This is a genomic window from Oceanobacillus profundus (assembly GCF_003515705.1).
Classification (GTDB): Bacteria; Bacillota; Bacilli; order Bacillales; family Amphibacillaceae; genus Oceanobacillus; species Oceanobacillus profundus.
In genome coordinates this window covers 1-55,357 of the sequence record NZ_QWEH01000007.1, presented here as the reverse complement: position 1 = coordinate 55,357, position 55,357 = coordinate 1, and the positions used below count along the sequence as shown (strand labels likewise).

82 protein-coding genes and 1 tRNA gene (1 of these 83 cut by a window edge) are annotated in these 55,357 nt (G+C 33.5%); 56 read left to right on the top strand and 27 right to left on the bottom strand.

Annotated features, from left to right (window positions below; genetic code table 11):
• From D1B32_RS11750 to D1B32_RS11540, 49 genes are all read left to right on the top strand, one after another.
• Positions 1-118, top strand: partial view of a hypothetical protein gene (locus tag D1B32_RS11750; RefSeq protein WP_118889466.1) — the 3' portion only. It extends 413 nt beyond the left edge of the window; only the last 118 of its 531 coding nucleotides appear in the window; its start codon lies beyond the left edge, outside the window; it ends in the stop codon at positions 116-118.
• 13 nt (positions 119-131) lie between these two features.
• A complete protein-coding gene (locus D1B32_RS11745) occupies positions 132-743 on the top strand; it encodes a sigma-70 RNA polymerase sigma factor region 4 domain-containing protein (RefSeq protein ID WP_118889465.1) in 612 nt (203 codons plus the stop codon).
• Between the two features lie 57 nt (positions 744-800).
• Positions 801-1,493 (top strand): hypothetical protein, encoded by a 693-nt coding sequence (locus D1B32_RS11740; protein WP_118889464.1) that lies wholly within the window; start codon positions 801-803, stop codon positions 1,491-1,493.
• A 67-nt stretch (positions 1,494-1,560) separates the two neighbouring features.
• The gene (locus D1B32_RS11735) at positions 1,561-2,220 is read left to right on the top strand and encodes a hypothetical protein (RefSeq protein WP_118889463.1); all 660 of its coding nucleotides are present in this window, start codon (positions 1,561-1,563) and stop codon (positions 2,218-2,220) included.
• 168 nt (positions 2,221-2,388) lie between these two features.
• On the top strand, positions 2,389-3,204 hold the full coding sequence (locus D1B32_RS11730; RefSeq protein WP_118889462.1) for a 4Fe-4S single cluster domain-containing protein: 816 nt from the start codon (positions 2,389-2,391) through the stop codon (positions 3,202-3,204).
• Positions 3,205-3,227: 23 nt separating this feature from the next.
• Positions 3,228-4,073 (top strand): hypothetical protein, encoded by an 846-nt coding sequence (locus D1B32_RS11725; RefSeq protein ID WP_118889461.1) that lies wholly within the window; start codon positions 3,228-3,230, stop codon positions 4,071-4,073.
• 18 nt (positions 4,074-4,091) lie between these two features.
• Positions 4,092-5,723 carry an AAA family ATPase gene (locus tag D1B32_RS11720; protein WP_118889460.1) on the top strand — a complete coding sequence of 544 codons (1,632 nt, stop codon included), beginning with the start codon at positions 4,092-4,094 and terminating at the stop codon, positions 5,721-5,723.
• A gap of 16 nt (positions 5,724-5,739) precedes the next feature.
• On the top strand, positions 5,740-6,138 hold the full coding sequence (locus tag D1B32_RS11715) for a hypothetical protein (RefSeq protein WP_118889459.1): 399 nt from the start codon (positions 5,740-5,742) through the stop codon (positions 6,136-6,138).
• A gap of 41 nt (positions 6,139-6,179) precedes the next feature.
• Positions 6,180-6,566: a DUF1257 domain-containing protein gene (locus D1B32_RS11710; protein WP_118889458.1), complete on the top strand. Its 387-nt coding sequence runs from the start codon at positions 6,180-6,182 to the stop codon at positions 6,564-6,566.
• A gap of 48 nt (positions 6,567-6,614) precedes the next feature.
• A complete protein-coding gene (locus D1B32_RS11705) occupies positions 6,615-6,890 on the top strand; it encodes a hypothetical protein (protein ID WP_118889457.1) in 276 nt (91 codons plus the stop codon).
• Positions 6,891-6,904: 14 nt separating this feature from the next.
• Complete coding sequence (locus tag D1B32_RS11700) at positions 6,905-7,222, top strand: hypothetical protein (RefSeq protein ID WP_118889456.1); 318 nt, start codon at positions 6,905-6,907, stop codon at positions 7,220-7,222.
• A 26-nt stretch (positions 7,223-7,248) separates the two neighbouring features.
• Complete coding sequence (locus D1B32_RS11695; protein WP_118889455.1) at positions 7,249-7,455, top strand: DUF2997 domain-containing protein; 207 nt, start codon at positions 7,249-7,251, stop codon at positions 7,453-7,455.
• Between the two features lie 22 nt (positions 7,456-7,477).
• Positions 7,478-7,924: a hypothetical protein gene (locus D1B32_RS11690; RefSeq protein WP_118889454.1), complete on the top strand. Its 447-nt coding sequence runs from the start codon at positions 7,478-7,480 to the stop codon at positions 7,922-7,924.
• A 273-nt stretch (positions 7,925-8,197) separates the two neighbouring features.
• Positions 8,198-8,332 (top strand) — tRNA-Ser (locus tag D1B32_RS23775).
• Between the two features lie 128 nt (positions 8,333-8,460).
• On the top strand, positions 8,461-11,130 hold the full coding sequence (locus tag D1B32_RS11685; protein ID WP_118889453.1) for an FAD-dependent thymidylate synthase: 2,670 nt from the start codon (positions 8,461-8,463) through the stop codon (positions 11,128-11,130).
• A 23-nt stretch (positions 11,131-11,153) separates the two neighbouring features.
• Positions 11,154-11,903 (top strand): hypothetical protein, encoded by a 750-nt coding sequence (locus tag D1B32_RS11680; RefSeq protein ID WP_118889452.1) that lies wholly within the window; start codon positions 11,154-11,156, stop codon positions 11,901-11,903.
• A 12-nt stretch (positions 11,904-11,915) separates the two neighbouring features.
• The gene (locus D1B32_RS11675) at positions 11,916-13,922 is read left to right on the top strand and encodes an ATP-dependent helicase (RefSeq protein ID WP_118889451.1); all 2,007 of its coding nucleotides are present in this window, start codon (positions 11,916-11,918) and stop codon (positions 13,920-13,922) included.
• 92 nt (positions 13,923-14,014) lie between these two features.
• Positions 14,015-15,022: a helix-turn-helix domain-containing protein gene (locus D1B32_RS11670; RefSeq protein WP_118889450.1), complete on the top strand. Its 1,008-nt coding sequence runs from the start codon at positions 14,015-14,017 to the stop codon at positions 15,020-15,022.
• Positions 15,023-15,252: 230 nt separating this feature from the next.
• Positions 15,253-15,453 carry a hypothetical protein gene (locus D1B32_RS11665; RefSeq protein ID WP_118889449.1) on the top strand — a complete coding sequence of 67 codons (201 nt, stop codon included), beginning with the start codon at positions 15,253-15,255 and terminating at the stop codon, positions 15,451-15,453.
• Between the two features lie 275 nt (positions 15,454-15,728).
• The gene (locus D1B32_RS23770; protein ID WP_187393149.1) at positions 15,729-15,896 is read left to right on the top strand and encodes a hypothetical protein; all 168 of its coding nucleotides are present in this window, start codon (positions 15,729-15,731) and stop codon (positions 15,894-15,896) included.
• A 43-nt stretch (positions 15,897-15,939) separates the two neighbouring features.
• On the top strand, positions 15,940-16,161 hold the full coding sequence (locus D1B32_RS11660) for a hypothetical protein (RefSeq protein WP_118889448.1): 222 nt from the start codon (positions 15,940-15,942) through the stop codon (positions 16,159-16,161).
• 88 nt (positions 16,162-16,249) lie between these two features.
• Complete coding sequence (locus tag D1B32_RS23765; protein ID WP_158586253.1) at positions 16,250-16,405, top strand: hypothetical protein; 156 nt, start codon at positions 16,250-16,252, stop codon at positions 16,403-16,405.
• 50 nt (positions 16,406-16,455) lie between these two features.
• Positions 16,456-17,385, top strand: a complete 930-nt coding sequence (locus tag D1B32_RS11655; RefSeq protein WP_118889447.1) for a CHC2 zinc finger domain-containing protein — start codon at positions 16,456-16,458, stop codon at positions 17,383-17,385.
• Positions 17,386-17,444: 59 nt separating this feature from the next.
• Positions 17,445-17,609: a hypothetical protein gene (locus tag D1B32_RS23760; RefSeq protein ID WP_158586252.1), complete on the top strand. Its 165-nt coding sequence runs from the start codon at positions 17,445-17,447 to the stop codon at positions 17,607-17,609.
• A gap of 704 nt (positions 17,610-18,313) precedes the next feature.
• Complete coding sequence (locus D1B32_RS24145) at positions 18,314-18,478, top strand: hypothetical protein (protein WP_205126983.1); 165 nt, start codon at positions 18,314-18,316, stop codon at positions 18,476-18,478.
• Between the two features lie 13 nt (positions 18,479-18,491).
• Entirely contained in the window at positions 18,492-18,935 is a 444-nt protein-coding gene (locus D1B32_RS11645) for a hypothetical protein (RefSeq protein ID WP_118889445.1), read from the top strand.
• 2 nt (positions 18,936-18,937) lie between these two features.
• Complete coding sequence (locus D1B32_RS11640; RefSeq protein WP_118889444.1) at positions 18,938-19,609, top strand: hypothetical protein; 672 nt, start codon at positions 18,938-18,940, stop codon at positions 19,607-19,609.
• 87 nt (positions 19,610-19,696) lie between these two features.
• Positions 19,697-20,122 carry a hypothetical protein gene (locus D1B32_RS11635; protein WP_118889443.1) on the top strand — a complete coding sequence of 142 codons (426 nt, stop codon included), beginning with the start codon at positions 19,697-19,699 and terminating at the stop codon, positions 20,120-20,122.
• Positions 20,123-20,221: 99 nt separating this feature from the next.
• The gene (locus D1B32_RS11630; protein WP_118889442.1) at positions 20,222-20,638 is read left to right on the top strand and encodes a hypothetical protein; all 417 of its coding nucleotides are present in this window, start codon (positions 20,222-20,224) and stop codon (positions 20,636-20,638) included.
• A gap of 17 nt (positions 20,639-20,655) precedes the next feature.
• Positions 20,656-21,921, top strand: coding sequence for a hypothetical protein (locus tag D1B32_RS11625; protein ID WP_118889441.1), 1,266 nt, complete (start codon positions 20,656-20,658; stop codon positions 21,919-21,921).
• A 20-nt stretch (positions 21,922-21,941) separates the two neighbouring features.
• Positions 21,942-25,232: a DEAD/DEAH box helicase family protein gene (locus D1B32_RS11620; RefSeq protein ID WP_118889440.1), complete on the top strand. Its 3,291-nt coding sequence runs from the start codon at positions 21,942-21,944 to the stop codon at positions 25,230-25,232.
• A gap of 37 nt (positions 25,233-25,269) precedes the next feature.
• Positions 25,270-25,479: a hypothetical protein gene (locus D1B32_RS11615; protein ID WP_118889439.1), complete on the top strand. Its 210-nt coding sequence runs from the start codon at positions 25,270-25,272 to the stop codon at positions 25,477-25,479.
• Positions 25,480-25,505: 26 nt separating this feature from the next.
• The gene (locus D1B32_RS11610; RefSeq protein WP_118889438.1) at positions 25,506-25,778 is read left to right on the top strand and encodes a hypothetical protein; all 273 of its coding nucleotides are present in this window, start codon (positions 25,506-25,508) and stop codon (positions 25,776-25,778) included.
• The gene (locus D1B32_RS11605) at positions 25,744-26,001 is read left to right on the top strand and encodes a hypothetical protein (RefSeq protein ID WP_147379901.1); all 258 of its coding nucleotides are present in this window, start codon (positions 25,744-25,746) and stop codon (positions 25,999-26,001) included. Before D1B32_RS11610 ends, D1B32_RS11605 begins: the two co-directional genes overlap by 35 nt.
• A 13-nt stretch (positions 26,002-26,014) precedes the next feature.
• Positions 26,015-26,260: a hypothetical protein gene (locus tag D1B32_RS11600; protein WP_118889436.1), complete on the top strand. Its 246-nt coding sequence runs from the start codon at positions 26,015-26,017 to the stop codon at positions 26,258-26,260.
• Between the two features lie 4 nt (positions 26,261-26,264).
• Positions 26,265-26,402, top strand: coding sequence for a hypothetical protein (locus tag D1B32_RS23755; RefSeq protein ID WP_158586251.1), 138 nt, complete (start codon positions 26,265-26,267; stop codon positions 26,400-26,402).
• Between the two features lie 40 nt (positions 26,403-26,442).
• Positions 26,443-26,640: a hypothetical protein gene (locus tag D1B32_RS11595; protein ID WP_118889435.1), complete on the top strand. Its 198-nt coding sequence runs from the start codon at positions 26,443-26,445 to the stop codon at positions 26,638-26,640.
• A gap of 31 nt (positions 26,641-26,671) precedes the next feature.
• Positions 26,672-26,851, top strand: coding sequence for a hypothetical protein (locus D1B32_RS11590; protein WP_118889434.1), 180 nt, complete (start codon positions 26,672-26,674; stop codon positions 26,849-26,851).
• Between the two features lie 46 nt (positions 26,852-26,897).
• Complete coding sequence (locus tag D1B32_RS11585) at positions 26,898-27,131, top strand: hypothetical protein (RefSeq protein ID WP_118889433.1); 234 nt, start codon at positions 26,898-26,900, stop codon at positions 27,129-27,131.
• A gap of 281 nt (positions 27,132-27,412) precedes the next feature.
• Complete coding sequence (gene dnaN / locus D1B32_RS11575; RefSeq protein ID WP_118889431.1) at positions 27,413-28,702, top strand: DNA polymerase III subunit beta; 1,290 nt, start codon at positions 27,413-27,415, stop codon at positions 28,700-28,702.
• A gap of 54 nt (positions 28,703-28,756) precedes the next feature.
• Positions 28,757-28,900: a hypothetical protein gene (locus D1B32_RS23750; RefSeq protein WP_158586250.1), complete on the top strand. Its 144-nt coding sequence runs from the start codon at positions 28,757-28,759 to the stop codon at positions 28,898-28,900.
• A gap of 34 nt (positions 28,901-28,934) precedes the next feature.
• Positions 28,935-29,117, top strand: coding sequence for a hypothetical protein (locus tag D1B32_RS11570; protein ID WP_118889430.1), 183 nt, complete (start codon positions 28,935-28,937; stop codon positions 29,115-29,117).
• A 1-nt stretch (position 29,118) separates the two neighbouring features.
• Positions 29,119-29,310: a hypothetical protein gene (locus D1B32_RS11565; RefSeq protein WP_118889429.1), complete on the top strand. Its 192-nt coding sequence runs from the start codon at positions 29,119-29,121 to the stop codon at positions 29,308-29,310.
• 26 nt (positions 29,311-29,336) lie between these two features.
• The gene (locus tag D1B32_RS11560; RefSeq protein WP_118889428.1) at positions 29,337-29,585 is read left to right on the top strand and encodes a hypothetical protein; all 249 of its coding nucleotides are present in this window, start codon (positions 29,337-29,339) and stop codon (positions 29,583-29,585) included.
• A gap of 1 nt (position 29,586) precedes the next feature.
• Positions 29,587-29,718, top strand: a complete 132-nt coding sequence (locus D1B32_RS24440; protein WP_262366394.1) for a hypothetical protein — start codon at positions 29,587-29,589, stop codon at positions 29,716-29,718.
• A gap of 165 nt (positions 29,719-29,883) precedes the next feature.
• Positions 29,884-30,141, top strand: a complete 258-nt coding sequence (locus D1B32_RS11555) for a hypothetical protein (RefSeq protein ID WP_118889427.1) — start codon at positions 29,884-29,886, stop codon at positions 30,139-30,141.
• Positions 30,142-30,371: 230 nt separating this feature from the next.
• On the top strand, positions 30,372-30,815 hold the full coding sequence (locus D1B32_RS11550) for a hypothetical protein (RefSeq protein WP_118889426.1): 444 nt from the start codon (positions 30,372-30,374) through the stop codon (positions 30,813-30,815).
• The gene (locus tag D1B32_RS11545; protein WP_118889425.1) at positions 30,812-31,027 is read left to right on the top strand and encodes a hypothetical protein; all 216 of its coding nucleotides are present in this window, start codon (positions 30,812-30,814) and stop codon (positions 31,025-31,027) included. Before D1B32_RS11550 ends, D1B32_RS11545 begins: the two co-directional genes overlap by 4 nt.
• Positions 31,028-32,108: 1,081 nt before the next feature.
• Positions 32,109-33,263, top strand: coding sequence for a replication initiation protein (locus D1B32_RS11540; RefSeq protein WP_158586249.1), 1,155 nt, complete (start codon positions 32,109-32,111; stop codon positions 33,261-33,263).
• On the opposite strand, the gene xerS is transcribed toward D1B32_RS11540, so the two are convergent.
• A complete protein-coding gene (gene xerS, locus D1B32_RS11535) occupies positions 33,256-34,329 on the bottom strand; it encodes a tyrosine recombinase XerS (RefSeq protein WP_118889423.1) in 1,074 nt (357 codons plus the stop codon). The genes D1B32_RS11540 and xerS overlap by 8 nt on opposite strands.
• Before the next feature lie 409 nt (positions 34,330-34,738).
• Between xerS and D1B32_RS11530 the strand changes: the two genes are divergently transcribed.
• From D1B32_RS11530 to D1B32_RS11505, 6 genes are all read left to right on the top strand, one after another.
• Positions 34,739-34,969 carry a hypothetical protein gene (locus D1B32_RS11530; RefSeq protein ID WP_147379900.1) on the top strand — a complete coding sequence of 77 codons (231 nt, stop codon included), beginning with the start codon at positions 34,739-34,741 and terminating at the stop codon, positions 34,967-34,969.
• Complete coding sequence (locus D1B32_RS11525) at positions 34,935-35,477, top strand: hypothetical protein (RefSeq protein ID WP_118889421.1); 543 nt, start codon at positions 34,935-34,937, stop codon at positions 35,475-35,477. Before D1B32_RS11530 ends, D1B32_RS11525 begins: the two co-directional genes overlap by 35 nt.
• Before the next feature lie 166 nt (positions 35,478-35,643).
• Entirely contained in the window at positions 35,644-35,889 is a 246-nt protein-coding gene (locus D1B32_RS11520) for a hypothetical protein (RefSeq protein ID WP_118889420.1), read from the top strand.
• Positions 35,889-36,200 carry a type II toxin-antitoxin system PemK/MazF family toxin gene (locus D1B32_RS11515; protein ID WP_118889419.1) on the top strand — a complete coding sequence of 104 codons (312 nt, stop codon included), beginning with the start codon at positions 35,889-35,891 and terminating at the stop codon, positions 36,198-36,200. The genes D1B32_RS11520 and D1B32_RS11515 overlap by 1 nt, the downstream gene beginning before the upstream one ends.
• A 21-nt stretch (positions 36,201-36,221) precedes the next feature.
• Positions 36,222-36,602 carry a hypothetical protein gene (locus tag D1B32_RS11510; RefSeq protein WP_118889418.1) on the top strand — a complete coding sequence of 127 codons (381 nt, stop codon included), beginning with the start codon at positions 36,222-36,224 and terminating at the stop codon, positions 36,600-36,602.
• Positions 36,603-36,910: 308 nt separating this feature from the next.
• The gene (locus tag D1B32_RS11505; RefSeq protein ID WP_118889417.1) at positions 36,911-37,186 is read left to right on the top strand and encodes a hypothetical protein; all 276 of its coding nucleotides are present in this window, start codon (positions 36,911-36,913) and stop codon (positions 37,184-37,186) included.
• 196 nt (positions 37,187-37,382) lie between these two features.
• Here the strand turns inward: D1B32_RS11505 and hag are convergent, their stop codons facing one another.
• From hag to D1B32_RS11490, 3 genes are all read right to left on the bottom strand, one after another.
• Positions 37,383-38,255, bottom strand: a complete 873-nt coding sequence (gene hag, locus D1B32_RS11500) for a flagellin Hag (RefSeq protein ID WP_118889416.1) — start codon at positions 38,253-38,255, stop codon at positions 37,383-37,385.
• A gap of 76 nt (positions 38,256-38,331) precedes the next feature.
• Positions 38,332-38,517 carry a carbon storage regulator gene (locus D1B32_RS11495; RefSeq protein ID WP_118889415.1) on the bottom strand — a complete coding sequence of 62 codons (186 nt, stop codon included), beginning with the start codon at positions 38,515-38,517 and terminating at the stop codon, positions 38,332-38,334.
• A gap of 81 nt (positions 38,518-38,598) precedes the next feature.
• Positions 38,599-38,970: a helix-turn-helix domain-containing protein gene (locus D1B32_RS11490; protein WP_118889414.1), complete on the bottom strand. Its 372-nt coding sequence runs from the start codon at positions 38,968-38,970 to the stop codon at positions 38,599-38,601.
• A gap of 278 nt (positions 38,971-39,248) precedes the next feature.
• Here D1B32_RS11490 and D1B32_RS11485 point away from each other — a divergent pair, with 278 nt between their 5' ends.
• Positions 39,249-39,575, top strand: coding sequence for a hypothetical protein (locus tag D1B32_RS11485; protein ID WP_118889413.1), 327 nt, complete (start codon positions 39,249-39,251; stop codon positions 39,573-39,575).
• 26 nt (positions 39,576-39,601) lie between these two features.
• Here D1B32_RS11485 and D1B32_RS11480 read toward each other — a convergent pair whose 3' ends face one another.
• The 23 genes from D1B32_RS11480 to D1B32_RS11385 form a co-directional block, all read right to left on the bottom strand.
• Positions 39,602-40,159, bottom strand: coding sequence for a hypothetical protein (locus D1B32_RS11480; RefSeq protein WP_158586246.1), 558 nt, complete (start codon positions 40,157-40,159; stop codon positions 39,602-39,604).
• Positions 40,140-40,391: a hypothetical protein gene (locus tag D1B32_RS11475; protein ID WP_118889411.1), complete on the bottom strand. Its 252-nt coding sequence runs from the start codon at positions 40,389-40,391 to the stop codon at positions 40,140-40,142. Before D1B32_RS11475 ends, D1B32_RS11480 begins: the two co-directional genes overlap by 20 nt.
• Positions 40,392-40,406: 15 nt before the next feature.
• Positions 40,407-40,568 (bottom strand): hypothetical protein, encoded by a 162-nt coding sequence (locus tag D1B32_RS23745; RefSeq protein ID WP_158586245.1) that lies wholly within the window; start codon positions 40,566-40,568, stop codon positions 40,407-40,409.
• The gene (locus D1B32_RS11470; protein WP_118889410.1) at positions 40,565-41,893 is read right to left on the bottom strand and encodes a metallophosphoesterase family protein; all 1,329 of its coding nucleotides are present in this window, start codon (positions 41,891-41,893) and stop codon (positions 40,565-40,567) included. The genes D1B32_RS23745 and D1B32_RS11470 overlap by 4 nt, the downstream gene beginning before the upstream one ends.
• Positions 41,894-41,961: 68 nt before the next feature.
• Positions 41,962-43,362 carry a peptidoglycan recognition protein family protein gene (locus tag D1B32_RS11465; protein ID WP_118889409.1) on the bottom strand — a complete coding sequence of 467 codons (1,401 nt, stop codon included), beginning with the start codon at positions 43,360-43,362 and terminating at the stop codon, positions 41,962-41,964.
• Position 43,363: 1 nt separating this feature from the next.
• Positions 43,364-43,579 (bottom strand): hypothetical protein, encoded by a 216-nt coding sequence (locus D1B32_RS11460; protein WP_118889408.1) that lies wholly within the window; start codon positions 43,577-43,579, stop codon positions 43,364-43,366.
• Between the two features lie 15 nt (positions 43,580-43,594).
• The gene (locus tag D1B32_RS11455) at positions 43,595-43,915 is read right to left on the bottom strand and encodes a nucleoside triphosphate pyrophosphohydrolase family protein (RefSeq protein ID WP_118889407.1); all 321 of its coding nucleotides are present in this window, start codon (positions 43,913-43,915) and stop codon (positions 43,595-43,597) included.
• Positions 43,905-44,336: a hypothetical protein gene (locus D1B32_RS11450; RefSeq protein WP_118889406.1), complete on the bottom strand. Its 432-nt coding sequence runs from the start codon at positions 44,334-44,336 to the stop codon at positions 43,905-43,907. Before D1B32_RS11450 ends, D1B32_RS11455 begins: the two co-directional genes overlap by 11 nt.
• A 4-nt stretch (positions 44,337-44,340) precedes the next feature.
• Entirely contained in the window at positions 44,341-46,341 is a 2,001-nt protein-coding gene (locus D1B32_RS11445; protein WP_118889405.1) for a helix-hairpin-helix domain-containing protein, read from the bottom strand.
• Positions 46,342-46,904: 563 nt separating this feature from the next.
• Positions 46,905-48,374: a PHP domain-containing protein gene (locus D1B32_RS11440; protein ID WP_118889404.1), complete on the bottom strand. Its 1,470-nt coding sequence runs from the start codon at positions 48,372-48,374 to the stop codon at positions 46,905-46,907.
• A gap of 22 nt (positions 48,375-48,396) precedes the next feature.
• A complete protein-coding gene (locus D1B32_RS11435) occupies positions 48,397-48,699 on the bottom strand; it encodes a DUF370 domain-containing protein (protein ID WP_240033780.1) in 303 nt (100 codons plus the stop codon).
• Positions 48,700-48,768: 69 nt separating this feature from the next.
• The gene (locus tag D1B32_RS11430; RefSeq protein WP_118889403.1) at positions 48,769-48,996 is read right to left on the bottom strand and encodes a hypothetical protein; all 228 of its coding nucleotides are present in this window, start codon (positions 48,994-48,996) and stop codon (positions 48,769-48,771) included.
• On the bottom strand, positions 48,975-49,739 hold the full coding sequence (locus D1B32_RS11425) for a hypothetical protein (protein ID WP_118889402.1): 765 nt from the start codon (positions 49,737-49,739) through the stop codon (positions 48,975-48,977). Before D1B32_RS11425 ends, D1B32_RS11430 begins: the two co-directional genes overlap by 22 nt.
• Positions 49,702-50,250 carry a RusA family crossover junction endodeoxyribonuclease gene (locus D1B32_RS11420; RefSeq protein ID WP_205126982.1) on the bottom strand — a complete coding sequence of 183 codons (549 nt, stop codon included), beginning with the start codon at positions 50,248-50,250 and terminating at the stop codon, positions 49,702-49,704. The genes D1B32_RS11425 and D1B32_RS11420 overlap by 38 nt, the downstream gene beginning before the upstream one ends.
• 1 nt (position 50,251) lies before the next feature.
• Positions 50,252-50,728: a hypothetical protein gene (locus D1B32_RS11415; RefSeq protein ID WP_118889401.1), complete on the bottom strand. Its 477-nt coding sequence runs from the start codon at positions 50,726-50,728 to the stop codon at positions 50,252-50,254.
• Entirely contained in the window at positions 50,691-50,831 is a 141-nt protein-coding gene (locus tag D1B32_RS23740; RefSeq protein WP_158586244.1) for a hypothetical protein, read from the bottom strand. Before D1B32_RS23740 ends, D1B32_RS11415 begins: the two co-directional genes overlap by 38 nt.
• Before the next feature lie 164 nt (positions 50,832-50,995).
• Entirely contained in the window at positions 50,996-51,412 is a 417-nt protein-coding gene (locus D1B32_RS11410; protein ID WP_205126985.1) for a deoxycytidylate deaminase, read from the bottom strand.
• Positions 51,409-51,579, bottom strand: a complete 171-nt coding sequence (locus D1B32_RS23735; protein ID WP_158586243.1) for a hypothetical protein — start codon at positions 51,577-51,579, stop codon at positions 51,409-51,411. The genes D1B32_RS11410 and D1B32_RS23735 overlap by 4 nt, the downstream gene beginning before the upstream one ends.
• 2 nt (positions 51,580-51,581) lie before the next feature.
• Positions 51,582-52,322, bottom strand: a complete 741-nt coding sequence (locus D1B32_RS11405) for a PD-(D/E)XK nuclease family protein (protein WP_118889399.1) — start codon at positions 52,320-52,322, stop codon at positions 51,582-51,584.
• Entirely contained in the window at positions 52,297-52,680 is a 384-nt protein-coding gene (locus tag D1B32_RS11400; protein ID WP_118889398.1) for a hypothetical protein, read from the bottom strand. Before D1B32_RS11400 ends, D1B32_RS11405 begins: the two co-directional genes overlap by 26 nt.
• Before the next feature lie 14 nt (positions 52,681-52,694).
• A complete protein-coding gene (locus D1B32_RS11395) occupies positions 52,695-53,732 on the bottom strand; it encodes a ribonucleotide-diphosphate reductase subunit beta (RefSeq protein ID WP_118889397.1) in 1,038 nt (345 codons plus the stop codon).
• The gene (locus D1B32_RS11390; RefSeq protein WP_118889396.1) at positions 53,683-54,156 is read right to left on the bottom strand and encodes a flavodoxin; all 474 of its coding nucleotides are present in this window, start codon (positions 54,154-54,156) and stop codon (positions 53,683-53,685) included. Before D1B32_RS11390 ends, D1B32_RS11395 begins: the two co-directional genes overlap by 50 nt.
• Positions 54,141-55,357: ribonucleotide reductase barrel domain-containing protein (locus D1B32_RS11385; RefSeq protein WP_476703864.1), on the bottom strand; the 1,217-nt coding region annotated here is incomplete at its 5' end. The genes D1B32_RS11385 and D1B32_RS11390, both read right to left, overlap by 16 nt.

Here is a 55,357-nt window from a genome sequence, read left to right as displayed (position 1 = left end):
TCGCTTCAAAGGATCTGATACTGATTATGTGGCAATTGAGTTTGATGTTATCTTATCTTACGTTCAAACTATTCAAACCCTTGTAGAACAGATTCGCTTATTGCAAAAAGAAGAATAAAAGGGGGATTCATTTGTCTAATCAATATATAAATCCTTGGACAGAAGAAGCAAACGAAGAACTCTTATTCCTAGTAGGGAGAGTCAAGACAATTAAGGCTATAGCAAAACGTCTTAATCGAACTCCAGGATCTGTCCAAAGACAATTGGAGAGATTGGGTGCAACAAAGCACATAGAAACTGGAATGTTTTCTGCTAATGAATTAGCTAAAACACTTCATGTGGATACTAGTACAATAATAAGGCATATACATGAAAAAGGTCTTCCAGGTGAAAAACTCTACTTCAAAGGAAATAATTCAAAAAACCAACCTTACTATATTGATGTAAAAAGGTTTTGGAATTGGGCCAGCAATAATAGAGATCTTTATATTTGGTCACGAATTGAGCGAAGAGTTTTAAATCCAGAACCAGAATGGTTAGATGAGCAAATATCCATAGATGTGCAATTACCTTCAAATAAAGGGAAGTATTGGACTCCAGCTAAAGATACAAAGCTATGGAATATGTATTATAACCAAAATATGAAACAGAAAGATATTGCTAATATATTAAATCGTTCAGTTAACTCTATTGAGAAACGTTTAAAAAGATTAAGAGATACAAAATTTTCTCTTAACGCCTAACGGCTTATTTTATGATTTAAAAAATTTAAAAACAATTGTCTGAGAGGAGAATATAATATGAGTGCAGAATTACTTGATGCATTAGTATTTGAAGGAGAAGAAGCAGCTGGATCTTTACAAGAAATGATGGCAGAAATGCTTGGAAATGTAGAACAAGGAGGAGGATATGTACGCTCTGAATTGGACGAATACACAATTCGTAAAATGATGTTGGCTCGTGAATATAATAAAAAAGATATTGAAAAAATGAAAGCAATGAAATCTGCGATCATGAGAGACTGGGACCGTAGAATTAACAAAAAAAATGAAGACATTGCAGCAATTGATTCTATCGTAGATAATTTTGTTCGAAATGATAATAAAGGTAAAAAATTATCACTTGATATTGGTACTGCATATTTACAAAAGAAACCCCATAAAATAAAAGTTGAAAATGAAGATGAGGTTAGACAGCATTTTGCTGAGCAGAATATGCTAGAAAAGTTTATTAAGCCAGGTCCTTTAGATACAGGATTATCTGAAAAGTATTACATGAATGAATTTGAAGAGATTGTAAGCTCTATAGTAGAGCTTGAAGTAGATAGAGAGAAGCAGTTGAGTGAAAGTAAAAAAGTTACGAAAAAGCGTGAGAAAGAAATAAGAGAAGAAGTAATCGAAAGGGAGCTTCCTAAGTTTAAAGAGAAACTCCCTAATGGATTTGCTTTAACAATGCCTACTGAAAGCTTAACCATCAGATCAAACATAAAATAACTACACTATAAAGGAGAATTTCTTATTTGAGAAGTTCTCCTTTATTTAATTTTAGGGAGGATTTTTAATGAATATTTTAAAACAGCTATTTAATAAAAAACAAACTTACATGGTACTAATCTTAATGATGTTATTATTCACTGTAGCGGCCTGTTCAGAGACAGCAGCTCCCACAGAAGACAGTGATAAAGAGACAGCAGAAGGAAGCGGTGAAAGAACACCAGAAGAAAGCGAACAAGAGGAACAAGAAGTAGAAAAGGAAGAATCAGATTTAGAAGATACATCAAGAAATAAGTCTGAAACTTCATCTACAGAAACAGTTGAATCAAGTTCTGATTTATCACTTGAAATGGACTATGAGTTAGCTATGGTTGAAGTTATGACAGGCTTTGCTAGTACAATGGAATCTCTTTCAATATTGACAGGTGAAGCAGGTCAAGATGTAACCTTACTTTATAGTGAGGATTGGGTGATTTCAGTAGCATTTGAACTATTAGAGTTAGAAAGTTTAATTGGAGAAATTAGATCATTAGAACCTCCAGAGAAATTTGAAGATTCACATAGCGAATTGTTGCTTGCAGCTGATAATTATCAATTTGTCGTAGATAATTATCCAACTGCTATTGATACTTTAGATGTAGATTTAATAAATGAATGTACAGATTATATCATAACAGCTACAAGTCATATTGAAGAAGCAACTGTTATAATTTCAAATATGCAATGATTACTGCAGATAAGCCTAGAATCCGTATGCTCACAGTGTGTTACGTTTAATTATCTAGGATTATCTGCAGTTTTTTCAAAATATCACTATTTTTGGTTGCTTTTCCTAAGCTTTTGTTTTAAACTAATAAAAGTAAGGCATTACATTTTTATAAAAGAGGTGCATTACATGGTAGATTTTATGCGTTTTATTGGTGTGACCAAGAATGCCTTAACTGCTGGACCTGGAAAACGATTAGAACTCTTTACAAAGGGTTGTATTCGTGGAGTTGTTAGTCCTTGTGAAGGTTGCTTTAATCAAACAACATGGACGTTTGAAGGTAAGTATCGAAAACTGACAATCAATGAAATCATTGAGATTATAGATAGAGATGCATGGAATCGTCAAGTAACATTTTGCGGTGGAGAGCCAATTTTACAAGGTAGAGCTATTGGCAAAGTCGCAAAAGAACTTAAGAAGAAAGATCCTACCTTTCATATTGTCATGTATACAATGTATAAGTTAGATGTCTTAATGAAGCACGGGTTGAATTTTTATTGGTCTAAAGAAAGACACCAGGATGCCATGTTAGAACAATTAAAGGATTATTCAGCTTCATTTGAGATTAAGAAGACAGATGCAGAAGGGAATCCAACTTTAGTTAAATTTGAAATACTTACTACTGATGATGTTCTCGAATTGATGAGATACATTGATATCATTGTTGATGGTGAGTACAAGCATGAGCAGCGTCTAACGATTGCTAAGTATATGCATGATGGTGGATTTATAGGTTCCGCTAATCAACGTGTTATTTTTGCATCTGAAACAATGACACGCCAAAATAAAGACAATCAATTTATCTACAAGTATGCTGATGAGTATATGAATGAGTTTAATTCAAGTAACCATTGTAAAGCTTGTGGGGGTTCTACTCAAACGGAAGATTATTGCTCTTCTTTATGTGAAAACAGATATAAAAAGCATTTAGATGAGAGTTTATAAGAATATGAAAAGGAAGATGTGTCATGATGAGTCTTATAGATCAAGATACAATTGATTTGAATAAAGTAACTGATATAAATCCATTTTCTGATCAGTTATACTATGATATAAAAACAAGCAAAAAACATACTGTTACATCTGAGATAAAGGTGGAAGATGATATAATTTCTATACCATTTTATATCGATAAAAGCATGTTTACAAAATTGCGATTAAGAATTGATACATTTAAGGCCATATTATTAGATACAATCAAGAAAATCGATGCTGACAATATAAATCATAAAATAGAGAGTCATCCTATCATGAAGAAGGAGTTAGAAGTTTTTCATTCATATCTTAAAGAGAGATATAGTGATAAGTTTCTTATTCAGTTAAAAGAGCTATATGTCTTTAAAGGCGGTGTAGGGTTAATCTCACTTAATAATGGAACTAACCATATCTCAACATTTGAAAGATTACAGTTTCAGTATTTCAATGATGATCTTTCCGTTCATATTAAAGATATATTGCAAACAACTATAATTAAACAGACAGAATTTAAAAAATGCTGTTTTAAATTTTATTCACTAGCAGATAATAAAATTTTCACTGTTGTTCCTAGTCAAGAGAAAGATATTACAAGCATTGATGACGGAGATTTTTGTGACATTTCATTGCGCTGCAAAATCATTGGAGTAGAAGATTTTAAAGAGTCAGATGCTCAATACTCATTAGTTAAAGAACAGTCCTTAATTAAGTTAAATGAAGTAAAGGATCCAGATAGGATAACCGATCTTATTAGTAAACGTCATGAAGTATTAGAAGATATTAAAAGTGCAATAAGAAAACAGTCAATTGTCGATGAGTTTGCAGACATTGAAATTTGAAATTGGAGGGAAATATAAATGAGTGAAAACACACTTGAAATGAGTGGTATTAATGAAATTCAAACACTATTAAATTCAAGGCGGAAAGCTTTACTTGTTGAAACATACGAAGAAGAGCGTTTTCTTGAAGATATGAAAGCATTAGCTGAGTTAAAGTCATTTGAAATATACTCTTGGTCCATCACTGGCGGTGGTGTTGATCTTTTATCTGAAGAAGAAGTTTTTAAAGATTATGATCCGATTAGTTTTGTTAAAAGAATTACGGCTCATGATAAGCCATCTATTTTTATTTTAAAAGATATACATGATCTTTGGTCTAATCCACAAGCAAAACGAGCGTTGCGTGATTACTTAGAAAGTAAAAGCTCTATCTATAAGCCAATTATTTGTACGTCTCCACAGATATCAATACCTTTAGAACTTGAAAAATCAATTACAACTGTTCGATATGATTTACCTTCTCGAAAAGATGTAATTGAACTTTTAGAAGGAATGGAAAAGTTTTTGAGAAGCAAAGAACTTCCAACGCCAGAAGGTCGAGAAAGAGATGCTATTATCCATGCTTTGGTCGGCATGACACGTACAGAAGTTAATAATGTTCTGAAGAAATCTGCTACAAAACATAAACGTATTTTACTTGATGAGATAGTGGCAGAAAAAGAGCAAGTTATTCGCAAAACTGGCTTATTGGAATACATTACAAAGTTAGGTAACATGGACAATGTTGGTGGTATGGATATATTTAAAGAATGGTTAAACGATGCTTACTATGCTTTTGATCCAGAAGCACGTGACTATAATATCGATCCTGCAAGAGGAGCTATTACAGTTGGTGTTCCTGGTAGTGGTAAATCTCTCATGGCAAAGTCATTAGCACATCTTTGGAATTTGCCATTATTAAAAATGAATATGTCAAAAATCATGGACTCGAAAGTCGGCCAGAGTGAAAAGAATATTGATCGTGCATTAAAGCTTGCCGAAGATGTATCTCCATGTGTTCTCTGGATTGACGAGCTGGAAAAAGGTCTTAGTGGAGTGGGCTCATCAGATAGATCAGATGGAGGAACATTATCCCGTGTTGTTCAATCATTATTAACTTGGTTATCGGATAAGGAAGCACCTGTATTTGTTATTGCAACTGCTAATGATATTTCTAAATTACCTCCAGAGTTAACACGTGCTGGCCGATTTGATGAGTTTTTCTTTGTCTCTATTCCTTCAGAAGAAGAAAGAGAAGATATTTTAGAGATTCATCTTCGCAAACGTGGATATGAAATTGGTGAAAAGAAAGATGAAAACACATTTGAGCCTAATCAAATTAAACGTGTAGCTCAATTAATGAATAACTTTACAGGTGCTGAGATCGAAAGAGTAGTTGCTGAATCAGGTAGAAGAGCATATGCAGGTTACAAGAAGGAGTTACGTGAATCTTATCAGATGACTGAAAAGGACTTGGTAGAACAAACTGAGTTAGTTATTCCAATCGTTCAAAGGAACCCTGAAATTCTTCAAGAATTACGAACATGGGCAAAACAATCTGCCAAATGTGCATCTTCTTATGAGCATGAAGCTATTCATGGTAAACCAATTAAAACAGAAAAGAATAAAGATGAAGTCAACCCAAAAGAGCTACTGTTTGATTTCAATTAAAAGCTGAGGTGAAGATATGTTTGATCCAGTAGAAGAGAAATCCCGTATCTATGAGATGCTTAGCGAGTCAAAAGTTGAAGAACATCATTATAATAATCAAGAAATTATAGGACATGCTGTCGATTTTGCTATGTGTGAATATAGAGAACTTGCTCATGCATATAATGACTTTTTCCAGAAAGTCAGTCATCTTGTAGTTTTTAAATATAAGATGAAAGATACGATTGTAAAAGAAACAATTAATACATTTAAAAGCCTTCGAGAGATGATAACAAATGAAGGATTTACAAATGAAGAAATGGAAACAATGCCTACGCCAGTTTATAACCAGGTAATAGCTGTTCAAAAAGAAAGAAGCGAATTGCTTAAAAAGATTGCTGAAACATATATGCCTGAAAGAATGAAAAATAAGTAGCATTTGCTCTTATTATATACAATTACAAGGAGGATATTTTTATGAGTCATTTTGCAGTTTATGAGTGTAACGTGTCAAATGTAGATTTTATTAAAGCTTCATTGTCAGATATGGGTCTTGGGTACAAGGAGAATACAACGATTACTGATTACTATGGTCAAAAGCGCTTAGCTGATCTAGCAGTAGTTTCTAATGGTAAGCTTCTTCCATTAGGATGGATAAAGGATAAAAGCGGTGAATTACAATTGCAAGCTGATTGGTTTAAAGTTCCCATGTCAGAAAAGCAATTCACAAATAAAATAAGCCAATTACATTCAAAATATCAAGTTATCCAAACATGTGAAGAAAATCGATGGACTGTAAACTTTGAGAATATTCAATTCAATCAAGAAGGCGAGATTGAAATTCTTGCAACTACGTTTGCATAGGGTGGTTTAATCCACCCTATCTACATATTAAAACTGGAGGTGTTTAATATGTTTATGTTTCTTTTTACAGTTGCTATAGCATCTGCAGCCACAATTGCTCCTGTATATAAGATTAAAAAGGTTTTAGTTTGGATTTTAAAAATCCCAATCCTTGGATGGGCTATTAATATTTCATATGGATTATTTGCAAGCACAATACTATTGAAATTATTTGCATTCCAGTCAAGTACGGCTGGATTAGCTAACTTAACATCTACGTTTGTTTTTGCAGCTTGGATTCAATTTGAAAGTAAAAAAAGAGCACCTAAATTGAAAACAGCTTAAAAAGGAGATTTTTTATGCAAAATATATTTACAGATGAAGAAAAAGCCATACTGGATGCATTTAAGGAAAAATTTTATGTTGTAGTACATTCTATGGCTAGTCAAATACTTACTATTGATTCTTCTACAGGTTTTGAATCATATGATGATACCGAAGTTTATGGTGAAACCTCTTTAATTGAAATATTCTATAAAGATGAAGTAATTTATAAGATTGAAAAGCCTAGAAATGATATAGAAGCTGTTTTAAATTATGCAAAATCATGGAATAATGCTGGTCGTCCAACACCAGAAGATAACTTAGATTTTTTCACATCATTTAATTTAAAATAATTAAGATAGACAAAGGAGAGTCCAAAATGCAATTAACTGAAGTTAAATTTAAAATATCTCCAGGCGGAGAGATCAATATGGAAGTACTAAATGGTCAAGGGTCATCATGTGTTGAAGTTACAAAAGAGATTGAAGTTAGTCTTGCAAATGCCGGTCAGAAGAAAGATGAAGGTAAAAAGCCTGAATTCTACGAAGGTAGCGGTAATTTATCAGTATTTAATGACCTTACTTAATTGAGATTAGAGGAGCATTTAAATGTCAAAAGTAGAACTAAGTAATTTTGAAGATACAGTTAATGAAATTAGAGATAAAATAGTGCCACAAATTATTCGTGTAGATATGCTTCCTGGTTTCACACGACCATCTCTTACACAAATTGAAAAGCATATTCTTAAGTTGTCCCGGAATCAACCAGCTGATGATGTGACAGTTATATTATTTGCTTATGGACTAATACTTGGAGAAACAATGATTAAAACAATTGAAGGATCTGAATGGAATTATGAAGCTCCATCATTAGAATTCTTACGCATCAAATTGCCAATATCTGATGCTAATGGAGATTCAATATCATCTATACCAATTAAAAGAGTCATAGGTTTATTTAACTCCAAAGACATAAAAAACAAAGGTATTGTATCTTATTACGATCAAATTAATAAAACCTTTTTAGAGCATAAGAAAGATTTAGTAAAAAAATAATAAGGAACCTACTACTTTCTAGGTATCGTACAGCAGATGTGGAGCATCCAACAATGTTGGAACTCCCCCAATAGTAGATAAATAGATTGTCTGATATTGGGGGAGTGGTTGACTTTTGCTCTTTCAAACTGACCCCGCAAACAGTTAGCAAAGAGTGGGCAGATGAAAACTGCTGTAACAAACATATCACTTAGTTAATTTGGATGGCGTTAACTATGTGATAGGATCTTGCGTCCCGGCACAACTGAGTGCGAAGCCATCCACTTTATTATCACGGAAGTAGCGAAGCTGGCCGAACGCACCCCGACGAGCGGGGAGGAAGGAAATAAAAAACCAAGATGTTGATACTTTGTATGAAGGGTCCTCTGGAAATACCTTCCCACGCAGGTTCAAATCCTGCCTACCGTGAACCTAATTAATGCACAGCATAGGGCTGAATAAAAAATATAAAAAGGATGGTGAAACACCCCTGACAAGGTAGTTTCAACCAATCAGCTCTATGCTGTGCATTAATGCATTACATAGGAGGAATAATAATGTCAAATACAAAACAAGAAGAAAAGAATACAAAAGTCGAAGTAAAGGAAGAAATCAATGATTCCAATAAGACTTCTACAGTAGAAAAGAGAAACACAACAAGGAAAAGACCTACAAAAACTGAATCATCAGAGAATAAACAAACAGAAAAAACAATCGATATCTCTCCTTTTGTCAGCAATCCAGAAGGGAACATCTATGCCATTAAAAACTTACCAGAAGAGTTTGTTGCAACTTTATTCGCATGGGTATCCCGTTCACCTAAATCGTTTAAGGAACATTTACAAATAGCTTTAAAAGAATTTGATATAGAAGTTCCGAAGCAAGACACTTTTACTAGTCTTGATAAGAAAGCAAAAGATTTTCATGAAAAGTGGACTGTCGGGTACGGACATAGTTGCTACGATGAGAAAACTGAAGTTCTTACGGAGAAAGGATTTAAAAACTGGTTTAGTGTTAATGATGATGATAAATTAGCATCTGTAAATCCTGACTCTTTAGAAGTTGAATATTTAAAGCCAGTTAAACTCATTGAAGAACCTTATACTGGACCAATGTATAAGGTTGATCGAAACCGTATAGATATGATGGTAACACCAAATCATAAGGTTTTTGCATGGCCTCGTCATAAGATTAAAGAATTCGAAACTCGTAAATATCAGTTAATTAATGCTGAAGATTTAAAAGACAAATGTTATAAGGTTAGATTAGGTGGATTAAATTGGAATGGGGACGTTTCCGATACATTATATGGATACCCAATTGAGCCATTACTACAACTTTTTGGCTTTTTTATTGGAGATGGTTACATTGATACCCGAACAAAACATTCAGTTCAGTTTCATATTAAAAAACAACGTAAAATTGATTATCTATATTCTCTCTGTGAACAGTTAGGCTTATCAATTTCAGCAAATAAAAATTATAAGTTCTATATCACATCTAACAATAATGATATTGGTGATATCTTATCAAAATGTTATGACGAAAATAGAGAAAAACAAATCCCAGATAATCTTCTAGAACTTGATTCCACAATTCTTCATTATTTATTTGATGGCTTAATGAATTCAGATGGAAGTAAAGATCATAGAAATGGATCAATGGTATATGATACTTCTAGTAAAACATTAGCAGATCAAGTGCAACATTTAGTTTTACTATTAGGCTGGAGTTCATATCTTAGTTATGAGCGACCTGCACAATCTGAAAACCATAAGGATGGATGGAGATTATTTATTACAAAAAAGCTACTTGAATCGATGGTTAATAAAGTTCAATATGACATTTTTGATGACTGGGAGGATTACAGTGGTTTAGTTTATTGTGCAGAGTTGCCAAAGTATCACACATTAATTGTGCGTCGAAATGGAAGAGTTCATATTAGCGGAAACAGCGTTGCAGAACATGCTGTAGCACATGTCGGTATTGAAAAGGTATCTCGACTAGCAAGTGCAGATCTTGAACTTAGTAATACATTTTACAGTATTACAGAATACAGTCAGCGATATCAAAAGCCTAAACGTGGTGATTGGCATAATCCATTCAAAAAGAATAGCAAAGAACATAAAGAATTTGAACAGTCTATGAATGAATGTTTTGATGTATTTGAGAAGTTAATTGATGAAGTCTATAAGGATTTGAAATCTGAATATCACGATTCTATAGAATTTAAACAGCTTAAGAAGAAACAAAAAGAGAATGATAAAAATGTTAAGGAATTAACTAAAATCGATAAAGAACTGTCTTCTGACTATAATGCATTAAAAAAGCTTGCATTTGAAGATGCTCGTTATGCATTACCTTTAGCCATGTACACTCAATTAGGTATGACTGCTAATGGTCGTGCTTGGAGAGATGGCTTAGCACAATTAGAGACAAGCAAATACACTGAAGTTAAAGATATGCGTAAAGCGTTGAAAGAAGAGATAACAAAAGTATTACCAGTCTTACTAAAATACGCAGATGCTTCTCCATACCAGAAAAAACATCAATCTGTTATTGAATCTAATTTTAATTCCACTCAAGATGATCAAGGTTTACAACGTGATGTTAAAGTTCTTACTGTCGGCCTTGAACTTGATGAGGTTTTAAATATTTTAGCTTTATATTTTGTACAGCAATCAAATATTCCTTATTCAGTTGCACTTAATCGTGCCAGAGAATTAGATTATGCAAAAAGAAATCAAATTATTGAACAGCTTCTCTTTGATATTAAACATTTTGATACAGCACCAGAAGCTTTTAAGTCTGTTAATTATCAGGTTGAGCTAAAAGTATCAGAAGCAAATTGGCATCAGCTCTTGCGACATAACCGCAAAACAGATTTTATGTTTGCTGGGCCTTCTATGCAAAATGGATTAGTAATTCCACCAAGAATTAAAGCAGCTGGTTTAGAACATCTCTTAGTGAACTTACATGAAAAAGTATTTGCACAGTATGTAAGCTTTGTAGAAAAAGGTTTCGATCAAGAAGCGGACTATCTTATTTTAAACGCACATAAGAGACGTGTAGTGGCTAATTTTGACTTATGGGAAGCTTACCACTTAATTAATCTTAGAACGTCTGACGAAGCACAATGGGACATTAAAGACACATTCAATGAGCTTTACAATGTTCTATCACAGTATCATCCTCATTTAATGAAGCAAGTAAAGCGAAGAATCTAATTTAAAAAAGGGAGAGAAAAAACATGGAGAAAAACTTGGAGACCAATATTAAAGATATTATTTCATCAAAAATGGAAGAGGGAATAGTTGAGGAAATCATTACAAAAGAGTTTGAAAGTAGTATAAGAAGTGCAACTGATCAATTATTTAATAGGTATGGAGGAATCACTAGTATAATTGAAAAGAAAATCAAGTCTGTAATGGTACCATATCTTGAGAACTATGATTATAGTGAATATATCGTTAAGTTAGATGCTGTTCTTGTTGATATCTTAAAGAACAGCACTGTAGATAATAAGGAAATTATTAAAAACTTTAAGCATCTAGTAGATTATGAAAGAAAAAGTACTATTAATGCGACTGATTTATTTGAAGAGTGGATGAAATATGTTGCTGAAAATGTAGAAACACATGGTCTCGATGTTTATTTTGAAGATAGTCCTCATTATGAAAGTGTAGAAGTGAATTATTATGTTGAATACAATGAAGAGAGGTCATGGAGCAGTCATAAATCTGCAGTGATTATATTCGAATGTGAACATGATGAGGAAATGAATTTTGAAGTAAGAATTCATCGCTGGGATCATAATAAGAAAAATGAGTGGACTCTCGATTATGAAGGTATTAGAGATTTGACTTCTCTAAAGCGTTTAAATTCGTTCCAAATTCTATTAATGCAGCTTTCTCAGGATTATACATCAATTATATTAGACTTAGACAGTGATTCTTCTGAGGTTGAACCGGATGCAGAACCAGAAGCATCATTTTCATAAGGAGGTTATAAATTGACTACTTCAACATTAGGTGTCGGCCTGAATATCTTTCAGGTCGCACAAATGCTTGCAAAATTAAATGAACATCAACGTGAAGCGGCTATTACAATTGATGGGAGATATCTTGTGATAGCGGGAGCAGGATCTGGAAAAACATCCACTCTAACTACTCGTATTGCTAATATGATTGCTAACAATGTAGCTCCTGAAAGTATTTTTTGTGCTACATTTACGAATAAAGCTGCTCGTGAAATGAAAGATAGACTGGAAGCAATTGTTGGTGAAGACAATATGAATAAAGTATGGATGGGTACGTTTCACAGCTTGTGTGTGCGCATACTTAGAAAACATGCTCATTTATTGGGATATGAACAAGTAGATAATCGATCCAACTTTATCATTTATGATTCCTATGATGTATTAAAACTTATCGAACGTATTTATAAGTCTCTTTCTTTTGATGGAAAATATAAGCCTGGCTTAGCAATGCATTATATTGATGATGCAAAGAATAATTTATGGACTCCTGAATATTGTTCATACAACAATGCGGAATCCCGGACTGAACAAGATATGTCACTGGTTTATTCTCACTATCAACGTATTATGCAAGAATCAAATGCAATGGACTTCGGTGATTTAATAATGAATGTTGTTACATTACTAGAAGAACATCCAGATGCTGCAGCTTATTGGCAGAATAAATTTCATTATATTATGTCTGATGAGTATCAGGATTCTAATCCGTCACAGTTTAACTTACTACGTTTACTTGCAGCACCACATATGAATGTGTTTGCCGTTGGCGATCCCGATCAATCGATTTATCGATTTAGAGGGTCTGACATTGGAATAATCATGAATTTTGAAAGGCATTTCGCACCTTGTACAGTTATCAAATTAGAAGATAATTATCGATCAACAAATGTTGTTGTTAAAGCTGGAAATGGTTTAATATCTAATAATCCTGCTCCTTATGATAAAGTATTGCGTGCCAATAAGGATGAAGGTGAGAATGTTGATATAATCCAATTGCAAAGCGAATATACAGAAGCAGCTTTTATAGCTACTAAGATTAAGCAGCTTGTTATGTCTGAAAAATACGAGTGGAAAGATATATCTATTCTTTATCGAGCAGGATATCAATCGATGGCTTTAGAACAAGTCTTTGTTCACAACTTCATCCCCTTCAAAGTTTTTGGTGGACAATCGTTTTTCGAAAGAGAAGAGATTAAAGATATAACATCTTATTTGAGAGTTATTTACAATCGAAAAGATGATGCTGCTATGCTTCGTATCCTAAATAAACCTACAAGAGGAATCGGTAAGACTTCACAGACTGCTATCGAAGAGTATGCAACTAGTAACTCTGTTAGTGTTTACCGAGCATTAAAAGGAATTGATACAATTGATTCCATTAAAAAGGCTGCAGCTGGTAAGATTAAATCATTTTTAGATACTCTCGATCATTTCGAAGAAAAACTAAACTCAAATATGTCTATATCAGCTTTTGCAAGATATGTGATCGAACAATCTGGATTGCAAAAGTTGTACAGAACACGTGCAGAAAAAGATAAGAATGAAGAAGAACGTTTAGATAATATTCAAGAGTTTATTAATCTAATGGCTCATTATGAAGAAAATCATCCTGATAAACCTTTAGATGAATTCATGCAAGAAATATCTCTCATCTCTGATTATAAACAAGATGGTGAAGATGAGCCAAATGTTGTAAAAATGATGACGATGCATGCTTCAAAGGGATTGGAGTTTCCTGTCGTGTTTAATATTGGATGGAATGAAGGCTTATTCCCATCTTGGAGATCAAACACTCAAGAGGATGTAGAAGAAGAACGTAGATTAGCTTATGTTGCATTAACTCGTGCAGAAGAAAAGATATACATTACGTACACTAACCAGCGTGCAAGACATGATGGTAAAGGTGTCCAGTCTTATGATCCATCCCGCTTCATTATGGAGATTCCAGAAGATATTACAACAAAAACAGAACTTTTATAAAATATAATCTCATTACAGGTACTAACTTGACTATATTTGCAGAGACATGTATATAATGGTTAGTACCTAACTTTTTGAGAGGTGGAATTTAGATGTCTTCAAAACAATTAAACAGAGAAACAATTTATAATGATGTACTTGATATTTTTGAAAATGGAAACGAAGATGAAGTCTTCATAAATACTGCTGAGATAGCTAAAAAATATGGAGTTAAAGGTCCTACAGTTGACTATCATATTAAAAATCTTGTAAATGAAGGACGCTTGTTACTTTCAAATAAACGTGGAAAATATAATCGTAAATTTTATTATTTGCCTGATTCGAAACAAGAAGCCTTACCTGAGAAAAAGATATTCACCTCTGGCAATATAGATCAATATAGAACTATACTACAAGAGAAAATGAAAGATTTCTCTAATGCTTTAGATACTGTTGAAAGTAATTCAAAAAAGGAAGAACAACAGGGACAGCAAGTGGAAGAAGTTGAACAAGAAGCTCCTGTTAAAGATAATGTTGAAGATGAAATTAAAACAGAAAATAAAGTAGAAGAGCACATAGAGGAGCCAGCAATAAATGAGGAAGAATCAGATAAGCAAAAAGAATTTGTTCCTCAAAAGAGCATTGACTTTTCCGCTGGCGATTTAAATCTTGATGACAAAATTCAATTGTTTTTAAAACAATCTTCTCATGTTCCTACACCAGAGAATTTATTGACACATCAGGATAGAGAAGTCTTAGCTGTTATGAATGAAAGTATCCATCAAAATATTATTTACTTAAAAGACTTATCTGAACAACTTTCTACCATTCAAAACAAAGAATTAATTCAACAGTTAATTGACGAGCGTAATGTTTATCTTGAAGAAAAGACAAAACTACAAGAAGAAAATGAAATTCTTCGTAGCGAATTGGATAATAATAGAGGTAAGTTTGATTTAGATCCTAAGAGAATCCGCTTAGCTCAACAAAATATTATAAGTGTATTGGATAGTTTCTTAGATCAACCAAACCATGCTTTAGCCTTATCTCGAATAGAATTCAGAAATACTATTACAAAGTTAATTAATGATGCATTTCGATATGTTCTAAACTTAGAGTAGTAATTTCTTTACTGCCTATCGGCATGTTTTAGAGACTACTTCTCCTAGTGAGAAAAGGGGAGATATTAAATGAGCAAATTTGAAAAAGCGTGAAGAGTGGTTAAACAAGGATAAACAGTCCTTGTCTAAAAAAGCAATCTATGAAATGCAACTTATTATGAATGATATATAATATTTGAAACGATTTGATTTATATTCGATAAAAAATGTAGAGTAAAGGAGCTAAAAATATGGATATTAGAAACGCTTATGAAATCACTATGGAACATATGTTGGAGTATTTAGACGATGAAGGGATGCACGTATCATCAAACGTTGAAAAGACAAAAGAAGGCGTAAAAAAGATGGTTAATGACCCTCAATTTATTGAAGAGTTTGCAGAGTTTTTGCAAGACCATTTAGCTGATTTTGGAGAAAATTACGGTCTTTAAGTAATCCAAATTCCGATTAAAATTCGAAGTCGATAGAAGATGCGACAGGAGAGGTGAAATAAAATGACTGTTTTTATCGTCTTGTATGAACATTATTTGAGAGACCATCAGATTGAGATAAAAGGTGTATTTGCTGACGAAGGCAAGGCATTCAATTGTCGTGAAGAATCTCTTAAACAAAAGAAATTCAGAGACGAATGCTGGATAGCTGAACGGAATGTTATTTAGTAGTCCGACTAAAATTCGAATTTGACAGAAAATGCGGAGGAGTGTAGATGATGAAAGTAAAACAATTGATAGAAGAATTACAGGTTAGAAATCCAAACGCAACAGTGTATCTTTTGAATGATGAAGGCGATAAAGCAGCTGTGAATAAGTTGTTTAGAATCGAAAGCGACAAACCTACTCACGAACAAGATGTACTGCTGACAGAAAGGTTTTAATTAAAAGTCCGAATAGAATGTGAAATAAGGGGGGGTAATAGAAATGTCTTACCTATCACAGATTGAATGGATATATACTCAACTACAATCATTAAGTAAAGAAACATTAGTTCAAATAATTGATGAATTAAATTTAGATATACCTGATAATGATTATAAAGATATGGCTACAGATGTTTATAATAAAGCCAAAACAGGAGTCCCCCTTACTCACAAGCAAAAAAGAGTCCTAGTAAATATTATTGGCCAACCCAGATATGAATAGTCAATCCAATAAAAATTTGATGTTTTAATCAAACAGCAAAAAAGATAGATGATTTCATCTAATATATGAAATAAAGGAGTGAATCGATTTGAAGGAGAAATGGACAGTAGAGAAATTGATTGATGAATTGAAATGCTATCCTCAAAATTATGAAGTTGCATTAGCAGTAAGAAATATAGAAGCTCCTCTTGATGAAGTTGAGTTAGATTCAGATGATGATGAGAAAATAATTTTAAGTTATTAATTACAGAAAGATTTTTATTGCAATCTTACAGTAGGAGGTGCTTCACATAAATGGCACAACACTATCCCTCAGAGTTTATTGAAGAATTAAAGCAGCGAGCTAATATTGTTGATATTATGTCTCAATATATCCAAGTTGAGCAAATGGGGCATTCTCATCTGGCCATCTGTCCTTTTCATGATGATCAGACACCGAGCATGCAAGTTAATTCTGATAATAATACATTTTATTGTCATGCTTGCGGAGCCGGTAGCAAGAATCATTCGGAAGTAACTGCATGTGATGTCATATCTTTCTTAAAACATATAAATAACATTACATTTGGAGAATCTGTAGAAATGCTTGCGTCAATGGTTGGAATCCCACTCCCTCAATTGTCGCCTGAAGAACAAGCTGCTGTTAATCAAAGAAGAGATTATTTTAATTTAATGAGTCGTGTTTCAGAAGCATTTCATATGAATTTATGCGAACATCAAAGGTCTCTACAGTATTTAGGTAATCGTGGTATTACACACTTAGATATGAAGGTTTGGAAACTTGGCTATGGAGGTAAAGAACCTCATTCTAATTTTATTAATGTAAAGAATCGAATTGTTTTTCCTATGTTTAACTATCACGGTGAAATCGTTTCTTTTACTGGCCGTGTTCCTTTTGGTCAAAGTGTATTAAACGAATTAAATGTAGAGAATAAAAGTAATGGAAAATCCTTCGTACCAAAATATAAAGACATGAAGAATTTTGATAAAAGAAACCATCTATATGGTATGCACATCGCTAAAGAGTATATAAGAGAAGCAAAAACTGCTGTAATTGTTGAAGGATGGACCGATGTTATCAGTTTACATCGTCATGGATTAAAGCATGCTGTATCCACAATGGGAGTTGCTTTATCTCAAGCACAGATTGAATTGTTAAAGCGTGCCGGGGCAAAGAAGGTCATCCTAATGAGAGATGGTAGAATTTTCTTTATTTTCAGTTAATTATTTGTTATACTTGAGATGTATAAAAAACACCTCAAAGAGACAAAGGATGAGATAAATTGACACGGAATAAAATTAAGCCAGAGATTGAAAAAAAGATTATTGAAATGTACTTAAATGGATGTAGGAATCCTGAAATTGAAAAAGAATGTGGCATTACTCAGTGGACGGAACTTACAATTTACTTTCAAACATTAGAAGTCACCTTCAAGAAGCTGGTTTAAATCCAAACGTAAAGTTTACTAAGAGAAAGAAAAATGGAGATAATATATATAACTTAAAGTATTGCGGTAGAGGAAATGCTTTAAAGTTTTATAATTATGTTTATAAGGATTCAACTTTTTCTCTTCCAAGGAAACGTGAACGATTTATTTCGCTTATTAACCGATAATGAAGTGTTGCCGTTCAATTAAGAAATTAGTTGAATTATAAGTGCGGAACTAAGCGGGAAAACCCTCCCTGATTGAAAGGGCAACCCGAACCGAAGGCTAAATGTAAAGATTTAGTCAGGGGCAGAGCATACCAGGTGAACCTGTAGTAACAGACTATAATCCTGGCACGAGGCCGCACCACCCAAACATATAGTGATGTGGGTGAAGAGATATGCCGAGCTAGTCTGTAATGGGCTAGAAGTAAGGATAAAAAACCTTACGATAACAAACTGGACCCAGCTGGTATAATAGCTGCAGAAAGAGATGATAAGCTATTAGCTGCACATAATATTGAGACATTTATCTATCCATTAGAAAATGGTATGGATCCTGATTCTTTATGTATCTCTTTTGGCTACTATAATGAAAGCTTATTAAATCATATTCATAAATTTACACAGCCAATAAGTCAATATAAGATAACTAAAGTGTATAAGGAAACACAAGAAAATATTCTTTACCATTACAATGAAATCAATCAAACCCAACAGGAGCGTTTGAGCAAGATAATCGGTGTTCTTTTAACGATCCAGGATCCTATAGAGTTAGATTTATATATTCGTCAAATATCCGATTTAATGGTAGTATCTTATGATGCAATTAAAGAAAAACTTAGGCAAGCAAGATACGATCAGCAACTTACAACAGCTTTTCAGACATAAGGAGATTTTTAATATGAATCATTTAATCATTTTTCCAGAAATTTATATAACAGAAGTATTGGAAACATATTTATCTGCAATTGAAAAGAGCCATTCTACTAAATCTATTGTTCGCAATAATGGCTTAGTAGCAGTCAAATCAGGTTATTTAACAAATACATTTCCAGTTTTTTTGAAAAAGAATAACATTCCATTTGATTATCACAAAACCATTAATGGTGCATCCTTAATTCAATATTCCCGTAAGGATTTTGATAAAGCCATTTATTGCAATCATGTTGGAGAGCATTTACTAAGAGTAAATGATATTCATGATATTGTTACGGATTTTGCGAACGGAATTGGTAGTAACACAGCGGAGTCAGCTCTAATATCTATCGCTAAGTTAGTACGTGAAAACGATCCTGTTAAATCTGGTCGCATTAAAGATATATCAGAATATACAAAAGGAGAATAGATATGGCCAAGAAATTAGAAAACTATGAAACAGTCAAAGAAAGAAAATCACGATTAAAAAATGATTTTCCTGACAGCCTTATTTTACCTATGTTCTTGTCAGATCCAACTCAGTCCTTCAATTACGCATTAATTGGAGCTCTTATATGGAAAGACAAAAAGGTAAGAGATGAATTATCTGTTGAAGCAATAGAAAGTATATCGAATATAGCGCAAAAGGCAACACAACAAAATGCTGGAACAATTATGTCTTCCATTGCAATCTTAGCAAAATCTGATGCTGCTGGATACTCTTTATCAATTGCCGGTGGAAATGGTGCAGACCGAAATGCTTGGGTAGAAAATGCGGAAGAATCTGCAGTTGGCCGAGCTTTAGATAACCTTGGATATCATTCTAATTCTGCTTCTAAGGAAGAAATGGAAAAAGTGCAATATGTAGAAGAAGCAAGAAAACAACGACAGCAGCATGATAACCATGTTAATAATCTTATTATACAATTAAATCAATTAGGATATACAGGAGAATACTTACAAAATGTGTGTGCACAATCAGTCCGACCGTTTTCTAATTTCCACGAACTATCGTTAGAAGAACTCATGGCTGTAGAGAATAGACTGCAAGCACTTCTCAACCAAAGTAATACACAAAATCAAAATATACCACAGCCTGTATAAATTATAACACAATATATTTCCTTACAAAAAGTTGCTTTTAAATCGTTAGGTATGATTAAATAATACATAACGATAGGAGGAGTGATTATGGGAGCAAAAGACTTACTAAGACAAGCACATCAACAAGGATCTGCTGTAATACAACCTACAGTACAGGTGAATAAAGCAGAAACTAAACCTGCAGTAGAACCTATACAAAGTCAAACAATTGAAGTGGAGTCAAGCAAATTACCTAGTAAAGCAATACAAGTGAAACATCCAGATGCAAGTGAAGAAGCTTATGGTATCATGCCAATTGCTACTAACTTGCAATTATACAATTATGATTTAAATGATTTTTTATCTAATTTTAGTAAACAGAATAGGAAAAATGGTGGTAATCCTATTACAAAATCACAACTGATCGAAACAGTTTTATCATTTGCATACTATAATATGAAAATTAATCCAAAAGGATATAAAAGCGCACAAGATCTTATTGAGGATATGGCAGGAAAACTGAAAAATTCATAGCATACTCTTAAATTCTTTAGCGATTTGTGGATTTTTGTTCGCAGATCGCTATTTTCATGTTATAATATGTAATGCATTACATTATAGGAGTGTTAGACAATGATGGATTTAGCTACAGCTTATTTATATTTATCATCACCTGTTAAACTTAAAGATATTCATAAGGGTACTTTTCCCAATATGATTCAAGCAGGCTGGTACCGTGATCACAGGGCATCTAATAAGTTTCAAATTTTGAATAAACGTTTCAATATCGAAGGGAGTTGGTATCGAGTATTGGTTCGTTTTGAGCTTCAGTCTGATTCATTTTATGAATTAAGCTCACCTGTTCCTTTTGTTATTACAGAAACGGAAAAGAAAGATAGCCCTTCTGAATTTAGAGATATTTTTGTTGATAAGAAATCTTATCATGGACGTAAACTAAAGCATGTTTTCGGATTTATTAATGCCGGTGTTCCTATCGCTTTAATTGATGCGGTTATTCAAGATTTGAAGCAATATATTGTTTATAAATAAAAAAGGGGGAATTTGAAATGCATTACGATTTGAATAGACCATTGAGTAATTATGCTACAAAGATTTTATCCATGTACCTCGATTTTCCGAAGAATCAACCAATAACTGCTGTTGATTATCGTGCACGTAATGGAGAAACTATTAAGCTTTTAACTAAGAAGCATGAAGGTAATAAGCATTTATATGGAGCTACAAATGAATTGTATCTTGCAGAATCCATGAATGATAGTGGAGACTTTGAAAAGGTGTCTCATTCACATTATAAGGCAGAATCTCGTATCTCAAAAGAAGCCTTTTCACTTGCTATTGTAGATCCGTTTATTAATAAAGTAGTTACTGATGAAATTTTTTCTTCAGTTGATGACTTGGTTGAGCCCGACTTTGAAGCTGAAGAACGAGAAAGATTGGAGAAGGTTAGACAAAATATAGATGTGGACCAAATTGATTTAGGTATTGAAAATATTAGTAAAGAAGAATTAAAAAAACAGTCAGAAGAGATTGAGAGGAAAGTGGAAAAGGCTGTAAAAGAACGCAAATTAGCATTTAGACGTGTGTTAAAAGAGAAAGAGAAGCGCATTACATTTGAACGTGAAGATAACTTTTTACTCGCAAAGGCAACGGATCAGCTAATGCCTGGAGGGATTCTTGTGATGATTACTCCAAAAGAGATGATAGACACTGCTATAACATTACGTTTAGCTAATCAGTATGAAGATATTCGGATTATTAGATTGGAGGAAGATGAGTATAGTTATACTCACAAATGTATTATTCTTGCTAAAAAGCGATTAAATAAATATGGAAAAATTGATCGAACCAAAGGTTATCAACTTGCTGAGACTAAATTAACATCCTATCGTGAAATTGAGGAAATTTCACCACAAGCAGCTGCTTCTTATATTGTACCAACACAATCAAAAGATGCAGTTGAGATGTTCCGTATTGGTCCAATTACACCCCAAGAAGTTTTGGGAGCATTAAACAAAAGTAATTTGATTAATAATTATCAAGAGAGTTATTCTCAAGTATTAACAGAAGATAATCCAATTGCTCCAACTGCCTTGCATAAAGGGCATATTATGCTTCTCTTAACATCAGGTCATTTGAATGGATTTATTGGCAAAGGGGAAAACCAGCATCTTGTAAAAGGAACAGCTCAAAAGCGAGTTAGAGAAACAATTGAAGAAGATGAAGATGGTGAAACAACTACAAAAGTAAGAGACTTTTATGATATTACAGTAAAATATCTTGATTATAGCGGCAATTTCCATAAATTAATGTAAATAAAAAAGGAGGATTTTTTGTGACTACATTTCATTCAGATGAGCTTTATGAAATTGGCATGTATGGGTCAAACCGATACGGTATTCGAACAACAGCTTATACAGATTTAATAATTAGTTCAACTATAAACAATACAGATCACATTTATTTAGCTAGCATTAGTGGCAGTCCATCAAAAGTAGAACAAATTGCATGGTTATTTAATGATGGAAATAAAACTGCAGAGATTCATCGAGCAGAAGGATATCGATTTGACAAAAATCACAAAAGAATTCGAGCATTTACCGAAACAAAGAAGAAAAAGTATACGGTTCATACTCAAAGAATTGATGATATCTCTCATGCTTTGATTGTTTCTAAAAGCATTGAAGAAAAAACGAGTGAACGTTTTCAGTGGATTGAAACAAATGGCCATCCAGCACCTGGTCAAAAATTACCTCATGACTTAGCAGAATTCATTATTGCTTGGGATGGTGACATGTATTCTCAAATCTACAAAATTTTAAATGATCGTTATGGTACTCCTATGATTGAAGAATGGAAAGAGTACATTGTAGATGAAATGATTGAAAATGAGTATTTTGAGTATTTATCTGTATATACGTTTGGTAATGAATCCCCTATCCAAGCTGGTCTATTAAGGGTTACTGATGAGCAGCTTGAAAATATCATTACAAATGGAATACAATCATATGAATTAGATTTTGCACTCCTAGAAGATGATACACAAGAAGAAGTGTTATCAAAGCTAGAATCAATTGATCAATACTTAAGCCATTTTGCAGGAGATTTAGCTGAATGTATTCAACAGAATATTGCTCTTCGTTTTGATCCACATAAAGACAGGCATAGCCCAGCTTTTAAAGATGTGAATCTAACAGCTAATCAGAACGGTATAACTGGTCTATTCCCGCCACAAGCAGATACTGTAATGGGAGTAGCTAACACGTTAAAAGAAGATGATTACTGCTTTATAGTAGGTGAAATGGGCGCCGGAAAAACCCCTCTGGGTATGGTGGCTCCTTATGTGACACAATCAGTACGCAGTCATGATGGTTCTGTTAAACCATATCGAGCACTGGTCTTTTCACCAAGTATTATGGTTGAAAAGTGGAAACGTGAAATTAAAGAGCGAATTCCTAATTGTGAAGTTTATGAAATTGCTCACTATACAGATGTATTAAAATTAAAGAATCAGCCATACAGGCCAAATAAGATTGAGTACTATGTTATGAATAGTGATCTGCCTAAATACACATATCCAATGCTCCCAATTAAAGATTGGAGATATTCTTCGGAAGATGCGAAAGCTTATTACTCTCAATATAAAGCAGACTTTAATGAGAATGGAGTATTTGAAGATAAGCCACCTCGTGTCCGCTTCGAAAAAGAATCTCATTTTGCAAATGGATATGAGCAGACAGTCTTAGCACCAACTGAAACTGGATATCACTGCCCAGAATGTGGTGGAGTTCTATATGAAAAGAAAGATGTACCATCTGGACAACGATTCTTTGAACAGCGTTCTGGACGTAAATGGACACCACGTGTTAGAAAATCTGTTAACTATGTTTGTCAAAATGCTGTTCCTGTAAAGACTTTACCGAAGCATAAAGTTAAAGATAAAAATGCTGAAACACAAAAATGTGGCTATGTTTTATGGGAGCCTGAAAAGCTAGAAGCGGATTCGAAGAAGAGAAAAGTTTCTCCTGCATGGGCAATTAATAAATTCTTACGTAGAGGGTTCTTCCAATACTTAATTGCTGATGAAGTGCATGAATATAAATCAGGAGATTCCTCAATCGCTCAAGCTTTTGGACAATTAATTAATCATACAGAAAAACAAATTCTGTTGACTGGTACGTTAATGGGTGGTATGGCTTCTGATATATTTTACCTTTTAGCTAGATTGGATCCTAGCAGATTGTTAAAAGAGGGTATCCGATATTCCGATGAATCTCTTTTCACTAAAAAATATGGTGTTTTCGAGAAGAAATATGTTGGTGACGATGATAACAGAAGACAATCAGGTTCAGCTAAAAAGCCTGGTCTATCACCTCATCTATTCCCAAGGTACTTAATGCGTAACTGTGCATTCTTAGAATTAAGTGATTTAGGATATGCACTACCACCGTATCGTGAAGAGCCAATCTTCATTGAAATGGATAATGAACATCGTATTGAATATGATCGATTAGACCAACATATGACTAGCTTAATTGGTACAAATGCTTTTTCAGGGTCTGGTATGAAATACGTTTCAACTTATATAAATCTAATGAGTCAATACTCAGATTTACCATTCAATATTCCTGAAATCAATAGCTTTGATGATCTTGGAAATGACTATGTAATTGCAACTCCACACTCATTTGAGGCAGATTCTTTTGTCCCAGCTAAGTTCCAGCGTATGCTGCGAGATATTGATGAAGAAGTTTATACGAAAAACAGAAAATGTTTAGTTTATACAAAGTTTACTGGTGCTAATTCATTCAATGCTACAGATAGTTATATCTATGAAAAGTTAAAAGAATTAGGATATAATGTAGGAATTTTAAAATCATCAGGGACCTATGATGGTATACGTATGCCAAAGTCTTCTAAAGACCGTGAACGTTGGTTAAAAGAAATGATGGAAAAAAATGATTGGGATGTTCTTGTCACAAATCCTAAATTGGTTAAAGTAGGACTGGATCTCTTAATGTTCCCTAATATCATGTACTATCAATTAGATTACAGCACATATGATTATATGCAATCTTCACGTAGAAGTTGGAGAATCAAGCAAACAGAGGACGTTATTGTACGAACATACTCATATCGTAATACAATTCAAGACCAGGTCCTTGAACATATTGCAACAAAGATTGATTCAGCGATGGCTATGCAAGGTAAGTTCTCTGAAGAAGGACTACGTTCGATGGCAGATTCTAATGATGGCTTTCAATCACTTGCTAAGAAGCTTCTATCTGAAGGTAAGCTTGATAATGTAGATACAATTCATGAACGCTTCCAACGGTTAAATCATTCTTATGAGGAGCTGCAGAGCACAAACTATGAGGACTATGAGTTTTATGATGTTAACCCTATTGAGGGTGGCATGGAAACTGTTAAGAAAATCGCTCAAGGTCTAATTAAGGAATTTGAAGATAAAGTGTCTGCTGGTACAGCAACTGTTCAAGAGCTTGCTGCGTATATGGAAAAATTCGATGAGATGATGCAGGTTATCGATGATGTGAAATCTTACAATAAAGGTAAGAGAAAGAAAGAACAGGTTATAGAAGGCCAAGTCGCCCTAGCTTTATTCTAGGGACTTGGTTGTTTAAATCAAAATGAGGTGTAAAAACATGGATAAGAAATGGAAAGAGTTATTTAAAAATCCTCCATTGAATTGGAGAGATACTTGGAGAAACCGAACGAAAATATCCCGTTTTGATTCTAAAGAACAGGCACTTAAATTTAAAGAAAAAATTAAGTCTGATTATAAAAATGAAATCTTGCTAGATATTCATCCCAAAGATGGTTATGTTTTGTATCAAAAAGAAAATGAAATTTAATAAAGAAATATTTGTAGAGGTGTTTTATGAAACAGATTACAGAGTGTTTAGATCGAGCTTTTAACAATAAAAAACCTCTAAAGAAAAAATGGCGTGCAGGTATCCTTGCAATAGAAAATGTAAGCTTGCTTATTATGTTTCATTATCATCATATGATTATGGTTTATGACTTAAATAAACATGTTTACCTACATCAATGGCATGAAACATCAGCAGATCTTCGTGGATTAAATGCAGCAAAGAAATATTTGGAGGAACACAGTTATGAGGAAATCAGTGGCAGATATGTCAAACAATGAATTGCTTAAATTTGGATCAGAAATTACAAGACACAATGAAATTATTCAAAAAGAATGGTACAAGCGTTATCAAATGAATTTTCCATATGCATTAGATTATGAGGGTAATATAGTACATCATATCATGAATTGTATTCTCCAGGATGATGAATGTGACAAGCTTATTTTAAAACAAGCACTCAATCTTAGAGAAGAACAATCAAAAAATATAGTTTTAAGCTAGGGGTGGATAAGTTTTGGATATATGGAGATATGATCAAGAGGCACCAGATGGATTAGTTAAATGCTTGTATGTAGATGTTGGGAAGTTTCGTTTATTTTTTGCTTTAAGTGAATCTGCTTGGTATACAAAAGGTAAAAAAAGACTTATTCCTATCTGGATTAAGGATAAAAGCTTATTTATATATAAGCTTGCAATGAGAATTGGAACTGTTTCTGGCTCACGAATGAAGCATTATTATAAAGAAAATACGGAGGAATAGTTCTATGAAATTATTAAAAAAAGTCTTTTACGATGAAATGTATACTGTAAAACTTAATGGAGCTGCTCTTGTAGGGTGGATTACAGCAAGTCTTTACGGAGTTGTAAGTTTAATAAAGACTGTTATTAGTGCCTTTAATTGATTCAGAGTTTATATGATTTGCAAGCCAAGGAGGAAGTCAAATGGATACTGAAGATAGATTAAAATGTGATTGCTGTGGTGAAGATCATTTCAATACAGTTATTATTGAAAAACCAGTTAGATTTGCTTTTAATACTCGTATTCATAAAATGGTGGATATTAACAATGAAGGGCGAAAAGATAACTTTTGTCTTAATTGTTTAGTTGAAGAAATTGAACAATTAAAAGAATGTTATTAATTCGGATTCAATGTGAAGGAGCGATATACCAATGGCAAATGGATATGTTGTCAATCGTACTGATGGAGTTAGTGTAATTGTTTCGGAAAGAAAGTATCGAGAATTTATAATACCTGCTGAAAAAGCTGGTGGCTTTATTGAATCTATAATTCCTTATATAGATATGCAGGAGGCTATTCGGGAATATCCTTGGTTGGAAGTTTTCGAGTAATCAATATTCCGATTAAAATACAAATTAAAAATAAGGAGTAGAAAAAATGAGAGTAACTGTTAAAAAACTTACAAAAGAAATGTCAATTATAGAAGTGGAGACAAGAACAGGAACAGAAACTTTGCAAATAGATAGAACGCCAACGGGGCATTCTTATGATGATTTTGCTGACTGGAATATTACAAATGAAGAGTATTATCAACTCGAAGGTTTTGTCGACACCATTACAGAAAGAATGGACGGGAAAGAGTTGTTAGATGTTGTCTATGACTTAGATTAAATCCATATTTCGAATAATACACGGAGTAAGGAAGTGATTAATATGTTTTTTAAAAAAGAGTTTAAATATCATGTTGTTTATACTTATCAGAATAACAACACCGGTGGTGATGGTTCTATAACTATCAGGAGGAACAAGAAGATAAAGACATCTGCGGACGTTAATGGTATTAGAGAATTCATTGAAACTGAATATAGCATGGGTAAAGTAGTAATAAAAAATTGGATTAGGCTCACTGCGTAGTTCGAATAATCTAAAACAAACAAGAGGGAGAGATTTAAATGTCAACAGCAGTTGCTGAAAAAGAAATCGTTGAATTAAATGAACAAGTGGAGGATTCACTTAAAACAAAATTGGAAGTAGAAATAAGAAAAGATGTAATGCAAAGCATCTTAAAACGTTTAGATCGTTCTAGAGAGAAAAATGGTGTACTTCCAATTAAGCAAGGGATTTATATTTTCTTCGATGAGGAAAAAATTGTAGGCCGTGCAATGAATGGTGACTTTACTACAGAAGTAGTTGTAGCAAAGGATAAGAAAAACTTTGACATTCTAGATGGAACATCTGGCGGAGCAGTATTTATGGATCCTAAACTAGTATCTATGGTTAATAGTCTTCCTAGAAAAAACATTAAGCTATCCATCAATGGAGGAGATGCTGTTTTAAGTGCAGGCCGCTCTAAATTTGAATTAAAAATTCTAGACCATTTAGAATATCCAGCTATCTTTAATGAGCTTGGTGGTGTAGAAATTAAAGTTCATCCAGATGTTTTAAGAGCAATGTATAGAAACACTACTTATGCTACGTCTACTAATGAAGTTAGACCATTCTTAACTGGTGTTAACCATAAACTTGTAGATAGACATCTTGTTTTAGCAGCTACAGATGCACACAGACTAGCTCAAATGCGTTATGAACTAGACAAAGACTTTGAAGAAGTCAGCAAAATTGTACCGGCACCTTCATTAAATGAAGTTCAAAAGCAGCTGGATGACACAGTTTCATCTGTAACGCTTCACATTAAAGATAAAGAAGTTATCTATGTGTTCTCTAATGGTGTAACCATTCGTTCAAGAGTAATCGATCATAATTTCCCAGATACAGATAGACTTGTACCTGAAGATTGTGTAACTGAAGTAAGCTTCTTGGCTGGTGACTTACAAAGTTTAGTCAAGCGTGCAATGCTTGTCGATCAAGAGAATTCCGTTAAACTTCTTATCCGAGCTGAAGATAGACAAATGCGTATGGTGTCTAGAGAAGCAGATAAGTCAGGATTTGAAGAAGATGTTGTACCACTACGTGGCCAAGGAAAAGATATTCGAATCGGATTCAATATTCGTTATCTAATGGATGCATTAAGCCACTATGATGCGGAAGAGCAAATTAAATTACAATTCATTAGCTTTATGAAGCCATTCTTAATTCGCACAGAAAATGGTGATGATCGAAATTTAGATTTAATCTTACCAGTACAACTTCCAGATAAAGATGCAAAAGATGCAGTAGTTACAATCGATAATTTTAAAGCTGACATTCAAATTGACTTAGTTGAAGATGAGAAGCCTGAGTGATTCAGGCCTTTTCATCTGTAATTGATAGAAAATACGAAGCAAGAGGTGAGCGATTTGTATAGACATGAATGGTACACGCTACACAATGGAAGAGCTATTAAATGTGATAAATGTGGCGCATATGCACATATTGATTATCACGATAATTTTAGGGAGATTGAGGCTAAAGAAGATTGTCCGATTGCACAGTCCGAATAAAAAGTTGATAGATAATCTAAAGGAGTAAAACACAATGGAAAAGGTGAAATTTGGATTTGAAGTTAATGAAATAAATGTGGAAAAAGAAATGCATTACACTAAGAAGCCAACTAGAACACAAATTGAAGAAGATATGAAAGAATGGTTTTTTGCTAATCAATATATGTGGTTTTATTATGAAATGGATGGAAAAGAAATTAATTTAGGTGATGATTAAAATGACAATGAATTACATCTTGCTTTTAATAGTTGTATTCTCACTTGGTTTTCAAATAGGCAAAGCATATATTGTTAAAGGTTTGTCTTACAGAGTTGAACAGTTACATGAAGAAGGAGATTACCGAAAAGCTTGGATGATTGAAGAAGCCATAAAAAGTTATGAAAGTGAAAATGAATCAAGAAAGAATTAATTAAATAGAGAAAAGGGGTTTTGACATTGTATACCGTTAGAAGAAGAGATGGAGATAATCATAATTTAACAACCTTAGAACAGCATCTCAAATATATACAAATTTACTTTAACTTTGATCTTTACAATGCTTATGGAGGATTTTGCATTCAATTATTTGCTGAGGAGTTTTATGCAAATGATCAGGTAGATTGTGATGCGGAGTTTCATGGGGACTCCATAAGTGATGTTGTATCACAAGCTATTAATTGGATTGATGAATTAAGGAGGTCGTAAGATGGGACGTTTAAACACGAGCGATTTGATTGAGCAGCTAATAAATCGAATAAAATTCGAATTCGATAAAAAATACGGAGTAGAAAAGGAGCGTATTAATGGAAACATGCGCATATTGCCAGAGTGTTTATGAAGTAGAAGAATCGAGTTCGAGTATTCAAGAAGCATTATGTTCAATGGAATGTGAGTTAGAATTTCAAAAACACGAAGAATCAATTAATGAGTACCTTAATTCACTTTCCGAATAAACTTCTAATTAACATTCGATAGATACTACGTACTAAAAGGGGAATATTATATGGGATTATTACAAAATAAAAGCTGGATGACAGAGGAATTATATAACCAGTATTTGCAATTAAAGACTGAAATACCGCAATTAATAAAAGCAAGGGATTTTTACGTTAGTAAGCAAAGTGATTTAGGGATTCTTGATTATCAAAATAGTATTGATGAAAAAGTAGAAAGACTAAAATATATACTAAATCAGTTAAAAGTAGTGCATGGAATAGCAATGGAAGATTTGATTTTACTAAGTATTGGAATAGATGTTTAACTATTACGAAGTTCAAATAAATTTTTCTATTTAAAAACTCCATATAGAGGTGGTAAATATGAATTCTTTAAATGAAAGATTGGATTTAATATGGGATAATGCTAATCCTTGTAAATGCGGTAATGACGACAATTGGGCACAGAACATTAAGGGAACAATATACTGCAATGAATGTAAAGAAGTTGTTGTGTAGTTCGAATACACTCCGATATTAGAAAGGAAGATGAATTATGATTAGTCAAGTAAATACTAGAAATTTAGTTGTAAATTGTCATTGTGGAAATAAAATCGATTTTGAAGATTTATATGATTCTACAGTTAATGATTTAGATTCATTTTCAAAACTTGCAAGTTTTGAAAATGAAGAATTAATCTGTGATTCTTGTAATAGGAAATATTCTTTATCATTAGATATAAGTCTGGATATATCAATCGATCATGTTGCTCTGGAAGAATTAGAAGAAGGATACAAAAGCAAACATGGCGAAGAACTTCCTCCCACTTATTTTAACGAATTAGATCTTGATGATGAAACTCTTTTAGAGGATGGAGAGTATTTTGTAGGAAAACAAGTTTACCGCATACTGGATGGAAAATTACTATATAAACTGTCCGCATTAACAGATGAAAATCAAATGGATTTGTTTGAACTAGAAGGGACTTTAGCTTCATGACAATAGAAAAGGCAATTTTTATTACAAATGTATTCGCACACTCTTATCCAGATTTACATACACAACTGTGGAAAGAATTTGAAGAAAATGTGCATCAATCAAAACGAAGTGGAGTATTTGGTGCTGATAAATTGGCTTACATGAAATGGTTAAATGAAAAAAAGCATGATACTTTTATCTCACTTATTGATAATTCTATTGTATCACGGTAATTCATTCCATTTTAAATTTCTTGTAGAATAATGAAATTAGGTATATAATGTAGTCACCAGGAATAAAATATAAAAGAAGAGTGCTGGCTGCAACCAACACTCTAAATGAGCAACGCCAGAGTTAATGGCGATTCGCAGATTAGAGAAGTAACTCATAACCTACTTGCGGCAGGGTGAGTTACTTTTTTTCGTTTTTCTCATCATCTTTAATATTATCTCTTTTAGATATATTTTTTGTGTTCATAATTAGATAGACAACTATCATAATTTTTAACACAATGACAAGAAATTCTGAAGTAACTATCAAAGCGATCACCTCCCTTCTCTATAGATGTTGCTGAGAAAGGATGCAAATCGCCATCACCCTGCTTTATTGCTCTTACTTATTATATCATAATTTTTTCTATTAAAATATATTAAAAAAGACACATACTATATGACTCTCTTTAAAAGAGACTTTATTAAACATTTAGGACATATATAATCATTTAATACATTTAGGGGCGCTGTAATCCCTGTCGTATAAGGGTTCGTGATGTCGAAATATCACGGATAGGGTGCGAAACATCACGAATCGGGTACTAATCTATCACACTTGTAGGGTTTAACGATCACAGATAGGGTATTAAAGTATCACAGAATAGGTACTCAATTATCACACTTGTGGGGTTAACCATCACAGATAGGGTATTACTATCACACATTGGGTATAGGGATAATCTATTTTCCTTATAATTCCTGCTATAACAGCTTTTTTGTTATCACAGATAGGGTACATGGGGTATAAACGATTTACATTTGTTTATAACTATCACACATCGGGTAATACATAGGGGGTCTATATTTGGATATTACCCAATGTGTGATAGTTTACATAAAACACAGGTACCTAATCTGTGATAGTTGCTTATAAAATCACAGATACCCAATGTGTGATACTTCAAAGATCATCACAAGTACCCAATGTGTGATAGTTGTTAAACATCACACGTACCCTATCTGTGAGACTTCAATAAATCTATTGAATTACTATTTTTATTATGAAATAATAATAAGCAATATAATGTATTGGACTGGTTGTATGGGCGAAAAGATAAAAAAAGAGAATAGAGTACAAGTCTATCAGGCAAATGATTTAGTAGAGGCGATTTATGAGGATGACTTAACTGCAACAGAGCATAAAATCATTCGTTATGCAGCAGCTAAGATTAATAAGTCTCCAGATCATTTTCCTAATGTCTCATTTACAGTAACAGAGTTTATTAATGCTGCCGGTATATCAAGTAAAAGTTATCACAGCAAAGTGAAAAAGATGGCTGGTGAATTAACTAGAAAAAGAATTCGTATAAAGACTGAAGATGAAGAAGGGTGGTTTCCTTGGTTTAAAGGTATTGTATATAGAAGCGGAATGGTACATATAACATTTAATGATTTAATCAAGCCATACTTAATCAACCTAACCGAGCAAGGACGTTACACAAAATACTCATTCCCTACAATTGGAAATATGCAAAGCCCCTATACAATACGATTATTTGAGTTGCTTCAGCAATATGCTCCAATAGGAAAAAGAACCTTTGAATTAGACAAATTAAAGGAGCATCTTGGAGTTAAAGATAAATACAAACAGTATGGACATTTTAAATCAAGAATACTTATGAGAGTAAAAGAAGAGCTTGATGATATAAATGTTTTAACATACGACTTTGAAGAAATCAAAGAAGGAAGAAAAACAGCTAAAATTAAGTTTGATATCAAAATTACAGATAGCTTAGATCTAGGAGGTAATCTAAAGGAAGAGGACATAAAAGTATTTTTAGAAAAAGCAAGACCTCTTATTAAAGAATATGGGTATGATATTCCAAATAGACAAATTAGAGCCTGGACAATATTTGGAATTGATGAGCTAAAAGCTGTTCTTGAAGATATGCAACAATATTCTACTAATGTGGGACATGTAGGAGCATATATCACTACTATTCTCAAATCTAGAAGAAAAGATTATTTAAAATCTGCTTCCAAAATAAATGCTAAAGATGAAAAAACAAAAGATATTATTATGAGGTATCTTAATGAGAGTAAAGGTACTATACCTCCAGTTCCTGATTGGCATATAAAAAACAAACTAGTTGGAAGGTTTACTAAAGAAGGGTATTCCTCAGAAGAGTTTGAAAAGGTATGGGAAGAAAATGGAGAGTACATATACAATGTAATCAATCACAAAGCAGTCAGATGATCCTGTCTGCTTTGTTTATTGACTGTTCAATTTGTTTATCCGATATATAAGTATAAATCATTGTTGTTTCTACATTTGCATGATTAAGTATTTCCTTTAGCATTGCTAGATCCTTATTAATTTTATAATGATTCGTAGCAAAGCTATGCCTTAACTTATGCATGGTCAATGTTGCTTTACCGAATGCAGATGCATAGTTTTTTATCATTAATTGTGCTGCTCTAACTGTTAAGCGATTAGACTTACCATTACCCGTTCTCCTGGAGATAAAGAAAGCTTTATTAGTTCGATCTATTTGGTATCTTTTTTCACGTATTTCCAAATATTTTCTCATATCTTCTGCTGCTACATCACTAAATGATGCAATGTCACCGGAGTCTCCTTTTCTTACAATATCCACTTGTCTACGATTCCAGTCAATTGAATCCACATCAATACTTAAGGCTTCACTAATTCTCAATCCGGATCCAAGCATTAAACTTATTAATGCTAAATTACGCTCTCTGTTGAATGTATGAGCACTATGTCTTCGTATTTCATCTCTACTTATTAAATACCTTCCATACCCTTCACGTATAAATTGCCGAAAAGCATTTATCTCATCATCAACTAATATTTTGCTTGCGATTTTTTCAGCTTTTTTCTTATCAGAAAGTCGTTCTTTGCGAATATTTATTTTCATCATAACATTACGCTGTAGGTAGGGATATCCTTCTTCATCCTCAGCAATCTGAGATAAATAATGAAATAAAGATTTAAGGGAGGTGAGTCGTCTTGCTATTGTATCAATTTGATTATTGTTTCTTATACAATATCTTTCGTAGCTAATGATGTTTTGTATTGTAAGCTTTTCTAAGGTGTAAATATCTACATCCTTCATTGGACCAGGATGCAATTCTTCCTGAACCATCCATTCAAAAAACTTATAGTAATCTCTTGTATAGTTGTAGAGCGTGTTAGCACTAGCATTAATTCGATAATCAACATATTCATTCACATACCAGGGTAAATCGATTAAATGAAGTTTACTCTGATCCAAGAGCCTTCTTTTTTGCTCAGGCGTCATCTCTACCAGCTCCTTATTATATATAAGGTAGCAAATAAATTAAAAACTCGCAATGAAAACTTCGTATAAAACGATGTAATTTTAGAGCAAGGTCAAAAGAGGGTAGTCAAGTGAACAGATGTTCGCCAGTTTTTCCTGTTAACTTATATTGACATGAAAGGGGAGTTAAATTATGAGAATAGGAGATTCTTGGCTGTTAGTTACTGAAAACTTCGTATAAGAATTGTTATACGTAGTTTTCAGTACAAGGTTAACTGTTAAGGCTCCAGAGTTAGTAAAACCACAAATTTAGCCGTTCACACAAGGGGAAATGTGGTATAATGAATCTAAATATAGGGAACTCTACTAATAACTAGACTGAAAACAGCAGGTGATTAGTATGAGTGGTAATGAAAAGGAGGAGAATAAATTGGGAGAAGCATTAGTTCTTAGAGAAGAGAATGTTTCAGGTAAAGTTCTGTTCGAGAGCGACGCTGATTTACAACGTGCGAAAAATTGGATTGAAGCACCTCCAACATTAGATGATTTTAGACGGCTGAGCAATTTAAAAGGAAAATTAGCTATGTTTAACAAAAACTATAATAAAGAGGAAGGAATTATTCGCTTTGAACCTAAAAGAGATAAAGGTTCTCGAAGTTGAACCGGAACTAATAGAGAATTTTAAATGCAGGGATGAGAAAGTTAAAAGATATTTAATAGAAGAATCAAGAAAACGTGAAGAAATGAACCTCACTCGTACAACTGTCTTTATCGAAGAAACTACGGGTGAGGTTATTGGTTATTATGCCATGCATGCTGCATACACAAAACTAGCAAAATACATACGGAGAGGAACAGAAAGAGAAATAGAAGAATGGGGCCCCATCATGTATACTGATCAGGATGTTGATTACCCCTCTATAAAGTTGCACTTTTTTGGAAGATGCGATAATGATCTCTATAAAGGAATAGGTTCCCAATTCTTAATGCACTTTCTCAATAAATGTTATCAATTAACCAAAGTCATTGGATTTTCACTAATTGCATTGGAATGTAAAACCGATCTTAAACAATACTATAAAGATCATGGCTTTAAATGTATTGGTAGCGATGGAGAGCGAAAAGTTATGGCCATGAAATCCACAGACCTTAAAGAATTGTTTGAATAGAAAACAGACAAAAAAAGGACATGGAAACCTAAACTGCATTTCTACAACTTTGTTTCTGCGTATCTATTAATATTTAGACAAAGCAGACTTTTTCTGATAAAGTTAAATTATAATGTATCTTTTTAATGTAATTGCATATACTGTTTATCCAATAGGTGGTGATCAGTTGAAGAAAAAAGGAGGCAAAAAAATGACTATAAGTACTCCTAGTAGACGTTCTGTAAATCATTCAACTCTTCGTTCAGCTAGAAAAGTTCGTGAAGATGCCGAAGCACGTAAGTTAAGTGCTATTTCTAAAACAATTGACGTAACTAAGCTGAAAAATCAAGATCCCTTGCAAGTTGACAAGTTTGGGAGAGTAAATATCTCACCAGACCATCCAAATTATAAATTTTGGATGGAGGATGAGTAATGCAGCCAGGTTATATCTATAAATTAGAATTCCCATATGAAGATGGACAGGGCAGCAAAAATCGCCCTGTCCTTATTCTTGTGCTTTCAGAAGACAAGGGTAAGGCTCTTGGGTTAAAAATAACTGGGACCTCTAGAAGTAATAGGATTGAAATAAAAAACAGTCCTAATTCCGGTTTAAATAAAGTATCTCATGTCCAATTTGATCGTTATGCGTTTTTTGACAACATATCGAAAACACCTTTAGGAAAATTGAGTGCAGATGATATGAAAGAAATTGTAAAACATTTCAGTGCTTATCATGATGTATAAGATAGGATAGTTTAGACAAAGATGTTTATAATAGACGTCATAAATGATAGGATGGTGAATATAATCGCTCAGAGGGAAATCTATGATTTTGAAAGAGAATGGTTGAAGGAACATCCATATCGATTATCAAGGAAGTTTGAAGAGGAAATGCCCGAATTTCCAAACCACGATGAAGCTAGAAAATACTTTGAAGGAAAATTCGAAGGTAATTTTCTTCCATCTAATGTTGATATAATTGATGGTAAGCATCTTTACTTTTATGACCTGGTTGTTCACCGAGAAAACTATGATAAATTCAAGAAGGATCTACTTGAAAAAGGGTTTTATAGTGGGATGGATGGAGCATTAAGCTATCACCCTGTAGAAATATGGGAAGATGGACGTATTCACATTGTATATTAATAAATTTTTAGATTAGACATTTGAGCTAATCTAAAAATTTTACTCCCTTTCTTTTAGGTTGCTTGAAATATATTGCAAATGAAGGTATACTTTCATTAAGAAGTAGCTGCTATAAATCCACTGACTGAGTGCGCAAACACTCGTTCAGTGCAATTACATGCCGCAAGATGTATGGTAGACCAAATTTATGAGCAACAAAAAGTAACTACCTGTCAACTGGTATGTGGAGGGTAGTTACTTTTTGTTGCTCTTTTTCTAGCTGTGAAAAAAGAAGATGTAGTAGCTATACCTAGAGGATGGTGAATATAATGGTTCAGAAGGAAACCAAAAAGAATAGGGATACCTTAAGTCTAAAAATGGAGCCTCAAGAATTAAACTATAAAATCGTAGAAGCTTATCTTCCTGAAAAATGGGAAATGCCTCGAAAAGGAAAGCTTCTTTATAGTGACGAAGAGTTATTGGATGTATTTAAGATTCTAGTCTTTAACCTTGGAGTAAAAAAGTCACTTGATACAATCTCTTACAACCTAATCGAACAGTATATACGAGAAAGTGAAAGCAATCTGGAAGGAGAAGAAGAATAACCTAGTTTACATAATATATATTGATGAACAACGAGGAAATTATTGGTAGACAAGTCTTTTATTTTTTCGAGTAGACATAATCTTTATTATCGGAAGTTAATTTAAAAAAATATTTTTTGTCTCAAAATTCAGAGTTTACTTAAGATATTGAGATAAAATAACAAAGCGCAGATAAAATACTGCGCTTTGTTTGTTATTATTGAAGTAATTGTAATACTCCTTGTGGTTGTTGGTTTGCTTGCGCCAACATGCTTTGAGCTGCTTGAGAAAGAATATTGTTCTTAGTGAATTCCATCATCTCTTTAGCCATATCAGTGTCTCTGATTCGAGATTCTGCAGCTGTTAGGTTTTCAGATGAAGCTCCAAGGTTATTAATTGTGTGTTCCAAACGATTTTGCACTGCTCCTAGAGAAGAACGTTGAGTAGATACTTGATTGATTGCATCATCAATGGCTTGCAATTGAGTATCGAAATCTGTAGTTGTGAAATCAGTAACATCAATATCAGAAATCATTGTTCCGCCTTCTGTTCCAATAGCTGTAGCTCTCATATCAGCAATATTGACAGTTAATTGTTGCCCACCATTTGCTCCGATTTGGAAAGTAATTTCAGCCACAGTATCTGCAAAATCTCCATTAAGAAGGTCTTTTCCATTAAACTGTGTGCGGTCAGCAATACCTTTACTACCATCAGCCATTCCACCAATTTCTTCTTTCAATGAAGCAATTTCATCCTGAATTGCTTGAAGATCGACATCTTCCTGAGTTCCTGTATTTCCAGCTTGAACTGTTAGTTCACGCATACGTTGAAGGATTGAATGAGTTTCGTTAAGAGCTCCCTCGGCAGTTTGTATAAGACTTATTCCGTCCGATGCATTCTTAGAAGCCATTTCTAATCCACGAATTTGGCCACGCATTTTTTCTGAGATTGCTAGTCCCGCAGCGTCATCGCCTGCTTTGTTGATACGAAGACCTGAAGTAAGTTTCTCCAATGAACCTTGTACTGCTCCTTGGTTTGCTCCTAATTGACGATGTGCATTAAGAGCTGAAATGTTGTGATTGATAATCATAATTATCTACCTCCGTGTGTTTGTTTTTCTAGCAAACCCTATCCTTGTGAGATGCTAGTATATATAATATCTCCTGTTAGGAGTTATTACCGTCATAAATCTCTCCACGAATAATATTGAATTCTTGTGGAGCTGAGATTCTTAGCTTAAGAGAATGCTTTAAGCCACCTTCTCCTTTAATTACTTTAATCTCGACTTCTCTTCCTTGATCGTCTTGAATGACTACTTTTTCTCCTACTTTTCTACCTAGAACTAATGCCACTTTTCATCCTCCTTGATGATTACAATAGTTATATCGGCTCTTTTAAATATATGTTTAACGTTTTTTAAAAAATATTTTATTTTATTGACTGTATCTCTCATATAGCTTTTTAAATTCAATACAGAATTCTTGCTGTTTCGATTTTAAAATACATGGATTTTCAGTAATGTAAATGATTAGCTCATTAAAATATTCATTTTCACATAATTTCTCTTGCAACTTATGGGGAATTCTGCCTAATAAGTTAAATAATATTTGCTCATTTATATTGTAAAAATTAGCTATTTTGTAGATCGTAGAATCCGAAGGATCTTTTTTCCCTCTTTCTAGATAGCTTAAATATTGTTTTGTTAGTTCAATTTTATTAGCTATATCACTTAATGTATAACCATTCTCCATTCTAATGTCATGTAGATATGATCCGAACTTTTCTAATCGATTCATTTCTCTCATACTATTTCTCCCTCTAGTGATTTCTTAAATACTTTATCCTATTTATTCATAAAATGGTCATGAAGTAACAAAAATGTAATATTTTATATTTACTTTTCATTGGAATTAGTATAATATAAATCCCGGTGCAGAGTTGTAAACTGATGGTTGACAGTAATCTTTCTATTCAGCATTTATTAAATTTTTATTTATTCCAAAATACGAACACTTGTTCTTGAATGTCTGTTTACACTCTGATATTATAATTATACCCAATAAGATTAATGGAGGTTTATGTTGTGCCAATAAGAATTGCTGTTGCATCTATGAGTTATCTGTTTCTTCAACATGTAGCTAATAATCCTAAAGTTGTTAATAATCAAGTGGTTGAAGGTGAACTTAACATGTTTTTTACTGCTTGTATCGAAGAGAATGAGCCTGAAAGTAGAACTGCTAAAATCCTTGAAGAGTCTACTATTAGCGAAATTAAGGAAGGTGGATATCTTAAAGACTATACTATTGATGAGTTGACAAGTGAAATAAGAAATTCTATTTACATCATTTTAGGAAGGAATTCGAAGATATTGGAAGATTTTTTCTTATCATGTCTTTTTAAAGTAAATTAATTCAAAATACTAGCAAAAGAGCCACATTACTGTAGCTCTTCTAATTGAATAATTTTATTTAGTTGTTTAACTGCATTTTCTAGCGTTGTTTTGTTATTAATTATATATTTGCATTTACTCTTAACGCTTATATCCTGATCTAATTGCTGCAATCTTTCTTCTATTTCTGTTTCTGTTCTATTTTGCTTAATCATTCTCTCCTTTAAATCGTTAGGATTAATGTTAATATAAATAGATACCATATCAATAGGGAGGTCTTCTTTTGATATCATTGCTTTCATGTACTGATAGCCCTCCCAATCAATTACATAAATCATATGCGAGCTACTCAATCGATCAAGCTCTTTTTTTGTTACCCCGTAATAGTTCCCACAGTAATATGTTTTTGCAATAAGCTCACTCTCTATTTCATGGAATCCTTCTACATCTATAAAATAGCCATCTTTACCTTCTATTTCTCCTACTCTTTTCTTTCTTGTCCTGTAGGAGACAACATAGGGATAACCACTGGCAAATTTAATCGCATCTTTCCCTGACGAGGATGGACCTATTAGGCAAAATAACTTATTTGAGTGATTTTGCATGCTTTTCTCTCTCATTTTCTGCATCTTTCATGCATTCTTCTAAGATTCCCTCATTAACGGCAAGCGTAGCATATAGTACTTCAGCGACAGTTAGTTCCATTTCTTCTACTATATTGCCAATTGCATCATGAATTTTATTGCCAGCTTCAACCGCTCTTTCTAGTTCTCCTTTTTTAAATTGCTCTTTTAATATAGAACGTATTATTTCTGAAGTTTGAATATTTAATTCCACTTATAACCCTCCTTTTTAGTATTTTCTCAATGCACCTAGTAGAAAGAAAAGAGCAATTGCTAAGCCAAAAACCGTTCCCCACTTAAAGTAAATCAAGAGTGTGCATCCTACTTTCAACATATTGAAAGAGCTAACAGTGAGATCGTAAATTAAATCTTTTTTTGTTGATTCCTTCACTGATTATCCTCCTCTATGTCAAGCAGGATTTTATATCTCCATGAAATACCTTCAATCTTGTTTATTCCGAAGAACCATTGAGATGGTCTACTTGTAGTATGTAATTGATTAATACTAAAGTTTGATCCACCAACCATTGTTCCATTTAGTATTTTCTCACCATTTGGAGAGTCAACATCTCCTGGATTATGATGATGACCTAAGCATAAATATTTGTATGTTTTTCCATGTGCTTGAAGCATTTTTGTTAAGCGTGAGTCTGCACGATCGATGCCGTAATATGGAATTCCATTCCAGCCCTTGATTGTGTCTCCATGTAATAGTAAGAATCCATTGCCTAAAACGTTTTGAAGAATCCAGTTTGATTTAGGTATTGTCCACTCAATGCGTTCTTTATAGTTCTGTAGCAGCTTTTCTAACATTTTGTATAACAGGTAATCAAAGTTAACATGTGTAGGGTTCTCACCTTTTCGTCCAATACGACCATGATTACCAACTATTCCTGTTATTTTTATTTTCTTAAACGTTCCAAGTAATTGAATAATACCTTCTGCAATTTTCTCAGAACCTACAAGTAATTGTTCTACTACAAGTGCATCTAAATGATGTTCTTGGCCACGATAAATTCCAATTCCATCGACGTTATCGCCAAGCATGAATAAATTCAGTGTTTCGATGTTATTTATTTGCTTATGTGATTCTGTAATTCTACGCATACGATTTACTAGCTTATCCATGCGGTCTTTAAAAATTCCTATGTTATATTCACCGAAACCTTGAGTATCTTCGCTTGTAATGTGTTCACCAATTTGTGCATCACTAAAAAGTAAGACTGCTTCTTCCACAGAGCCTTTATTCTTTTTAACAGGATCTGGAACAGATATATCCATAAATGGATAAGACTGAATAGTGTCACGGAAAGTTTCAACAATTAACTCTGTTGTTCCTCGTTCTTTTAAGAGCTTTGTAAGGAGTTTTTTATCTCTATCTTTCCGAGCTTTTTCCTTAGCTTCTTCAATTGCTTCTTCTTGAGCTTTTCTTTCTTCTTCTTCAGCATTTTCAGCAGCTTCTTTTTCTTCAATTTCCTGATAAAGACTTTCAATCTCTTTATCTTCTTTTTTAGCTAACTCCTGAAATTCTTCATCATTTTTATGTTTATTGTATTGCTTTCTAATACTGTCATTACTAATATGGATTGGCAGATCAAACTTTTCATTTAATAGTTTTTCAATTTCTGGGAAAGTTTTTTTACTTTCACGTAGCTTTATAATATATAAGATTACCTTTTTCCCCTGTGCTGATTTCCAATCTATTCTTTTGCTCATAATATATTTTTCTCCTCACTATATAAAAGTTCTCCAGTTTTATATAGTAATAAGGGCTTACTTAAAGATTATGATTTTTGACCAAAATTGCCTGTGATATATCCGAGACCGCCTTTATATTCGACTTCCCAATAGCCATTATCACTGTTTTTCCCACGTACAGATCCATTAAGCGGCAATGTAGCACCTTTTTTAATTGTGCCAATGCTTTTAGCATTGTTGCGATCTGGCTTGTCCATAACAATGGCAGCACTGTTTACATTAACGATTTTTAACTTACCATGTTTGCCTGATTCGCTAGAATTACTCGATGAATTTGAGGTACTTGTTTTCGACTTGCTAGAAGAACTGCTGGTACCTACAACATCTTTTTTATAGACCCAGCTCACAATTTCTTTCAGCAATACTCGATCCGTTTTTATTTGTTGGATTGTGTAACTTTTTCCTTTAACACTGCTTGGGATTGTTTGCCCGGTAGCATATTTTTTAGCAGATTTGCTTAATGTCACTTTAGAGTTAACTTTAAATGATGGACTGCTAGATTTACTGCTTGAACCTGACTCACTACTTGAATCAGATTTATTTTCTTTCAGCTTTCCATATACCTCTTTACCTGGTATGCCATCTACCTTCAATCCATAATAAGTTTGGAATCGTATAACTGCATCTTTTGTCTGACCGCCAAAGTAGTTATCAACTCCATTATTTTTTGCACCTTTTTCTGGATAAAATGGTGGAGTGTTATTTGCAAGCATAGTTTGCATATCTTCTACCGGAGGACCATATTGACCTTCAAATAATGATTGGCCAGTCCATTTTCCTTCAATTTTAGTCCACTTAGATTTTGTAGAACTATTAGAAGATGAAGAGTTATCTTTACTTGTGTTATTAGCTGGCTTCGATGAAGATGTTGCCTTCTTACCTACTAACCGGTTATATTCAGCAATAATATCATTAAGAAATGCATTCCATAGTTTATCAGCAATCATTTTACTTGGGCAATTCTTTCTATTCCAGTCATAATGTCTTTTGATGTTGCTTGAGTTAGCAACAATATTGTGATCAACACATAATTGAGCAATTACTTTTACAGCATTTTCTTTCGCCTTATTATACTGAGATTTAAGCGGCTCAATTAGGTTTCTTGTTTGGCGATTTCTATCATAGTTTCTGCAGATTTCAACGCCAATAGTGTTTCGGTTTCCATACCCATTTTTTCCATCGCCTGAATGCCATCCATTTCTGTTGTAAGGAAGTGCCTGAATTACTTCTGTTTCATCTATCGCTGTATGATAAGAAGTACTACTATCATTCCCAATCATATATTTAACTTCGTTTTCTGCAGTAGTCATATTATCTGTTTCATGAACAGTAATTTTCTTTGGTACCATTGGATTAGGGCATTTAATTGAACGCTTTGATGTAGAAACCATCATCTGTCTAAATGGTACACCATTCATTGTTGTCATATTACTTCACTCCTTGAATCTCTTTTTCCTTGTATCCTTGTGTAACCCATCCAGCTTCATTTTTAAATCCCACAAAGTGAATACCATCTTCTATTTTTGTGATCTCTCCGGTAAAGTCACTCTTCTCAATGATTTGCAACCCTTCTTTATCCAAGAATGGATCTTCTTTGACAGCCTTTGTATCTACCACTCTTACTTTTTGACCTTCTTTAAACATATTTATCTCTCCTTTTTAGCGTACTCGATTAATACTTCGCTCTTTGCTAAACCCTTCTGGATAACGGTCCTTTAATTTATTTAGATTATATTCTGTTATCTCTTCTAAGGAGATATCGAACATCTTCGCTAACCCAGATACGTAGTGCATTACATCACCTAATTCTTCGATTAATTTTTCTCTATTTAATTCATGGCCATGAAATAGGTGCTTTTTAATAATGTCTGCTACCTCACCTCCTTCACCGGTGACTCCTAAAGCATAGTTAGCTTTCCCATTCTTATCGCCTTCAGGCATGGTTCTTGTACTTAATTCTTGAAATTCATTAATCTCCATATGTTATTACCTCCGCTATTATTGTTATTGAACATAAATTTGTTTCTGAAAAATGGTTAAGATTATAGCTTTCTACTCTTCCGAGCACACAAATATAGTTATTCTCTATGCAAATTTGTCCATCAAATGATAGAAGTATGTCATAAAATTTTTGAGTAGGGTCTATTTCAAACTCTACATAATTAGTCCTGTATCTAGATTTATAAATTCCATTGACATGGTATGCTGTAAAACTGTCGTTAACTTCACTACGCATATTAAGAATTCGACCATATGGCTGATTAAATTTAATTTGCATTTCATCATTTATAAAAGAACACTTAAGATTCTTATACATATCTGCGTGAATTGTTCTCTTATTTACTCTTGTTTTACTGGTATCCTTGCTTACTCTTTTTAGGTATTCTGAGACTAACTCCACTTTTTCACCCCTGAGCAACACTATTTACTTGGAGACTATCGTTGTTTTTCTTACCCTTTACAACTACTTTAGCTCCTACAATGAGCTGGTCTTTTAAATTCATCCAATTGCGATTAAATATTATTCCAGAAATAGTGTCTTCATTTGTTTCAATCTTAATGCGACAATGCTCTTGACCTTTTTGACTAACGAAAGGATCAATCTCTTGAAGTATTCCAGTAAACTGAATGTTTGCTTTACCATCAGGTATTGTCATCCATCTAGATTTGATGGTTACGCTAATCCCAAGTGTTTCACGTTCATACTGGATAATATCTGTTTTGGTGGTCGTTTCTTTTACTTCTAAATTTTCTCCTATACGCTTTCCGTATTCATTAAGTAATGCATTACGGTTTTTATTGATTGAATCAAAACATCCAGCTTTTATAAGATTGATAACCTTAGTCTTATTTACCTTGCTGCTGTCAGTGGATTCAATTAACATATCTACACTGTCATATGGTTGATTCATAATAATATTGTCGACTGCAGCATTTCTTACGCCAGCTATGCTTCCAATACCATACCTGATATAGCCTTTCTGAAATTCATTTCCTTGCTCATCTCTTTGAATTTCAATGATTGGTGTCCAATCGCTTTTAGATTCATTGATGTCTGGAGGAAGAATCTGAATACCCATTTCCTCACAAATAGGAATATAGTTAACGTTTTTTGATTTTTTATTTTTATCTTTCTTTCCTTCAGATATGCTAAGAAGCGCTGCCATAAATTCTGTAGGATGATAGCATTTCAAGTATGCTGTTTGAATTGATATTTTTGCATAAGCAGCACTATGTGCACGGTTGAAACAGTACTCCCCGAACTTAATCCATTGTTCTTTAAGTTTAAGTAGTTTATTGAGATCAAATCCTCGTTGAAGAGCCCCTTCAATTTCGGGTATGCCTTTCCAACCTTTTTTATACTCATCATGGTCTACCCATACAGTTGGATCTCCGTTATCATCTAATGGAACAGATGATGGTTCTGGATATTGTTGAATTCTTTCTTCCTGTATGCGAATGTAATCTGCAGAACCATAAATCATTAAGTCAATCCATCGATGCATAAGTTTAACTTTCTTCTTGGATACACCTTTACGTATCATGTCTGCCTGTCCTAATGTTAAACCACCAAGTATCCTGGAAGCTTCCATAATTTGCTCCTGGTACACCCAGACGCCGTAAGTATCTTTTAATACTGGTTCCAACTCATCAAAAGGATAACTAACTTTCTCTCTACCAAACTTACGATTTATATAAGTTGGTATTAAATCCATTGGACCCGGTCTGTATAGGGCAACAACTACTCCTATATCTTCAAAACAGTTAGGCTGCAGTTCTTTAATAACATTTCTCATACCTTCAGATTCAACCTGGAAGATTCCTTCTAACTGATCTGTACGATACACTCTTTCATAAATGTTGGGGTCATTTAAATCAATATCATTGATATTTACTTTACCTAATATCCCAGCATTTTTCATAGCTCTTTCAATTAAATCAAGCGTATCAAGTTTTAATAAATCGAATTTTACAAGGAATTTTTCAATCCATTCCATGTCATACTCTGTAGTTTCTAATCCTTCACTATCTAATCGAAGCGGAACAATGTCTGTTAAAGGCTTAGGTGATATTACTATACCAGATGCATGAACACCAACCGACCTCTTATGTCCTTCCACACCTAATGCTGCTTTCCATATATCTGGATAGTGTTTCGCATACTTTTTCAACTCATCACTTTGAGCATATGCTTTTGTAAGTGAAATTCCTGGATCATTTGGAACTGCAGCTGCAAATACATCTTTAAGATTTTTGTTTTTCTCAGTATATCCAAGTGCATCTGTAATAAATTTAATTGCTGATCTAGCAGCCAATGTTCCATCAGTACCGATTTGGGCTACTTTATCTGTACCATATTTTCGCTTTAAATAAAGTTGAGTCCAACGAGAAGCGTTATAGCCCATATCAATATCGACCCTTTATACCCTCGGTTTCCCGATATTTTTATAGGGGAGTAGACTATACCATCATCTCAGTGAGATGCTCCTTGGTAGTCGTTGAGAGCTTACCGTATGCATTCATGCACTTAGGTCTATCTCTGCTGATTACCCAATCCCTTGTATTTTTAGATGCTGACTACCATTTCTAGTAGCTGCTACTAACAAGGGCTCTAAGGGCTTTCCAGCATATTCAGAGTTTGCTTACACCATCTCTGATGTAAGGGACTGTGCTTTTAACCTTAAATATCTATTATATTTTCTTTCTAGATATATAGTTGCGTTATTATATATTGCATTAGAAAATCTCATTATGTTTTCTTTGACTTACAACTGAAAGAACAATACTTTAAATTTTTTCTGTAACTTAATGTTTCTACAGATTTTCCACAAAATTCACAATGAAATTTTACAATATATTTTTTAGCCATTTTTTCACTCCTATTCAAAAGTTTTATACCCTTATTTTATCAGATTCTGAATCTTTTGAATAGTGAGTTGTGTTTCAGGAAACATATTAAGGTTTATTTTCAATCCGGATAACCTGCTCGCTCTGGGTTTAGGAAGCGCTCAAAGAGCAATCCATTTTGTAAAGGATCTACCGTAGTAATATTTAACACAAAGCAAACAAGGGAACCTGCAGCTGACCCACGACCAGGACCTACAAGATAGTGTTCTGCTTGAGCGGCATTGATAAAGTCCTCTGTAATTAGAAAGTAATCTGCAAAACCTTCAGAGCAAATAACATCCAACTCATAATTTAACTGGTTCGCATATTTATTAAAGTCAATATCAGGATTCTTCAAGCAGTATTGAAACAATGCTTCCCAAGACTTTTTGCGCAATACTTCTTCTACGCTATCTCCGTCCTCAACCGGGAAACGTGGAAACAGTGGCTCAGTTGGAAGGCTAACATCAACCATGTCTGCAATCCTAAGTGTGTTTGCGATAGCTTCTTCGTCTCTGAAGTTTTTCCTAATTTCTTCGACTGTTTTCATGTAATGGTCTTCAGAATAGATGTATCGGTCTTCATCTAGAACACATTTTTTCATTGATCCTGCAACTAGAATATCGTGTAACTCATGATCTTCTTTATTGGCAAAATGAACATCTGTTGTAATTACTTTAGGTGTATTGGTCTTCTCTGCTAATTCATCAATAAGCTTGTTGTATTCAACTTGATCTCTACTAACAACAGCTTGCTTTTCTAAGTAGAATGCATGAAAAGTTTTTTTGCACTCTTCAATAAATTGAACCGCTTCTTTCATTCGGCCATTCATTGCATATCTTGCAAGTGTGCTACCTAAACATGCAGAGGTAGCAATAATATTTTCACCTAAATTATTTTGTTGAATAAACTTTAAATCGGTTCTTGGATCAGAATAGAATCCATTAATGTGAGCATCACTGCTAATTTTATATAAATCCTTCAATCCTTGATCGTTCATAGCTAGAAGGAGCAAGTGGTCATTGCTGGCATAATCCAAATATTTGAGGATATCTGCTTTAAATTCAGCTATTTTACTTTCTGTACTTTGGTTTAGATCTACACTTCCATCAAGCAGGTCAAATAAGTCCATTTCATCATTCATAAGGTAGCCTTTTAGTAATTCCTCTGCTTCTTCTTCAAAGCATCTTATATCTTTTTTTATCTTCTTAATAAATTCATTGAAAGGTTTTTTAGTAAACTTTCCTTTTTTATCAACAATTTTATATTTATCTCCAAGATATAAGCGAATGTTTTCTAGTTCAGGTCCATGAAGGTGTCTATTCTTAACTAGATACGCTTCGATACCTGGAAGAGGTTTTATTCCTTGATTTTTACATTCTTGTATAAAGCTAGCAATTCCTCCCATTACTCCATGGTCTGTTAATCCAAGAGCTGGACTGCCTATTTCTTTAGCCTTTTTAATCAGGTCATTGATTGTTGGCAGTCCATCTAGTTTGCTATCTTCAGAGTGAACATGTATATGTACAATATTATCAGTTATAGCCCCCATATATTTCCTTCTCCTTCAATCATTAAATCTCAAGTTCGTTTTCCACTTCTGATTTCATCAATAAATTTTCAAATGCTGGATTTACCTTCTTCATACGACTGACAATAGTTGAAGGTAAAACAGTTACTTGCGTTAAAACAATTTCGTCTCCACAAGCGCTATAAATAATTGAACGAGCTTTTCTTCCCTGTGTAACATCAATAAAGCGATTTTCTTCTTTAGCGTTTTTAATCATACGTTTGATTGGAGCTGAGTCTACTTGACTAACAAAGATAATTTTGCTAGCGTCTACATAATTGGAAAATCCTACATCAATAAAGTTCATTTAATTCTACATCCTTTAATAAATTATTAAGTATGATAGAGAACCTTCCCGTTTCGAATTTATGGATTATTAAATATTAAATATTTTATCTATAGTTTTTTTAGGTATATATTTTTCAAATTCTTTTCTGCTAAGAGCAGCAATTGATTCAAAAAACTTAGTTGAAAAAATCACATTATCCACTGTACAATGCCCCTCTTTGTTAGTGAATTTATTGATTTTTGGATTAAATTGAATAGCAACCACTGGTTTAGGTTTTTCTTCTGTGAATAAAACTAATGTATCCACCTGCTCCACTTTACTTGCCCTCCTCTTATATCATCTTCGAGTTTTCGAATTACACGCAGTCTGGACCGATTAACGGATCTTCTATTTCTTCCAATCAGTCTTCCAATTTCTTGGTCTGTGTACTTCTCTAAGTAATACTTAACTAAAATAAGTCTCTCTTCTCTCCTGAATTGGTTAAAAGGGTCGAGTGTATCTTTACCGTTTAACCAATATGGATGATTGAGTTTTAAATCATCATCGAAATACATTTCTTCCTCTTCTTTGATGTTGATTTCTAATTCAACAGAAGGCTGACTCATCTCTGTTACTTTAGCTCGTTGGAAGATTAAGTTATTAATATGTCTAAGCAATTCATACCTATAAGTGCTATAAAGATATTTACTAAAACTTTTATTCATAAATGTGTATCTTTTTATGCAAATCAAGAAGGGAATAACTAATTCATGATAGATTTCTCTACTCTCGTAATCTTCAAATGCTTGCTGCAAATAGTTTAATACTTCATATGCATTTGCATAATCTTGTTTAGAATGATATTTACCTCTTCTTAAATTTCTTCTATCAGTTTCATTCTTAATATAGCAGCTAAGGAACATACGCAAATCATAATTAGAGAAGTCTATGGTTCCATGTGTGAACATGCGTAAATATTTATTAATAAAGTTATCGTATTGCTCAACAAGTTCTGATGGGTCTTTTCCATTATGAATTTCTTTAACTAGCTTCTCTATACCTTGATTGCATAATTTCATATTCTTCTTCCTTCTTGTAAATAGTTAGCATAAAGTGTGGAGCATCATTATCTTCAACTTTATGAAAATCCATGATGCGTGGGAGCGCTTTGCTGTCCTTTTTATAAATAACTCCTTCTAAAGCATCCATCATTAACTTAATCGCATTATGAGTGTCACGCTCTTTATTGTCGTTAGGAAAGTATGTTGTTATCTCAACGACAACCTTGTCACTTCTTAGCTCCCAGCCATTATTATAGGACCAAATCTGTGCTAACGAATTCCATTTTTCTAATAAATTTTCAGCAGGCTTAGTAAGTTTTTGCCTTCCATTTTTGGTTCGCTGATATATGTGATTGACACTTGGAAAAACTCCAGGGTCTCCTGCCATTTCATTATGAACTTTTGTATACTTTTGAAGCACATATTGTCCATTTGGTTTTTTAATCGTCTTGTTGTTTTCATCACGCTTAGCTTTAGTCTGTTTGAAACTTCCAAACATCATCATTGGTAGTCTTAATTCTTCTCTCATATTAATATACCCCAAATTGATTCATGTTTGTAAGAGACACAGTTATGATTTCGCCAGCATATACCCCTTGTTCATCATAGGATTTAGCATAGCTAATCTCTCTCCCAGTAGCCTTATCCGTATCAATTTTCAGTTCTTCTTTGGCATATTTGATCATTGTTTCTGCAATGATTTCATCACGACTTAAATTAATTTGATCTTTCATTCGAAGGGAATCCCAATCATCTTCTTCTGAACCAATAAAAGTATTAATGCAGTCACAAAACTCATCAAAGGTTAAGCGTGTTTTCATGCTTAACTCTTCATATTTGTCTGGCTCCAAGATGAGATTGATTACTTCTGTTCCACCTTCGGAGCTCTTTTTAACTTGAACTAAATCTTGATTTTTCTTTTTATCATTAAGATGACTTTCAACAACATAGTTCTTTTTAGAACCAATTCTATTCATCCTTTTTTGAATCTGCTTTGTTGCTTCCATTTTCAACATTCTCCTTTTCTTTCCCTTTTTCAGTAAGAATTGTTGTAATTCCTTTGCCTTCATCCTCAACTATTTCAATTAAATTAGGCTGTTTAAAATCCATTTTAAATCACCTCTTCTATAAATGTAATGCATTTCATTAACCATAGTATATCATAAAAAGTGGAAAAAGAAAGCAGAATCTTGAGATTCTGCGAGATTTTTTTATCTTTTCTGTTCTATATACATCTAAGTAAGGTTTCTAGTTTAATTTTAGTTCTATACGCTCTAATACGATAGTTGTTCTACAATCATTCCATCATCAAACTTATTTTCATACCTGTGTTCATATGCATTGGCATAAACAATTCGTTTAATGCCAGCTTGGTTTAATGACTTTGTACAATCCGGGCATGGTTGATCTGTTACATATGCAGTTGCTCCATCGCTGGACACGCCATATTTTGCGCATTGAAGAAGCGTATTCATCTCTGCATGTATTGTTCTCTTACATCCACCTTCATACATGAGATGGCCAACCTCATCACAATGCTCATGACCGCTGATTGACCCATTATATCCTGCAGCAATCATACGATTATCTTTTACAAATACACAACCAACATGAAGTCTATCGCAAGTAGCTCTTTCATTTACTAATTTAGCTTGATCCATAAAGTATTTATCCCATGATTTGCGCATTATTTTCTCCTGTTTCGCTTGTGTCGCTTTTTAGTTTTTGGTTTTTGCTGGGTAACTTTTTTTCTGCTGAAAGCATTAGGATTCTGAATGATACTTATCATTTCTGCTTCCGTTAGATTTTCCATATCATAGTTTGCTTCAAATTTTTTAAACAGCTTTTTCATATTCATATTTATCTCCACTCCATACAAATATTTTTAACTGGACATGAATTACACATAAAACTTTCATTAGGGTAAAACCAGCCTTCTTGCATTGCCTTCTGCATCATCCTGACAGATTTATAAAGGCGTTGATAGTCACTTCTTTTTCTTTCTAAAAAGGTGCTATCTCCTCTACGTATATTTTCAATACGTATTGTATCTGCTTGCTTCTTAAAGATTCCTTCAAAAGCTAACGCTTGCAAGGTTATTCCCATATCAGTGCGCTGCCAAAACTCATCGTACTTTTGCTTGCCTGTTTTAATGTTAACAATTTCATGTCCTCTGCTTGTCTTACGAATGAGGGGTATTTTATCCATCACTGTTAATTCCTTTCCAAAAGGAACCCGAAAATCAAGATTAACCGCTACAATTTCATCTTTGTTTCGTTGTTCTTTCCGATGAAGAGTTTGGAGCATTTCAATGGCTTCCAACTCTTTTTTACGTTTTTCTTGATTTCCATTCAATTTAATATCATATAAATCCATTTCTCCATACCAAATGTTTGAGAACTTTTCCTTCAAATCATTCATACTTAAAAATTTACCATCAAGCATTGCATAATAAAAATAATTAATCGTGCTATGCAATGCTTCATGTAAACCATCTTTTGCATTCATGACAGATGTAACTTTATCTACTTTTGTTAGCTTGAATCGGAGAGAACATCTTTTAAATTCATATAGGTCAGTTAGTGTCACTGTTTGTTCCATTATCTTCTACCCACTCTCCTAAATATTCTCTTACAAAAGCATTTCTCCAATCATGTCTCAGTTCATTAGCCCAGAATACATCACCCCTACTTTGTAATGTTGGAGGAGGATCAGGCATAGAAGTTTCATCAAACCATGTAGATGAGACATCAAGTCCAAAAGCTCGTCTTCTTCTATAGAAATTATCTTCTTTTTCTGAGAGCAATTTTCTTCGCATATTATCTTTACTTATTAGCTTAATTATTTCATCAGCACTATAGTCTTTCTTTTCAATTAACATATTAATATAACCAAAAAGCTTTTCTTTATCTTTTGATTGAGGATCTATTCTTTTCAGATATTCGCTTACTAACTCCATGTTTTTCACTCCTTTTAAAGGTCGTCAAAACCGTTTAAATCACTTGTCTTTGTGTACTGTCTTGATTTATTTTCAAAGAAGTCTGTCTTTGTGCCATCAATATTATCTACATAAGCTCTAATCCATTTCATTGGATTCTTCACGTAATCTGGATAAAGTTCGCTAAGGCCTAGCATGCGTAGCATTTTGTTTGCTCGGTACTTGATATACCCGCTCATCTCTTTTAGGTCAAGTCCTTCAATTCCTTTTAATACGTAGTTGCTCCATTCAATTTCAAGCTCTACAGATTTTTCATAGTGATTGTAAATCCATTGTGTTAATTCTTCTGTATTTAATTCTGGATGTTCTGCTAATGTTGCTCTGAATAATTCAGAAATGAAGCGGCCATGTTCCAGTTCATCACGATTAATGTAACTAATCATTGTTGATGTACCTACCATTTTGTTGTAACGTGCCAGGTTGTAGAAGAATGCAAACCCAGAGTAGAAGAACATGCCTTCAAGTAATGTAGTATAAACCAATGTTTTTAAGATATTTTCAACTGTAGGTGACTCAACAAATAGGTTATATTGCTTTTTAATTTCTTCATTTCGCTTAAGCAGCACTTCATCTACTCTTCCTAGCTGGAACGATTTGTTTTGTTCATCCAGTGAAACAACGGATGACAACACGTATGAATAGCTTTCATTGTGTACTGCTTCTTGCTGGGCGATAACAGCCATAATAGATTGCACTGCAGGGTCTGTTGCGTACAGTGAGATAAGCAACGCAGTTCTTGTTTGTGGTGCATCAAGTGTAGATAGTAAGCCTATTATCTTCAGGTAAGCTTCTCGTTCATTTTCGGGCAATCCTAAGAAGTCTTTTACGTCACTAGACATATTTACCTCATCTGCTTGCCAGTAGTTCCCTACAAGCCGCTTGTACATTTTATACCAATGCGGATATGCAATATCATTCCAGTTTAAAATGCCGCTTGATTGTCCACCGAATAATCCAGTTGATTTATTTGGATATGTTGGCTCCAATGTTTTTGCTACTGTTAATTTTTCCATCTTTTATTACCTCTTTCATCCAGTTATCTATCTTATCTTCTTGTACACCTCTTGGAGATTGTTCGATCTTTAATCCGCTCCAGGGACTATTATAAAATTTTGCTAACTTATCAACCGCTAAGCAGAATATCTCATCTCCACCAAACTGTGTGTCTCCAGAGCCAAATATAGCTACATTCTCTGGTTTATAACCTACTTCAAGGATAAAGTCCTTTACTTCATCAGGGACCTCTCCATACTCCCAAGTAAACGTTCCTAGAAGCAGTATGTCGAATGTATCACGCTGTATTGGGGAGTCTACCCCAATACGATGCATGATTACTTCTGCTTGATTGTTCAAATACTTTTCTATATGCTCAGCTATTTCCTTTGTGTTCCCGCTATATGAATGGTAAGCAATAATTGCTTTTAGCTTTGACACCATTCACACTCCTCTACATCTGTTGAAGTTGAACGAACATAATAGGTTGTTTTAAGTCCTTCTCTCCATGCTTGTAAATGAAGATCTAATAAAATCGATGCACGAATTGTATTCGGCACATAGAAGTTAAATGAAATACTTTGGTCAATATGCTTTTGACGTGCAGCATTCTGTCTAACGGACCAACGTTGATCTAAAATATAAGCAGATTTTCTATAAATATCATACGTATGATGGTCTAAGTCTGGTGCAGTTGTAGGAATTTTAAAATCTTTCTTCTCTTCGTTATAGAATGGCTGGAAAATAGGGTCAACACTTGCAGTAGAACCAGCAATCATAGATGTTGTAGAGTTTGGTGCCACAGCCATTAAATATGCATTTCGGATACCATACTTCTGCACATCGTCACGCAATTCTCCCCATATCATTGCTTGTTCGCTATCATATGTGTATTCATTATTTCCTAGATAACCACGTTTTTCAAAGTATTCACCTGTATCCCAATCGCTTCCTTCAAATAAAGGATATGCACCTTTTTCTTTAGATAATTCCATGGATGATTTAATAGTATGGTAGGCAATCTCTTCGTAGAGATCATCTGCATATTGAACGGCTTCTTCTGTTTCCCAATGAACACCTTTTAGCGCAAGCAGGTGGTGCCACCCAAATGTTCCAAGACCAACTGGTCGATATTTTTTATTTGTAATCTCTGCCTGCTTAACAGGTAGGTTATTTACATCAATAACGTTATCCAGCATACGAACTTGAATTTTAATAAGTCTATTTAAGACACCAGAGCTAACTGTTCTTGCTAAGTTAATTGAGCTTAAGTTACAAACTACATAATCACCAGGCTTGTATGTTTTCTGAACAAGATATTCTTCGTTCTGTTTTTCAATTATTTCTTCAACAAACTGTGTTGGTGACTGGTTTTGCGTAATTTCTGTACATAAGTTAGAGCAGTAAATCATTCCTTGATGGTTATTGGCATTTTGACGATTTACCTCATCACGGTAAAACATAAATGGTGTACCCGTCTCAAGCTGGGATACCATCACACGTTTCATAATATCGATAGCATTTACTGTTTTACGTGATAAGCTTTCATTTGCCACACACTCTAGATATTTTTCTCTCCATGTTCCATTCCCTTTTTCTTCATCATAAAAATCTTCTAAAGAATAGCCCATCACTTGGCGTACTT

Bases quoted from the DNA above. Each gene is read 5' to 3' on its own strand.
- D1B32_RS11740 (WP_118889464.1), top strand. From the start codon at position 801: ATGAGTGCAGAATTACTTGATGCATTAGTATTTGAAGGAGAAGAAGCA.
- D1B32_RS11735 (WP_118889463.1), top strand. From the start codon at position 1,561: ATGAATATTTTAAAACAGCTATTTAATAAAAAACAAACTTACATGGTA.
- D1B32_RS11730 (WP_118889462.1), top strand. From the start codon at position 2,389: ATGGTAGATTTTATGCGTTTTATTGGTGTGACCAAGAATGCCTTAACT.
- D1B32_RS11725 (WP_118889461.1), top strand. From the start codon at position 3,228: ATGATGAGTCTTATAGATCAAGATACAATTGATTTGAATAAAGTAACT.
- D1B32_RS11720 (WP_118889460.1), top strand. From the start codon at position 4,092: ATGAGTGAAAACACACTTGAAATGAGTGGTATTAATGAAATTCAAACA.
- D1B32_RS11715 (WP_118889459.1), top strand. From the start codon at position 5,740: ATGTTTGATCCAGTAGAAGAGAAATCCCGTATCTATGAGATGCTTAGC.
- D1B32_RS11710 (WP_118889458.1), top strand. From the start codon at position 6,180: ATGAGTCATTTTGCAGTTTATGAGTGTAACGTGTCAAATGTAGATTTT.
- D1B32_RS11705 (WP_118889457.1), top strand. From the start codon at position 6,615: ATGTTTATGTTTCTTTTTACAGTTGCTATAGCATCTGCAGCCACAATT.
- D1B32_RS11700 (WP_118889456.1), top strand. From the start codon at position 6,905: ATGCAAAATATATTTACAGATGAAGAAAAAGCCATACTGGATGCATTT.
- D1B32_RS11695 (WP_118889455.1), top strand. From the start codon at position 7,249: ATGCAATTAACTGAAGTTAAATTTAAAATATCTCCAGGCGGAGAGATC.
- D1B32_RS11690 (WP_118889454.1), top strand. From the start codon at position 7,478: ATGTCAAAAGTAGAACTAAGTAATTTTGAAGATACAGTTAATGAAATT.
- D1B32_RS11685 (WP_118889453.1), top strand. From the start codon at position 8,461: ATGTCAAATACAAAACAAGAAGAAAAGAATACAAAAGTCGAAGTAAAG.
- D1B32_RS11680 (WP_118889452.1), top strand. From the start codon at position 11,154: ATGGAGAAAAACTTGGAGACCAATATTAAAGATATTATTTCATCAAAA.
- D1B32_RS11670 (WP_118889450.1), top strand. From the start codon at position 14,015: ATGTCTTCAAAACAATTAAACAGAGAAACAATTTATAATGATGTACTT.
- D1B32_RS11665 (WP_118889449.1), top strand. From the start codon at position 15,253: ATGGATATTAGAAACGCTTATGAAATCACTATGGAACATATGTTGGAG.
- D1B32_RS23770 (WP_187393149.1), top strand. From the start codon at position 15,729: ATGATGAAAGTAAAACAATTGATAGAAGAATTACAGGTTAGAAATCCA.
- D1B32_RS11660 (WP_118889448.1), top strand. From the start codon at position 15,940: ATGTCTTACCTATCACAGATTGAATGGATATATACTCAACTACAATCA.
- D1B32_RS11655 (WP_118889447.1), top strand. From the start codon at position 16,456: ATGGCACAACACTATCCCTCAGAGTTTATTGAAGAATTAAAGCAGCGA.
- D1B32_RS11645 (WP_118889445.1), top strand. From the start codon at position 18,492: ATGAATCATTTAATCATTTTTCCAGAAATTTATATAACAGAAGTATTG.
- D1B32_RS11640 (WP_118889444.1), top strand. From the start codon at position 18,938: ATGGCCAAGAAATTAGAAAACTATGAAACAGTCAAAGAAAGAAAATCA.
- D1B32_RS11635 (WP_118889443.1), top strand. From the start codon at position 19,697: ATGGGAGCAAAAGACTTACTAAGACAAGCACATCAACAAGGATCTGCT.
- D1B32_RS11630 (WP_118889442.1), top strand. From the start codon at position 20,222: ATGATGGATTTAGCTACAGCTTATTTATATTTATCATCACCTGTTAAA.
- D1B32_RS11625 (WP_118889441.1), top strand. From the start codon at position 20,656: ATGCATTACGATTTGAATAGACCATTGAGTAATTATGCTACAAAGATT.
- D1B32_RS11615 (WP_118889439.1), top strand. From the start codon at position 25,270: ATGGATAAGAAATGGAAAGAGTTATTTAAAAATCCTCCATTGAATTGG.
- D1B32_RS11610 (WP_118889438.1), top strand. From the start codon at position 25,506: ATGAAACAGATTACAGAGTGTTTAGATCGAGCTTTTAACAATAAAAAA.
- D1B32_RS11605 (WP_147379901.1), top strand. From the start codon at position 25,744: ATGAGGAAATCAGTGGCAGATATGTCAAACAATGAATTGCTTAAATTT.
- D1B32_RS23755 (WP_158586251.1), top strand. From the start codon at position 26,265: ATGAAATTATTAAAAAAAGTCTTTTACGATGAAATGTATACTGTAAAA.
- D1B32_RS11595 (WP_118889435.1), top strand. From the start codon at position 26,443: ATGGATACTGAAGATAGATTAAAATGTGATTGCTGTGGTGAAGATCAT.
- D1B32_RS11590 (WP_118889434.1), top strand. From the start codon at position 26,672: ATGGCAAATGGATATGTTGTCAATCGTACTGATGGAGTTAGTGTAATT.
- D1B32_RS11585 (WP_118889433.1), top strand. From the start codon at position 26,898: ATGAGAGTAACTGTTAAAAAACTTACAAAAGAAATGTCAATTATAGAA.
- dnaN (WP_118889431.1), top strand. From the start codon at position 27,413: ATGTCAACAGCAGTTGCTGAAAAAGAAATCGTTGAATTAAATGAACAA.
- D1B32_RS11570 (WP_118889430.1), top strand. From the start codon at position 28,935: ATGGAAAAGGTGAAATTTGGATTTGAAGTTAATGAAATAAATGTGGAA.
- D1B32_RS11565 (WP_118889429.1), top strand. From the start codon at position 29,119: ATGACAATGAATTACATCTTGCTTTTAATAGTTGTATTCTCACTTGGT.
- D1B32_RS24440 (WP_262366394.1), top strand. From the start codon at position 29,587: ATGGGACGTTTAAACACGAGCGATTTGATTGAGCAGCTAATAAATCGA.
- D1B32_RS11555 (WP_118889427.1), top strand. From the start codon at position 29,884: ATGGGATTATTACAAAATAAAAGCTGGATGACAGAGGAATTATATAAC.
- D1B32_RS11550 (WP_118889426.1), top strand. From the start codon at position 30,372: ATGATTAGTCAAGTAAATACTAGAAATTTAGTTGTAAATTGTCATTGT.
- D1B32_RS11545 (WP_118889425.1), top strand. From the start codon at position 30,812: ATGACAATAGAAAAGGCAATTTTTATTACAAATGTATTCGCACACTCT.
- D1B32_RS11540 (WP_158586249.1), top strand. From the start codon at position 32,109: ATGGGCGAAAAGATAAAAAAAGAGAATAGAGTACAAGTCTATCAGGCA.
- xerS (WP_118889423.1), bottom strand. From the start codon at position 34,329: ATGACGCCTGAGCAAAAAAGAAGGCTCTTGGATCAGAGTAAACTTCAT.
- D1B32_RS11515 (WP_118889419.1), top strand. From the start codon at position 35,889: ATGCAGCCAGGTTATATCTATAAATTAGAATTCCCATATGAAGATGGA.
- D1B32_RS11510 (WP_118889418.1), top strand. From the start codon at position 36,222: ATGTTTATAATAGACGTCATAAATGATAGGATGGTGAATATAATCGCT.
- D1B32_RS11505 (WP_118889417.1), top strand. From the start codon at position 36,911: ATGGTTCAGAAGGAAACCAAAAAGAATAGGGATACCTTAAGTCTAAAA.
- hag (WP_118889416.1), bottom strand. From the start codon at position 38,255: ATGATTATCAATCACAACATTTCAGCTCTTAATGCACATCGTCAATTA.
- D1B32_RS11490 (WP_118889414.1), bottom strand. From the start codon at position 38,970: ATGAGAGAAATGAATCGATTAGAAAAGTTCGGATCATATCTACATGAC.
- D1B32_RS11480 (WP_158586246.1), bottom strand. From the start codon at position 40,159: ATGCAAAATCACTCAAATAAGTTATTTTGCCTAATAGGTCCATCCTCG.
- D1B32_RS11470 (WP_118889410.1), bottom strand. From the start codon at position 41,893: ATGAGCAAAAGAATAGATTGGAAATCAGCACAGGGGAAAAAGGTAATC.
- D1B32_RS11465 (WP_118889409.1), bottom strand. From the start codon at position 43,362: ATGACAACAATGAATGGTGTACCATTTAGACAGATGATGGTTTCTACA.
- D1B32_RS11460 (WP_118889408.1), bottom strand. From the start codon at position 43,579: ATGTTTAAAGAAGGTCAAAAAGTAAGAGTGGTAGATACAAAGGCTGTC.
- D1B32_RS11455 (WP_118889407.1), bottom strand. From the start codon at position 43,915: ATGGAGATTAATGAATTTCAAGAATTAAGTACAAGAACCATGCCTGAA.
- D1B32_RS11445 (WP_118889405.1), bottom strand. From the start codon at position 46,341: ATGGGCTATAACGCTTCTCGTTGGACTCAACTTTATTTAAAGCGAAAA.
- D1B32_RS11440 (WP_118889404.1), bottom strand. From the start codon at position 48,374: ATGGGGGCTATAACTGATAATATTGTACATATACATGTTCACTCTGAA.
- D1B32_RS11435 (WP_240033780.1), bottom strand. From the start codon at position 48,699: ATGAACTTTATTGATGTAGGATTTTCCAATTATGTAGACGCTAGCAAA.
- D1B32_RS11425 (WP_118889402.1), bottom strand. From the start codon at position 49,739: ATGAAATTATGCAATCAAGGTATAGAGAAGCTAGTTAAAGAAATTCAT.
- D1B32_RS11420 (WP_205126982.1), bottom strand. From the start codon at position 50,250: ATGAGAGAAGAATTAAGACTACCAATGATGATGTTTGGAAGTTTCAAA.
- D1B32_RS11415 (WP_118889401.1), bottom strand. From the start codon at position 50,728: ATGGAAGCAACAAAGCAGATTCAAAAAAGGATGAATAGAATTGGTTCT.
- D1B32_RS23740 (WP_158586244.1), bottom strand. From the start codon at position 50,831: ATGGATTTTAAACAGCCTAATTTAATTGAAATAGTTGAGGATGAAGGC.
- D1B32_RS23735 (WP_158586243.1), bottom strand. From the start codon at position 51,579: ATGAATATGAAAAAGCTGTTTAAAAAATTTGAAGCAAACTATGATATG.
- D1B32_RS11405 (WP_118889399.1), bottom strand. From the start codon at position 52,322: ATGGAACAAACAGTGACACTAACTGACCTATATGAATTTAAAAGATGT.
- D1B32_RS11400 (WP_118889398.1), bottom strand. From the start codon at position 52,680: ATGGAGTTAGTAAGCGAATATCTGAAAAGAATAGATCCTCAATCAAAA.
- D1B32_RS11395 (WP_118889397.1), bottom strand. From the start codon at position 53,732: ATGGAAAAATTAACAGTAGCAAAAACATTGGAGCCAACATATCCAAAT.
- D1B32_RS11390 (WP_118889396.1), bottom strand. From the start codon at position 54,156: ATGGTGTCAAAGCTAAAAGCAATTATTGCTTACCATTCATATAGCGGG.